Here is a 55580-nt window from a genome sequence, read left to right on the forward strand (position 1 = left end):
CTCGGCAAGCGGGATGGTCTCCCAGATGTCGAAGAACGGCTGGATGGTCAGGGTCGTCGGGAACCATTCCCATTTGCCCTGTACGTCCCCGAGCGGCTTCAGCGACGACGAAACCATCGCGTACAGCGGGATCAGGGTGAACAAGGCGAGGAAGCCGAGGACGAATCGGCGGGCCCACGGGACCCAGCGAGGCTCAGACAACGGCGTTCCTCCTCCGCGCGGTCAGTCCCAGGTAGACGGTGCTGACGATCAGGAGGAACAGCAGCAACAGCACCGACATCGCCGAGCCGAGGCCGAAGTTCCAGGTCACGAAGGAACTCTGGTAGATGTGGATCGAGATCAGCGACGCCTCCTTCGGCGCGGACGCTCCGAAAAGGACATACGGCGTGTTGAAGTCGTTGAAGGTCCACAGGAACAGCACCAGCAGCAGGACCTGGTTGACCGGGCGCAGCATCGGCTGGGTGATCGCCTGGAACTGGCGCCACCAGCCCGCGCCGTCGATGGCCGCCGCCTCGTACAGCTCGCCGGGGATGTTCTGCAGCCCGGCCATCACGATCAGGAACGCGAACGGCCAGTTGCGCCAGACCGAGACGACCACCAGCGACCAGAAGCTGTTGTCGCCGATCAGCCAGAAGGAATCGGTGCCCAGCAGGCTGTTCACCAGGCCGGTGTCCTTCTGGAACATGAACGACCAGGTGATCACCGCGGCGTACATCGGCAGCGCGTACGGGACCAGGAACAGGGTCCGGAGGAGGCCGCGTCCGCGGAAGTTCTTCTGCATCAGCACGGCGGCCGAGGTGCCGAAGAGCCAGCAGAACCCCACCGACAAGATGGTGTAGAGGATGCTGATCCAGAACGAGCCGAGCAGCGACTTGCCCGCCGCGGAATTGAAGTCCAGGACGAACTTGTAGTTGTCCAGCCCGGCGGCCGGGGCGGACGAGAAGTCCCGGATGTAGAACTGCGTCAGCTTGAAGAAGCTCATCACGAGCCCGGCGATCATCGGGATCAGGTGGACGAGCAGTTCGAGCAGGATCGCGGGGAGCAGGAGCAGATACGGCAGCGCGACCCGGCGCCGCTTGCGCCGGACCCGCCGTGATCCGGGAGCCCCGGCCGCCTGCACGGCCGGGGCGTCGTCGAGCGCGGTCGGCATCAACTACCGGCCGCGATCTGCTGATCCGCCTGGTTCAGCTGGTCCCGGATCTTGGCCCCGTCGACCGGCTTGCCCGCGGCGACGTCGGCGAACATCGCCTTCATCGCGGTGCCGATCAGCGTCTCGAACTGCGACTCCTGCGGGACCTGCGGCATCGGCTCGGCCGAGTTTGCGAGCACGTTCTGGAACACCTTGACGTCCTCGGTCTGGAACGCCGCGTCGCTGTAGGCGTCCTGGACGGTCGGCAGGGAACCGTAGGTCTTGTTGAGCAGCGCCTGCTCCGGCGCCGAGACCATGAACTTCACGAAGTCCAGTGCGGCGTCGGGGTTCTTGGTGTTCTTGAAGACCGACATGTTGATGCCGGCGACGAAGCTGCTCACCTTGCGGCCGTTCGGCGGGGTGGTGGCGGGCTGTGGGATCGGCGCGACGCCGAGGTTGGCCATGTCCATCCCGATGTTCTTGAACGAACCCGCGGAGGCCTGGTTCATGAACATCGCGGCCTTGCCGTCCGACAGGTCCTTGAGGGACTTGGCGGTGTCGGCGTACTCGGCGTTGGCCGGGTTGACGATCTTGTCCTTCTGCATCAGGTCGACGAACTGCTGCACGGCCGCGACCGACGGGTCCGAAGCCAGCTGCGGCTTGCCCTCCGGCGTGAAGAACTGCGCGCCCTGCTGGGCGCCGAGGATCGCCGCGTGGTGACTGTTCTCGGTGACCTGGCCCGCCTGCAGCGAGAGCCCCCACTGGCCCTTGTCGGGTTTGGTGAGCTTCTTGCCGTCCTCGACGAGTTCTTCCCAGGTGGCAGGCGGCTTCGTGATGCCGGCCTCCGCGAAGAGCTTCTTGTTGTAGTACAGGCCGTACGCCTGGCCGTAGAGCGGCACGCCGACCGGTGGCTGCCCGCTCGCCCCGGTGGCCGCGAGCGACGGCCCGAGGAACCGCGACTTGCCGCCGACCTTCTCCAGCGCGGCGTCGTCGAACGGCAGGAACGCCCCGGTCGCCTGCAACGAGGCGGACCACGTGTTGCCGATGTTGAGCACGTCCGGCCCCTTGCCGGAGGTGGTGGCCGCGAGGATCCGGTTGAGCAGATCCGTCCACGGGACGACCTCGAGCTTGACCTTGATCCCGGAGGCCTTCTCGAACTTGTCGAGTTCGGGCTGCAGGACGGCTTTGTCGTTGTCGAGACTGGTGCCCTGATTGGACGCCCAGTACACGAGCTCCTTGGGAGCACTGGACGACGTGTCGCCGCCGCCGCACGCCGCCGTGGTGGCGGCCGCCAGCGCCAGGACGAGCGCGGGAGCGATCTTTCCGATTCGCATCGATGGTCCTCGGGGTGAGTGGCCAAGCCGCGTCCGGGCCTGTGACCCGGGACACGCCTTATTTCAGGGCTTGAGTTAAGCCTTGGTCCACCTTGCCGTCAAGACCCTGACGCCGATTGGTACTCCCCCGATCGCGAGTGAGCGATTACCAGGTCAGCGCCGCTTCCCGTGAGTGATCATCGCAGACGCGGGCGACCCGGGCCACGATCACTTCCCGGTGAGCACATCCAGGGCCTGCCCGCGATGCGCGGCGAAGAGTTCGAGCACCTTTTCGCCGTCGCGCTCCCGGAGAGCCGAAGCCAGCCGCCGATGCTCCTCCGGGATGCTCGCGAGATAGCCCTCGGAACTCACGCCGATCCGGGTCAGCAGGAACAGGTGCACCTGCGACCGGATGGCCCGCCATGCCTCGACGAGCCGCCGATGCCCGGAAGCCGCGTAGACCGCGTCGTGGAAGTCGATGTCGCAGCGGACCATCTCGTGCTCGTCGCGCGCCCGGTCCATCCGCTCGACGACGTCGTCGATCGCGGCCAGCTCCGCGTCCGACGCCTTCGCGACCACCAGCCGGACCGCCAGCTGCTCCAGCGCCGACCGCAGACTGTCGAGCTCGGCGACGTCCACATCGGACAGCGTGGTGACGATCGCGCCGCGATGCCATTCGCTGCGAACCAGGCCCTCGCGCTCCAGTTTGAGCAGCGCTTCGCGCACCGGACCGCGACTGACGCCGAGCGCGGCCGAAAGCTCGACCTCGCGCAACTGCGCGCCGGGCGGATAGGCGCCGCCGAAGATGGCGTCCCGGACCCTGTCGGCGACCTCGTCCGCCAGCCCGCGACGCCGCGCCGGCACCACCCCGACGGGTTCGCTCATCGTGATCCTCTCCACTGGAACGCCCGATAGTAGCGATGAGGACTTCGATCTCACCTTGTCTCAATGTTAACATTGCGACAAGACTCGTCCGCCGGAAAGGATCCCCTGGTCATGACCGTCCTCGACTCCCCCATCCCTCGCTTCCACCTCGCGATGCCCGTCGACGATCTCGCCGCGGCGCGCACCTTCTACGGCGAAGTCCTCGGGCTCGAACAGGGCCGCAGCTCCGACAAATGGATCGACTGGAACCTCCACGGCCACCAGTTCGTCACGCATCTCGCGCCGGAGCGGCCGCAGCGGATCCACAACCCCGTCGACGGACACGACGTGCCCGTCCCCCACTTCGGCCTGATCCTCACCGTGCCGGAGTTCCGGAAGCTGGCCGACCGGCTGCGCGCGGCGGACACCTCGTTCGTCATCGAGCCTTACGTCCGGTTCGAGGGCCAGACCGGCGAGCAGTGGACGATGTTCCTGCTGGACCCGGCGGGCAACGCCCTGGAGTTCAAGGCTTTCGCCGACGACTCGCAGGTGTTCGCCGTCTGACGGCCACGCACGGCGCCGCAAGGATCGATAACTTCCACATTATCGATCGTTGCGGCTTTCCGCATTGATCAAGACCTGCGACCGGGAGAGGCTTGGTCCTGTCAGCGAGCCTGCTGAACACGGAAACCAAGGAGACTCCACCATGTTCGACCCCATCCTCCTCCGGGCCGCCGACGCCGAGATCGTCAGCGACGCGCCGGGCAGCGACATCACGCTGCTGGCCGACTCGGACACCACCGACGGGGGCTTCACCGCGAACCGCGCGACCCTGAAGGACGGCGTCTTCGGCACCCCGGCTCACTTCCACACCCGCGCGACCGAGTTCTTCTTCGTGCTCGAAGGAAAGCTCCAGGTGCTCGTCGAAGAAACCCTGCACACCCTGGAGAAGGGCGACTTCCTCGCCGTGCCGCCCCGGGTGCCGCACGCGTTCGGGCCCGAGGCAGGCTCGGACGCCGACGTCCTCGTGACCTTCACGCCCGGCATGGCCCGCTTCGACTACTACCGGCTGCTCGACCGGGTCGCCCGCGGCGAGGCCGACCCGTCGGAGATCGCCGCGTCGTCGAAGCAGTACGACAACCACTACGTCGACAGCCCGATCTGGCGTGCCGCCCGCGGTCAGTGAGGGTCAGTCGATGACCGCGGTCGCCTCGATCTCGACCAGATGCTCGGGCACGTCGAGCGCCGCGACGCCGATCAACGTGCCCGGCGGGACCGGGGTACCGCCCAGCTTGGCGGCGGCCCGGTCCACGCCTTCGAGGAACAGCGCGAGTTTGTCCGGGGTCCAGTCGACGACGTAGACGGTCATCTTCGCGACGTCGTCGAAGGTGGCCCCGGCCCCGGCGAGCGCGGTGCCGATGTTCAGGTAGCACTGTTCGACCTGGGCGGCGAGATCGCCTTCGCCGACCACGGCGCCGTCGGCGTCCCAGGAGACCTGCCCCGCGATAAAGACCAGCTTCGACCCGGTCGCGATCGACACCTGCCGGTAGGCGGGGATCTCCGGCAGTCCCGCGGGATTCACCAGGGTGATGCTCATCCGTACTCCTTACTCATGGTCACTTGTGGTTACCCAGGAACTGTAGGAGAGTGTGCGACGACCTGGAAGAACGCACTTTTTCGTGACTGGGGAACCTGATGGGAACCAAGCCGCTCAGCGGCACCGAGAACGACACCGACGACGCGGATCTGCTGCGGGCGGACTCGCTGGCGCGGGAGATCTTCTCCGACGTCGCCAACAAGTGGGCCCTCCTGATCATCGAGACGATCGGCGACCGCACCCGGCGGTTCACCGAACTGCGGAACGACATCGAGGGCATCAGCCACAAGATGCTCACCCAGAACCTGCGGATGCTGGAACGCAACGGCCTGATCGAGCGGACGGTGCATCCGACCGTGCCGCCCAGGGTCGACTACACCCTCACCGAGGCGGGGCACGGCTTGCGCGCGACGGTCGACGGGATGTGCGACTGGACCCATCGGTTCCTTTCTCACATCGACGACGCGCGCCGCCGGTTCGACGCGCCTGTTAACGGTTAACGGCCTGGCCGGCAGCTCGATCGGTTCACTTACCCACCTCCCGGATCTATGCTCGCCGCGTGATCTCCGGCGGAGCGGAACCCCGGTCCGAGTTCGCGCGGTTGCTCCGTGACGGGCCCTTCGCCGACGCGCTCCGCGAGGCGATCCGGGTCCGCGGACTCAGCCTGGAACGCCTGCGTGACCATCTGCGCGCCCGCGGCGTCTCGATCACCGCGGCGACGCTCAGCTACTGGCAGTCCGGGCGCAGCCGTCCGGAGCGCCGGGATTCCGTACTCGGACTCCGTCATCTCGAACAGGTGCTGGAAGTGCCGCCCGGCAGTCTGACCGCGTTGCTCGGACCGCCGCGTGCCCGGGGCCGGTGGCCTGCCCGCACCGACGGTCTCCCGGAGATCGGGCGGTACTGGCCGGACCGGTCACGGATCGACGCGGCCGTCAGCGAGGTCGACACCCGGTGGGACGAACGGCTGACGAGGATCAGCCAGCACGACGTCGTCTCCGTCGGTCCCGGTCAGGAGGAGCTCGCGTTCCGGTCGCGGCAGGTGCTCCGCGCCGAGGCCGACGGCCCGGATCGCTGGGTGATGATCGTCCACATCGACGAGCACGACCGGCCGCTGCCCGCGGTGACCTCGTTACGGGGCTGCCGTCCCGGCCGAAGTGTGCACCGCCCCGAAGACGGTCTGCTCGTGATGGAACTGCTCTTCGAACGGCCGCTCGCGAAAGGCGAAACCGTCATCACGGAACACACACTGGTGAACTGCGCCCCGTTCCCGCACGCGACCAACTACGAGCGCAAATTCCGGTTGCCCGCCCGGGAATACGTCCTCGAGGTCCAGTTCTCCCCCGGCCTGCTCCCGGCACGCTGCCGTCGCTATTCAGAGCAGGACGGACAGCCCGCCGAGTGGACGGAAGTCCAGCCAGGCAGCGATTCCGTGCACGGAGTCGCCTTGAATTTCGGCCCTGGCCGGTTCGGCTTCGAATGGGATTGGGACTCTTAATTGTTAACGACTCGCGGGTCTACGATTTCGCGGGGTGAGGGAATTACCGTCGGCGCACTGCCTTTTCGATTCGAGGAGTGCGTATGCGACGGCACAACAGAGTTTATTCCTATTTGAGTGTCCTTGCCCTGGTCGCGCTGTGGCTCAGCCCGGAGGCTCAGGCCGCGACACCACCCGCGCCGGTCCATCCGGACGCCGAAGTGAACGGGGTGGCAGCCGCGTTCGGGCTGACCACGTCCGAAGCGAAATCCCAGCTGGCCGCCCAGGACGAGGCCCACCGGCTGGCGGCGTCGCTCCCGGAGGGCCTGCGCGCCCGCTCCGCCGGGCAGTGGTTCGACGCGGCCGCGGGCAAGCTGACCTTGGCCGTCACGAACGCGGCGGACGCCGACGCGGCCAGGGCCCTCGGCGCCGAACCGCGGCTGGTGTCCCGGACCGAAGCCGATCTCGACCGGACCGACGAAGCCGTCCGCGCACTGGTCGGCGACGGCGTCCCAGGCGTGTTCGGCTGGGGTGTCGACGTCCGGAACAACGAGGTCGGCGTCTCGGTCGACCGGACCCGCAAGACCGCCGAGACCGAGAGTTTACTCTCCCGGGTCAGGAATCTCGGCGTGCGGATCACCGAAAGCGGGTCTTCGCCCGCCCAGCAGGCGGGCACGATCCAAACCGGCAACCCGTGGTGGCCGGGCGGGGAGAGCAACTGTTCGGTCGGCTTCGGCGCGACCGATTCGGCCGGGGCCAAGCATTTCCTCACCGCCGGGCACTGCACGAACGACCGCGACCAGGCGGCCTACGGCGCTTCGGGCCAGCAGAACCGGATCGGCACGTCGAACGTCGGCGGGACGCGCAGCGTCAACGCGCGCGAAGGCGACATGGGCGTGGTCGCGGTGACGCAATCCGGCTGGGAACTCTCGGCGGCGGTCAACACGTGGGGCGAGCCCGCCATCACGGTCACGGGATCGGCCGAGGCCATGGTCGGCGACCGGGTCTGCCACTCCGGGAACACGTCGAAGTGGAAATGCGGCGAGGTGAAGTACACGCACAAGGCCGTCGACTACGGCGGCGGGCTGATCATCGAGGACCTGACCTGGACGACGGCGTGCTCGCTCGGCGGCGACTCGGGCGGCGGCTGGCTGCTCGGCACCAAGGCGGTCGGCCTGCACGACGGCGGACCGTCGAAGTGTGTGGAGAACCCGAGCGACGGGGACATGTCGATCTTCCAGCCGGTGATCGAAGCCCTGAACAAGTGGAACCTCAAGCTGGTGACCGGTGGCGGCGGCGACACGACGGCGCCGACCGCTCCCGGCAACGCGCGGACCACCGGCACGACTTCGAACAGCGTCTCGCTGTCCTGGGACGCGGCTACGGACAACGTCGGTGTCACCGGTTACGACGTCTACAACGGCTCGACGCTCGCGACTTCCGTGACGGGTACCAGCGCCACCGTGACCGGGCTCAGCCCGGACACGTCCTACAGCTTCACCGTGAAGGCCCGCGACGCGGCGGGGAACGTGTCGCCCGCGAGTGGTGTCGTGTCCGCCAAGACGGCACCCGGCAACGGCGGCGTCCGGACACTGAGCAACGACACCGACTTCGCGATCCGCGACCATCAGCAGGTGTTCAGCCCCGTGACCTCGACCCTCACCGGGCAGGCCGCGACGTCGCTCGGGATCTCGGTGACGATCCGGCACACCTGCGCCGAGGACCTCGGCGTGACGCTCCTGGACCCGAAGGGCAAGGCCTACCCGCTCAAGTACAGCGGCGGTTCGGTGTGCACGGCCTGGAACGGCGCGCGGACGTTCACGGTGCCCGGCGCGTCGTCGCCGGCGGGCGGGAAGTGGCAGCTGCGGGTCACCGACTACGGCCCCGGTGACACCGGGGTACTCGACACCTGGTCACTGACCCTCTAAACCCTTGCCGATCACCGCCGGCACCGGTCCGTGAAGGCCTCCTTGAGGGACTCTGGGGCCCTCAAGGAGGCCTTCGCGGACTTTGGCAATAACCCCCCACGGAAGGGAATACGCGCACCGCCAGGCCGGTTAACCTTGCCATCAAGTAGTTCAATGGCAAGCTAACTGGGAGGCGCCATGAGCGAGACCATCGAACTGTTCCTCTTCCTCGAGCCCGGTGCGGACCCGGACACCGACCGCGTCGTGCAGGATCTGGGCGACGCGGAGGCGCTGCTCGTCTGGGTGCCGGACGGCGCGGCCGCGGCGAAGCTCGCGGACGAGGCCGTGGCCGCCGGCGTCCAGCTCATGGAGCTGTACCGCGGGTTCGACCTCGCGTCGGCAGCTCAAGTCATCGAAGCCGTGGACGGACGAGCGGCGGTCGGCGTCGCGGGTTTCGGCATACCGGCCACCCAGCCGATCCGCGACTCCGCCACGATCTTCGTCGGGCACCCGAGTGCTGATCCGGCCAGGCACCGCGTGGTCCGCGAACACGCGGGCGGCGGCCGGACCACGGCGGTCTCCGTGCCCGACTCCCCCACCGCCGTCAGGATCGCCCGCGAACTGGCCGACGCCGGAACCGGGTTGATCGAGATCTGCGGCGGTACCTCGCTGATCGTGGCCAGGGACGTCGCCACGGCGGTCGGTGACCGGGTTCCGGTGCGCCTCGTGACCTGGCCGGTCGATTCGATCGAGCCCGCGGCCGCGTACAAAGCGGCGTTCGAGGCCGAAACCGCCCAGGAAACGCCCTAGCCCTCGGCGTGCAGGAGGAGCTTCTTCAACAAGGACGCCAGCGTCCGCCGCTGAGCCGGGCTGAGCGGCGACAGCAGGTCCTCGTCGGCGACGAGGACGGCGTCCAGCGCCTTCGCCGCGAGGTCCGCCCCGGCCTTGGTGAGCCGGATCCGGACGGCGCGCCGGTCTTCGGGATCGGGGCGGCGCTTCACCAGGCCGCTCCGCTCCAGCCTGTCGAGCCGCGCGGTCATCGCGCCGGAGGTGATCAGCGCGGTCTCGGCGAGATCCCGCGGATGCGTGCCGCCGGGGTCGTCGCGGCGCCGGAGTGTGTTGAGGACGTCGAAGTCGCCGTAGCTCAGCCCGAACGGGCGAAGTGCCTCGACGACTGCCGCTTGGCCGTGCCCGGCGCTGCGGAACAGCCGTCCGACCACCTGCAGGGCGCTGACGTCGAGCGCGCCGTCACTGGCGGCCCACTCGTCGACCATGCGGTCGATGGAATCCTTCGGCACCGCAAGAGCGTAGCCGCCGGTCCGCGCCCTAGGGCAAACGCACGACACGCAGGAAAGCGGGCAGCAGCCACGGCCGGGGACCGCCGACGACGATCTTGCGCTTCAAGGCCGTGCGCACCCTGCCCACCCGATGGAACATCATCAGGTTCAGCGACGGCGGGTCGAACGAGATCCGCACGTCGACCGGCCCGCCGGGGTCCTCGACGGTGACGCGTCCCCGGTGCAGCACCAGGACCACCGGGGTCGTGTACGCCGAGCGGAACGCCACGGCGATCCGCCTTTCCCGCGGCGGTTCGTCGGTGTCGAGAAGGTGCCCGGTGTCGTGGGTCAGCACGCCGACCATGAAGAGATCGAAGAACAGAGCCGCGTCGGCCGGCGGAATGGTCCACGGCAGTTTCAGCGCTTCGGCGATGTCCCAGCCGTGGATCTGGAGTTCGTTGACCAGGTGCGCGAGGACACCGGCCAAGGGAACCTTCGAGTCACCGAGCCAGTCCAGCGGGGTCGCCGGGTCGGCGTCCTCGGTCACCCGAAGCACTTCTTCGATGTCAGCGAGCAGCCCGGTCACCAGCACGCCGATGTCGCGTTCCGGGCAATCTCGTAACACCAGGGTGTTCAATACGGAAACCGTGTCCACAGTGGTCTTTTCGAGCTGATCCTGCCCGCGGGCGTCCAGCACCGGGGCCGTGTCCGGCCGCGCCAGTGCCGTGTACATCTTCGCGATCATCGCGACGTGGGCGACGGTGTCGGCCACCGTCCACTCCGCGGTGACCATCGCCGCCGGATCCGGAACGCCGGACACCAGTTCCGCGAATCGCGCGCCCGTCACCCGATAGGCGCGCCGTACCGATTGCCATTGATCAGCCGCGATAGCTCCGGTCACGACTCGAATTTTATCGCCGTGACACAGGGATTCCGTCCGCTGTCGTGCTGTTCCGGCACCTCCCGGCAGCGCAGTGACCGTACTCACTACGGAAATCGACGTGACACGAACCGACCGGCACAGGCAGACTGAACGGCGAATCGACTTCGCCTTCGCTGTCACCGTCGCCGGCGCCGAAGGCGGCCCACGCGGAACCGCGCCCTTCCAGGAGCCCCACACAGATGACCGAGACCATGCCCGAAACCACCCACGACCAGGAAAGGGCACCGGCACGCGCCGGGCTCCTGATCGGGGTCCTGGTCCTCTCCGCGTTCGTGATGATCCTCAACGAGACCATCCTGAGCGTCGCGCTGCGTGACCTGACCGTCGACCTCAAGGTCCCGACCACCACCGTGCAGTGGCTGACCAGCGGCTTCCTGCTCACCATGGCGGTCGTCATCCCGATCACCGGGTTCCTGCTCGAACGGTTCACCCCGCGCCAGGTCTTCCTCGCCTCGCTGACCCTGTTCAGCACCGGCACCCTGGTCAGCGCGCTCGCCCCGGGTTTCGCGCTCCTGCTGACCGGCCGGGTCATCCAGGCGTGCGGTACCGCGGTGATGCTGCCGCTGCTGATGACCACGGTGATGCGCCTGGTCCCGGTGGAGAAGCGCGGCGCCACGATGGGCACGATCACCATCGTCATCGCGGTCGCCCCCGCCATCGGCCCGACCATCGGCGGCGCGGTGCTCTCCTCGCTCGGCTGGCGCTGGATGTTCTGGATCGTGCTGCCGCTCTCGCTCGCCGCCCTCGCGGTCGGCGCGCTGCAGTTGAAGCTGGACAGTGACACCCGCAAGGTGCCGCTGGACGTGCTGTCGGTGATCCTGTCCGCCATCGGTTTCGGCGGTGTGCTGTACGGCCTCTCGACGTCCGGCGAGTCGGCGGGCGGGCACCAGCCGGTGCCGCCGTGGGTGCCGATCGTCGTCGGGGTCGTGTCGCTCGCGGTGTTCACCTGGCGTCAGCTGCGCCTGCAGAAGGAAGACCGCGCGCTGCTGGACCTGCGCCCGTTCACCCACCGCAGTTTCATCGTCTCGCTGGTGCTGACGGCACTGCTGTTCATGTGCCTGCTCGGCGCCGCGGCGATCCTGCTCCCGCTGTACCTGCAGACCGTCCTGCACACCAGCACGTTCGTCAGCGGGCTCGCGGTGCTTCCCGGCGGCCTGGTCCTCGGCCTGCTCGGCCGCCCGGTCGGCGCCCTGTACGACCGCTTCGGCCCGCGGCCCCTGGTCATCCCCGGCGCGGCCGCGATGGCGATCTCGCTGTGGCTGTTCGCCCTGCTCGGCGCGGAATCGCCGCTGGTCGCGGTCATCGCCATCCACGTCCTCCTGATGGGCGGGCTCGGCCTGATGATGACGCCGCTGATGACCGAGTCCCTCGGTTCGCTGCCCGAACACCTCTATTCACACGGCAGCGCGATCCTCGCCACCCTGCAGCAGCTCGCCGGCGCGCTCGGCACGGCCGTGTTCATCGCGGTCGCCACGGCGGGTTCGGCGACGGCCGGGGCGGCCAGCCCCGACGCGGCGGGGATCCGCACCACGTTCATGGTCGCCGGCTGCGTCGGAGTGGCGGCGTTCCTCGGATCGCTGTTCGTCAAGAAGAGCGCCGGTTCCGCCGCGGCGGCCGCGCACCACTGACGACGGTTCCGTTCGTCCCGCGCCCGCCGCGGCCTCCACCCGGGGCCCGGCGGGCGTTCGGCGTTCGAGCAGCTTCCGACCGTAGGCGATGGCGGGTTGTTCGACCCACCGGCGCAGCGCGCAGGCGAACAGCAGGGCGACACCGGTGGTCGCCGCGGCCTTGGCGAGACCACTGGGCAACAGCCAGCCGGTGACACCCGCCGCACCGGTCTGAGCCAGGTACAGCGCGTACGAACGGTCACCGACGAACGTCATCGGCCTGCTGGACAGCAGGTTCCGGACAGGGCCCGGCGAAACGACGGCCACGAGGAGCAATGCCGAGCCCGCCGCGTAGACCGGGACCACGAACTGCCAGTGTCCGCCCAGCGCCTTGGCCAGCGGGCCCACCGAGAACTGCAGGACGACGAACCCGCAGCCGACCACCGTGGCGACGACCGGGCTGGTCAGCGGCCGGACCAGGGCGAACCCGCGCGGATGGTGGAGTGTCATCGCCAGCAGGCAGCCGATGACCAGCGAGCAATAGTGCACCGAAAGGCTCGCCCAGGTGTGCGAGGGCGCCAGCGGCAGCGCGAACAACACCACCCCGAGGACGGCGGACGCGCCCAGCAGCAGGCGCAGCGCGGTCTTGCCGCTGCGCGCGAACGACGTGAGTACCAGCAACGCGGGCCAGACCAGGTAGAACTTCTCCTCCACGCCCAGCGACCACGACGTCGGATAGGGCGTGTTGTAGTCGACGAGCTCGTTGCCGAAGACGAGGTAGTACGGCATCGCGTCGGCGAGCCTGCTGCTCTGGTACGTGCCGCCGAGCAGCACCGCGAGCGTGGTCAGCGCCAGCAGCAGGAAGTACACCGGCATGATCCGGAAGACCCGGCGAAGGTAGAACCCGCGCAGCGAGATCCGGCCGGTGCGGCCCTCCTCGCGCAGCGCCAGCGTGGTGATCAGGAAGCCGGACAGCACGAAGAACAACTGAACGGCGATCCAGCCCTGCAGGCGGTCCACGATGGGACCTCCGTAGTGGAAGAACACGACGGCCACGGCAGCGAGCGCGCGCACGCCGGTGAGGCCGGGGAACCACGACGAGGCCAGGTACTCGGCGTGGCCGAGCGGCCGCCACCAGGAGCGGCGCGAGAGATCGGACATGGGCCGTAGGTTCGGGCCCGGACGCTGAACCGAAGCTTAAGGAAGCTGAAGACGTCTTCAGTTTGGAGTGTCGGCCAACGGCAGACGGACAACGAGCCGGGCGCCGCCGTCGTGCTCGGCGACCTCGACGATGCCGCCGTGCGCGTGGGCGATCTCGGCGACGATCGCCAGCCCGAGGCCGGCGCCGCCGTCGTCGCGCGCTCGTCCGTCGTCCAAGCGCACGAAACGATCGAACACGCGCTCGCGGTCGTCGGCGGGAATGCCGGGGCCGTCGTCGGTGACCGTCAGCATGGCGAATTCGTCCACTGTGGACACAGACACTTCGACGCCGGTGCGAGTGTGGCGTTGCGCATTGTCCACCAGGTTGCGCAGCAGGCGTTCCAGCCTGCCGCGGTTGCCGAGGACCATCGGGTCGCCCTCGATCTCCACGCGGACGTTCCGCCGTCCCGAGAGACAGGATTCGACCACTTCGGACAGTCGCACCGGGGCGAGCCGATCCGGTTCCGCGTTGTCCAGCTTGCCGAGCAGCACGAGATCGCCGACGAGGTCCTGCAACCGGGTGATGTCCAGCAGCGCGTTCCGGCAGGCGTCGCGCCAGTCGAGCCGGTCCGGATGCGCGAGCAGCACTTCCAGCTGGGTCCGCAGCGAGGCCAGCGGCGTACGGAGTTCGTGCGACGCGTCCGAGGTGAACCGGCTCTGCCGGGTGACCGCGGTGTCCAGGCGGGCGAGCATCGTGTTCATCGTTTCCGCCAGCTTCGCGATTTCGTCGGCGCTGTCCGGGGCGGGGACCCGGCGGGAGAGATCGTGCGCGCCGATCTCCGCGACCTCCGAGCGGATCGCCTCGACGGGGCGCAACGACCGGCGGACCGCGAACCACGCGATCGCCCCGATCAGCAGCGCGATCACCGGGACGCCCGCCAGCAGTGTCACGCGCACCGAATCCAGCGCCGCCTGCCCGGACTCGTCGACGACCGCGGCGCCGTAAATCAGGTACTTGCTGTCGCCGCTCGTCTCGGCCGCGACGTGCACCCGCGTCTCGGTGATCTCGACGTCGCGGCCCAGCGTGCGCTGGCAACCGATCGATTCCGGCATCGCCAGATCGGCGTCACCGGGCCGGAGGAACACCACGGAGTCACCTCGGACGAACCCGTCCGCCGGAGCGATCGCCCCGTGGCGCAGACCAGGGCAGGTGATGACCCGCTTCCCCATCCGGTCGACCACCTCGTAGGCCGAATCCCGGACGAGCAACCGCAGGTCGGCGGGCCGGGCGCCGGTGTTGAGCAGTTGGACGATCGCCGCCGCGCGTTCCCTCGCCACCTGCGCCGCGCCGCTCTCCAGCCGGCTCTGGGCGTCGCTCACGAGCCAGGCCGACACGATGCCGAGTGCCACGAGCGACGTCAAGAAGGACGTCAGCGCGACCCGGAAACGGGTCGACCTCAAGGCCTTAGGCACCGGAACCCACCACGTGATAGCCGGCGCCGCGGACCGTCCGGATCGTCTCCGCCCCGAACGGCAGGTCGATCTTGCGCCGCAGGGCGCTCATGTGGACCTCGACCAGGTTCGCGGTCGCCGACGCCGCGAAATCCCAGAGGTTCTCCAGCAACTCGGCCTTCGTGACCACCTCGCCCTGGCGTTTCATGAGGTACGCGAGCAAGGCGAACTCCTTGGTGGTCAACGAGATCTCGGCGACCCCGCGGCGGCAGGTGTGACTCGCCTGGTCGAGTTCGAGATCGCCGAGCCGCAGCGTGCCCGGCCGGGTCGCTCCCCCGCGCCGGATCAGCGCCCGCAGCCGGGAGAGCAGGACGCCGTAGGAGAACGGCTTCGGCAGGAAGTCGTCTGCGCCGGTGTCCAGCGCCTCGATCTCGTCGTCCTCGCCATCCTTCGCGGTCAGCATGAGGATCGGGGTGGTGTCGCCTCGTTCGCGCAGCTTCCGGCAGACGCGATAGCCGTTGAGCCCGGGCAGCATGATGTCGAGGATCACCGCGGAGTACGGATGCTCGGCGGCGTACCAGAGCGCGTCACGGCCGTTGTGCGCGACGTCCACGGCGTAGCCCTCGGCGCTCAGGCCCGCCCGCAGTGATTCGGCCAGCCGTCGCTCGTCCTCGACGAGCAAGATCCTCATCCGCTCAGAATCCCACACGGACCGGCCGCACTTGGTCACCGCGCCGGGCACAAATGCCCTCATGGGCCGGTGAACCCCTTGCCACCATCCCGTCATGCCTGCCAACCGCCGCCGCGGAGTGTTCGTCGCGGCGCTCGCCGCCACCCTTGCCGCCGGATGTTCTACCGAGCCCGAGCCGCCCCCGGCCTACCGGCTGAACGGTGACGCGTGCGGGGCCGTGAATCCTGCGGATTTCGAAGCACTCACCCGATCCACGCCCACGAAGACCCCGAGCAAACTCGTCGCGGGGCTCAACGGCGGGGACTGCAAAATGGAGTTCGACGGCTCCGGCGGCTACGCCTCGCTGATGACCTTCATCGCGATCCACCCGTCGGGCGAGCCCGCCGCCAAGGCCATGTACGACGACTTCCGGAAGAACGATGGCGAGCGTTCGCGTCCCGGCACGGACATCACCGTGTCCGACGTCGACGGCCTCGGCTCCGCCGCGTACCTCTACCGGCAGCGCGACGACAAGAAGCCGTGGGCCGCGGGCGAATTCTGGCTCTACAAGTACAACATCCGGCACGGCTCCTTGGTACTCACGGTCTCCGGGAGCGGCTACGCACGCGACGCCGCCGCCTGGCCCGCCACTGAGGAAGACATGAAGGCGAAGGTCAGGAAGAGTGCCGAAGAGACCATGAAGACACTCAAGCCCTGATCCCCTCCGCCGCGCTGTTCAGGCCTCGCCCTGCGCGGCACCGGTGATGTTGCGGACCATGCCGCCGAAGACGATCCCGTGAAAAGGCGCGATCCCCTTCCAATACGCGTGCCCGGCCAGCCCGTGCGGCTCGAACACCGCCCGCTGCCGGTAGACCGTCGCACCGTCCTCAGCGGACTCGACGCTCAGTTCGAGCCAAGCCCGCCCCGGCAGCTTCATCTCCGCCCGCAGCCGCAGCATGCGCGGCCGGTCGAGGTATTCGACGCGCCACCAGTCCAAGGCCTCCCCGAGATGCAGCCGCCGGGGATCCCGCCGTCCGCGCCGCAGCCCGACGCCGCCGACGAGCCGGTCGGCCCAGCCGCGGACCGACCACGCCAGCGGGAACGAGTACCAGCCGTGTTCCCCGCCGATGGATTCGATGACGTCCCACAGCGCTTCCGGCGAGGCGTCGGTCCGTTGCTCCCGTTTGTCCTCGTAGACGGTCCCGCCCGCCCAGTCCGGGTCGCTCGGCAGCGGATCCGAGGGCGCTGACGCCGTCGACGCGTCCGACCAGCGGGTCGGCACGTCGGCGTTGCGGATCCGGGTCAGCGCCAGTTCGACGGCGTGTTCGTAGTGGGTCAGGCCCGCTTCCGGATCGGGGATGTGCTCGGCGATCGCGTGATCGTGGCAGACGACCTCGTGCACGAGCGATTCGATCAGCGGTACGGCGATCGACTTCGGCACTGGCGTGACCAGGTTGACCCACTGCGCGGACAGCCACGGGGTCAGCACCGGTACGGGTACCACGGCCCGCCTCGGCAGCCCGGCGACCACGGCGTAGCGGCGCATCATGTCCACATAGGTCAGGACGTCGGGGCCGCCGATGTCGAAGGCGCCGTTCACTTCGGACGGCAGTTCCGCGGCGTTCACCAGGTAGTGCAGCACGTCCCGGATGGCGATCGGCTGGATGCGGTTGCGCACCCAGCGCGGGGTGATCATCGCCGGGAGCCGTTCGGTCAGGTAGCGCAGCATCTCGAAACTCGCCGAGCCCGAGCCGATGATCACCGCGGCCTGCAGGACGAGAGCGGGCACCCCGGAATCCAGCAGCACCCGGCCCACTTCGGCACGGGACGCCAAATGCGGCGACAGCTCTTCGTCGTCCGGCACGATGCCGCCCAGGTACACCAGCCGCCGCGCGCCCGCCGTCTTCGCGGCCTCGGCGACGGTCCGCGCCGCCTCCCGGTCCACCTCGACGAAGTCCTTGCGTGACAAGGAATGCACGAGGTAGTAGACGACGTCGCAGTCGGTCAGCGCAGTCTCGATCGACGGCGGATCGGTCACGTCGCCGCGTTCGACCTCGACGCGGTCACGCCACGGTTCCTCGGCGACCTTCTCCGGGGACCGGGCCACCACGCGGACCTCATGGCCCGCGTCGAGTAGTTGCGGCACCAGCCGTCCGCCGACATAGCCCGTCGCCCCGAGCACCACACATCGCATTCCCCGAGTGTTCCCGGGGACGACGCGCCCCGCAGTCCGAGTGGCCCGTCAGGGTGCCAATCGCCCGCGGACCTCGACGGTCGCGGCGATGCTGCTCCGCAGGAACCGGGCGACCGTCCGCCGCTCGTCCTCCCCCATGTCCCGCCACGCGGCGGCGTAGCGTTCGCCGAGCGGCAGGAAGAACTCGGCGCCGATCTGCCGGGCCTGGTCGTGCATCCGCAACTCGACCTTGCGCCGGTCGGTCGCGCTCCGGTCCCGGTAGAGGTGCCCGGCCCGCTCCAGCCGGTCCAGCACCGACGTCGTCGCCGACGCGCTCAGATGCAGGGCGCTCGCGAGCATGCTCGGACTCATCGGCGTCCCCATCCTGGCCGCGTCCATGATCACCGCGAGCGCGTTGAGATCCGTCCGGTGCAGGCCGTGCGCCTCACCGAACATCTCGGCGAACCGATCCGACTCGACGGTCAGCTGCCGCAACAGGAGCACGAGCAGGTCGTCCGTGACCCGCTCGACCTCTTCAGCACCCTCCGACATGTCCGAAACCTCCCCTCCTGTTGCCCCGTCCGGGTGACCACTCTACTATTTCGATGGTCGAATTATTCACTCGTCGAAGTAGCACTGCCACGGGAGCCATCCGCCCATGATCTCGGAAGTCGAACACCCTGCCCGCACGCGGTCGCGCCTGCGGTGGCTGCTCCCCGCCCTGATCGCGGTCGCCTGGCTGATCTTCGGCGGGTTCAGCGGCCCGTATGCCGGCAAGCTGAGCCAGGTCACGGAGAACGACAGCAGCAGTTTCCTGCCCGCGTCCGCCGAAGCGACCGAGGTCGGTGAGCTGCAGAAACAGTTCTCCAGCTCCTCCGTCATCCCGGCGATCGTCGTCGCCGAACGGCCGTCGGGCCTGACCGAGGCCGACAAGCGGTTCCTGACCGACCGGACGTCGAGCTCCCGGATCGTTCCCGCGCCGCAGAGCGACGCGGGCGCCCAGGTCATCGTGCTGCTGGACGCCACGAACGACCCCGGAGACGGCGTCGAGGCGCTGCGGGACGCGCTCGCCCGCGACACCCCCGACGGCCTGAAAGTGCTCGTGACCGGCCCCGCCGCCCAGGTCGCCGACCTCAAGGAGGCGTTCGGCGGGATCGACGGGCTCCTTCTCCTGGTCGCGGGCGCGGTGGTCGCCCTCATCCTGATCATCGTCTACCGGAGCCCGCTGCTCCCCCTGCTCGTCCTGCTGTCGGCGGTGTTCGCGCTGGGCACGGCGAGTCTCGCGGTGTACCTGCTCGCGGATCACGACGTGCTGGCGCTGAACGGGCAGAGTCAGGGAATCCTGTTCATCCTCGTCTTCGGCGCCGCCACCGACTACGCGCTCTTGATGATCTCCCGCTATCGCGAAGAACTCAGGACGACCGACGACGCCCGCTCCGCACTCCGCACGGCCTGGCGTTCGACCATCGAACCGATCGCGGCCTCGGCCGGGACCGTCATCCTCGGCGTCCTCTGCCTGCTGTTCAGCGATCTGAATTCCAACAAGGGACTCGGCCCGGTCGCCGCCATCGGCATCGGCGCCGCGTTCCTCACGACCATCACGTTCCTGCCCGCCGTCCTGGCCTTGTGCGGGCGCAACGCCTTCTGGCCGTTCCGCCCGGCGGTGGCCCCGCCGAAGGAGGAGACGGGCGGGCTCTGGGGCCGCGTCTCGGGCTGGATCTCCCGTGCGCCGCGCACGGTCTGGATCGTCACGACCGTCGTCCTGCTCGCGGGCGGCGCGTTCCTCCCCCAGCTCAAGGCTTCCGGCACCGCGCAGTCCGACGTCTTCCTCACGCCGGTCGATTCCGTGGCGGGCCAGGAAGTCCTTTCGCGCTACTTCCCCGGCGGTTCCGGCTCGCCCACGGTGATCATCACGCCCGCCGGGCAGGCACAAGCGGTCACCACACTGGCGCGCGTCCCCGGCGTCTCGGACGTCCGCCAGAGCGCCGGTCCGGACGGGAAACCCGCGGAAGCGGGCGGGCTCGCGAAGATCGACGCGGTGCTGGCCGATCCCCCGGACTCCGACGCGGCCGTCGCGACCGTCCAGCGGATCCGCGAAGCCGTGCACGCCGTCGACGGCACGAAGGTCGGCGGGCCGACGGCGACCCTCCTGGACACCAGGGAGACCTCCGAACACGACCGCATGATCATCATCCCGATCGTCCTCGTGGTGATCTTCCTCGTACTCGCCCTGCTGCTGCGGTCACTGCTCGCGCCGCTGCTGCTGATCGGCACGGTGGTGCTGTCGTTCGCCGCGACGATGGGTGTCTCGGCGCTGGTGTTCAACCACGTCTTCGACTTCCCCGGCGCCGATCCGGTCGTCCCGCTGTTCGGCTTCGTCTTCCTTGTGGCGCTGGGAATCGACTACAACATCTTCCTGATGACCCGGGTCCGCGAAGAGGCGGGAAGGATCGGCACCCGGGACGGGACATTGCGCGGGCTGCGCGTCACCGGCGGCGTGATCACGTCCGCGGGCGTCGTGCTCGCCGCGACCTTCGCCGCCCTGGCCGTCCTGCCCATTCTCTTCCTCGCTCAGCTGGCGTTCATCGTCGCGTTCGGCGTTCTGCTCGATACGCTTCTGGTGCGCTCGCTGCTGGTACCGGCTCTGGCAGTGGACGTCGGACGGAAGATCTGGTGGCCTTCGAAGCTGGCGAAGACCGGCCGGGAATGAAGGCGGCGATCACCAGCGCGAGGAGCGCCGTCGCCGATCCGAGTCCCATGATCAACCGGAACCCGCCCTGAGACGGGACCTGAACCGGCCCGAAGGAGACGGTCAGCTGCGCGAGGATCACCCCCGCGACCGCGCTCGAGATCGACGTACCGATCGCGCGCATCAGGGTGTTGAGACTGTTCGCGGCGGCCGTCTCCGACACCGGGACCGCGCCCATGATCAGCGCGGGCATCGCACCGTACGCGAGCCCGATCCCCGAGCCGATCAGGGCGGACACCAGCACCAGATGCCAGACACTCGCCATCAGGACGACGCCGAGGCCGTAGCCGGCGGCGACCACGAGCGCACCGGACATCAGCGTCACCTTGGGGCCGCGTGCTTTCGTGATCCGCGCGGACAGCGGGGCGGTCAGCATCATCACGACCCCGGACGGCACCAGCACCAGACCGGTGACCAGCATGGTCTGCCCCAGTCCGTACCCGGTCGCGGCCGGCAACTGAAGGATCTGCGGCAGCACCAGCGACTGCGCGAACATGGCGAACGCGAACACGATCGACGTCAGGTTGGTCAGCAGGACCTGACGCCGGATCGTCGTCCGCAGGTCCACCAGCGGCCGGGCCGTCCGCAGTTCCCAGCGGCCCCACAGCAGCAGGACGAGCGCGGCGACCCCGAACAGTCCCAGGGTCCGCCCGCTCGCCCAGCCCCACTGCGCGCCCTTCGAGATCGCCAGCAGCAGGCAGACCAGCACCACCGAGAGCCCGGCCGCGCCGACGAGATCGAAGCGTCCGCCGGTGCGCACGCCCGATTCGGGGACGAACGCCAGCACGAGCGCGGCCACGACGGCGCCGAGCCCGGCAGCGGTCCAGAACAGCAGATGCCAGTCGGCGTTCTCGGCGAGCAGCGCGGCCGCGGGCAGGCCGAGGGCGCCGCCGACCCCGAGTGACGCGCTCATCGTCGCGGTCGCGGAAGCGAGCCTTGCGGCCGGGAGTTCGTCACGCATGATGCTGATCCCGAGTGGGATCACCCCGGCCGCGAAGCCCTGCAGCACCCGCCCGGCGACCATCGGCACCAGCGTGTCGCTGAGACCGGCGACGACCGAACCGGCGATCAGCATGCCGAGGCTGAGCAGCAGCATCCGCCGTTTCCCGTACATGTCGCCGAGCCTGCCGACGACGGGTGTCGCGACCGCGCTCGCGAGCAACGTCGCCGTGATGACCCAGGTCGCGTCGGCGGGCGAGGAGTCCAGGAGCTCCGGAAGCTTCGGGATCAGCGGGATGACCAGGGTCTGCATTAGCGAGACCACGATCCCGCCCAGCGCTAACACCACCACGACCAGCTGAGGGCGTGGCACGGGCTGAGTCATACGGGGCCTCCGGCAGAGATCGAGAGCGAACGGATCCAACTTAAGTCAGTTGATTGACTTATGCCAACAGTCCGGGCACTGTGTGATTCACCGGACCCCGCCACGCTGAAGGAGCCCTTGATGACTCAGAGCGACGTCGATCGGCTGCCGAGTTTCCCGTTCCCGACCGAGGCCGCCTTGGCACCGCCCGCCGAATGGGCCGAGTTCCGCGCGAAGTGCCCGGTCGCGAAGGTCACGCTCGCCAGCGGCGACGAGGCGGCGCTGATCACGCGCTACGCGGACGTCAAGCGCGTCCTGTCCGATCCTCGGTTCACCAGGCCGACCCCCGAGGACAAGGCGGCGAGGGTCGCGGACACCGAGTCGGGCGGGGTCTTCAACAGCGAGATGGCGGGTGTGATCCCCCAGCACGGCGAAGCGCACCTGAAATGGCGCCGGATGCTCGGGAAGTGGTTCACCGCCAAGCGGATGACCGCGCTGCGGCCGCGGATGGAGGCGATGGCCGTCCGGCTGATCGACGAGATGGTCGCGAAGGGCGAACCCGCGGATCTCAAGGCGGGCCTGGCCTTCCCGCTGCCGGTGTGGGTCATCTGCGACATGCTCGGCGTCCCGGACACCGACCGGGAACGGTTCGCCCACTGGTCCGACGTGATGCTCAGCATGACCCGCTACACGCAGGCGGAGTTCGACGTCGCGCAGGCCGAATTCGGCCGGTACATGGGCGGGCACATCGCGGCCAAACGGGCGGAGCCGGGCGAGGACATCCTGAGCGCGCTCATCACCGACACCGACACCGACGGCGAGCGCTGGTCCGACGCGCTGCTCGTCGCCACCGGGATCGGCCTGCTGATCGCCGGGCACGAGACCACCGCGAACATGATCGCGAAAATGGTGGCGATGCTCCTGGAGGACCGGAGCCGCTGGGAGGCCCTGCTCACGGACCGGTCGCTGATCCGCACCGCCGTCGAGGAATCCCTGCGCATGGACGCCAACGCGGGTATCGGCATGTCGCGCTACCTCACCGAGGATTTCGAGGTCGGCGGGACGACGTTGCCGTCGGGGACCACCGCGATGTGCAGCATGGCTTCGGCCAACCGGGACGAAGACGCGTTCGAGGGCGCGGCCGACATGACGCTCGACCGCAGCCCGAACGCCCATCTCGCGTTCGGCGCCGGCGCGCACGCCTGCCTCGGGCAGCCACTCGCCCGCACCGAACTCCAGGTCGTCCTCGCTGTCCTGCTGGAGAAATTGCCCACGCTGGAACTCGCCGTCGCGGCGGCGGACCTGCGCAAGGTCGAAGGGCTCGCCGTCGGCGGACTGCGGGAACTGCCCGTGCGATGGTGATGCCCATGACGAGTGAGATCACCGGTGCCCGTGCCGAACGGGCGCACGCGACGCGGGAACTGATCCTGACCGCGGCGGAACGGCTGTTCGCCGAACACGGCGTGTTCGCGGTGTCCAACCGCCAGGTCAGCGAGGCGGCGGGACAGGGGAACAACACCGCCGTCGGCTACCACTTCGGCACCAAGGCCGATCTGGTCCGCGCGATCGCCCGGCGGCATTCGGGGCCGATCGAGGAGATCAGGCGGCGGATGCTGACCGGCATCGGTGACAGCACGGACCTGCGGGATTGGATCGGCTGCCTGGTCACCCCGGTGGCCGAGCACCTGGCCGCGATCGGGAGCCCCACCTGGTTCGCGCGGTTCGGCGCGCAGGTGATGACCGATCCCGCGCTCCGCCCGATCATGGTCGAGGAGTCGCTGACCTCGCCGTCGCTCGTGCGGATCGTCGAAGGACTGCATCGCTGCCTGCCCGACCTGCCCGCCGACGTCCGCGCCGAACGCGGCGACATGGCCCGCCAGCTGCTGGTCCACATGGTCGCCGAACGCGAACGCGCTCTCGCCGAGGGCACCCCCACTCCCCGGTCCACCTGGCACGACGCCGCGACCGGGCTCATCGACGCACTCGCCGGGATGTGGCTGGCACCGGTCACCCCCGGCCCGGACGAAGGAAAAGGACCATGAAGATCACCGTCGACCAGGACAGGTGCTGCGGCGCCGGAACCTGTGTGCTGCTCGCTCCCGACGTGTTCGACCAGCGGGAAGAGGACGGCATCGTGCTCCTCCTCGACGAGACGCCCGGTGCCGAGCTGCACGACATCGTCCGCGAGGCCTCCCACGTCTGCCCCGGCGCCGCCATCACCGTGAACGAGACCGCGTGACGGGGTCTGCGAACTGGCCCTAGCCTGGGTGACATGAGCGAGGACCAAGACGCCATCGACGAGCGGATCCAAGACGCCGGTGAACGTGGCGACCTGGCCGAACTCCGGCGGCTGGCCGACGACGGCAGCAGCGACGCGGCGGATCAGCTGATCGAGACTGCGACCGAGCTGGGTGCGCTGGACGAGTTGCGGCGGCTGGCCGAACGCGGCAACCAGGACGCCGCGGATCAGCTGGCCGAACTCACCGAAGAGTGACGTCCCGCATCGCCGGGATCAGCACGGGAAGCGCGGCCACGAGCGCGAGGCCGCGCACCACACCCGCGACCGGATAAGGAACGCGAATCCCGTACCGGTGCGCGAGTAGTCCGCCGGTCAGGGCGCCGAGCGGCATCAGCCCCCAGCCGAGCAGCCGATAGACGCTGTTGACGCGGCCGAGCAGGGCCGACGGGACCTCCCGCTGCCGGACGCTGACGGTGACGACGTTCCAGATCGTCGTCACGAAACCGCTCACCGCGAAGAGCCCGCCGAGTACGGCGACGTTCGGGCTGAACCCCATCCCGACGAAGACGACGGCGTTCACGGCGAGCGAGACGAGGAGCGCGCGAAGGTCGCCGAGGCGGGCGACCAGGCGCGCGATCACCAGTCCGCCCGCGACACCGCCGAGCGCCGCCCCGGCGAGCAGCAGACCGAACACGCCCGCGCCGAGATGCAGCGCGTCGGTCACGAACAGCACGAGAGTCGCGTTCCCGAACTGACCACAGAACGTGTTGACGCCGAGCAACAAGGCGAGAGCGCGTAACAGCCGGTGTTTCCTCAGCCAGCGGAGCCCATCGACGACCTTCGCTGGTTCCGCGGGCGCGTGCCGCCGTTCCGGTGACCCGGCAAGAAGGATGGCGGCGACGACGAACGACGCGGCGTCGACGGCGAACGGAAGCGTCCAAGCGAGCGCGAAGAACAGGCTCCCGAGCGGCGGGCCCAGGAACTGCCTGCCGACGATCAGCGCCACCTGCTGACTGCCGTTCGCTTGATGCAGCAGGCTTTTCGGGACGAGATCCGGAAGCGCCGATTGCGCCGCGTTGTCATAGAAGACGTCGCACGACCCCAGCGCGAACGCGAGTACGACGAGCACGGGCACGGTGACGACCTCGGCCGCGACGAGCGCGGTGAGCACACCGACGATCACGGCTTGGAGCGTCTGCGTTCGCCACATCAAGGTGATCCGATCGACCCTGTCGACGACGGAGCCGGCGGTGAGCGACAGCAGAAGCCACGGCAGGTACGTCGCGGCGGAGACCAGGGCGATGTCCCTCGCGTCGTGGCTCACCGTCACGGCCAGCAACGGGAGCGCCGCGGTGAAGACGCCGTTTCCGAGGCTGTCGATCCCGGTGGCCCACCACAGTCGCCGGTAGGCGCGGGGCAGGTCGGTCATGATCGGATCGTGGCGGCGTCCGGCGTTCCGGAGACACCATTTAGCCCTGGGCTACATACTCGGGCGATGCCGATGACCATCGAACTCGGCGTCGCCGAACTGGCCGCGACCCGGTTCGCGATCTCGCCGCTGTCCGAGACCGTGGCCGGTCTGCAACAGCTCGCCGGGATCGACCGGAACGCGGTCAACCTGCCTTGGCTTCGCTGGGCACGCGAGGAACTCGATCGCGAGCCGCTCGACCTTTCGCGGACCTGGCCGTTGGTCGTGACCGGCAGGCTCGGCTGGCCGGAGTTCCTCGTCCCGGCCCCGCGGGACTCGGGGGATTCCCTCGAGAACGACCTCGATGCGATGCGGCGAACCCCTGAAGATCGGGTGAGGGCGAGCCTCGACCGGGTCTTCGGCGAAAAACGTCCTCCCGCCGTCGCGGCTCTCGCCGACGACCCCGCGTCCGGTCTGCGGGAAGTCGCCGACGAACTGCGTACCGCCCACGACCGCCTGGTCGCGCCGCATTGGCCGCGGATCCGGGCGGTGCTGGACGCCGATGTCGGATACCACGCCCGGGCCCTGACCGCGGGCGGTGCCGAGCGGCTGTTCGCGGACCTGCATCCGGATCTGCGCTGGCAGGACGATCGGGTGATCCTGGCGGGCGAGCGGTGGCGCGATCACCATCGTGTCGTCACGCGAGGACCGGGTGGTCTCGTGCTGATGCCGGTCGTCCTCGGGTCGCCGTATGTCCTGGTCAAGGAGAACTCCTCGACCCAGACCACGATCCGCTATCCGGCGCGGGGAACCGGCACCCTCTGGGCCGCCGGAACCCGGTCATCCGGGTCCAGTACGGTCCGGCTGCTGGGCCGGACACGGGCCGAGCTCCTCTCGGCGCTGTCGTCCCCCGCGACCACGACCGATCTGGCGCGAGCGCTCGGCGTGACACCGAGCGCCGTTTCGCAGCACCTCAAGGTCCTGCGGGACAGCGGCCTGGTCGCGAGGGAACGCTCCGGCCGCAGCGTGCTCTACCTGACGACCTCGCTCGGCGAGCGCCTGCTCTGACCTGTCAGAGGTCGATCAGCTCGACGGTCACCTTCGCTACATCTCCTTCCTCGATCCCTTCGGCCTTGCGGACCTCTTTCCTGACCCGCGGTCCACAGTTTCGCGGTCTACCGCAGAGGCGCCCGGCGACGGCCCCGCAGCCACCACAGACCACTCGCCAGGTGGCTCGCCACCACGACCAGCGCGCTCACCCACGCCACCCGCTCCACCACGTCGAGGAACGGACTATGCACCGGCATCGAGAGGCCGGTGTCATCCGGGTGAAACGCGACCTCGAACCGCTCGACGACACAGGTCTCGACGTCGCCCCTGGCCGCGAGGGCGTGGCCCGGCGCGACGATGACGAAGCCGACCGCCGCCACCAGGACCGCCACCGCCGAGAGGACGACCGTCGGATGCCGGTCCGACTCGAGTTCGACCACGGTCGACGGCAGGACGTTCCCGGCGGCGGGCCACCACCCGATGACCGGCGCCCGGTCGTCACCTTCCGCTGTCAGGATGGGTATTTCACGAGATAGGACCGGTAGGGCAGGGGCGTGGTCGCGGACAGATGCAAGGACGTGACGGCGAATTCGCTGCCCCTGCAGCCGGGTTCACTGAAGAGAAAAATATCGACCGAGGACAGGTTGGAAAGCGAACGTACGGCGAACGGAGTGTCCGCGCAAGGCTGCGGCAGCGGCGGAACACTCACGGACGCACCGGTGTAGTGAGTACCGGAATAGAGCTGGATCGATTCGCTCGCCGCAGCCGACGAAAGTTGCCCGCCCGCCGCGACGAAAACCGAAGCCAGCAGGAACGACAGGACATTTCTGCTCAATCGCATTGAGTTACTCCACGTTCGAAGGAAGATGTGAATCCTAGCATTCTTGTGACCAGCGAAGAAATGGCCGAATTTCCCACTCAGCGGTTCATCGGATTCTGACGATTAGCAGATGTGCGAACATCACTCAAGCCAGAAGCCCGGCTTGACAGCAGATCGACAGAATCGTTCACAATCCCGTATCCAGCAGCAGAATCGAGAATTCCCCAGCTCGCCACGGTCAGGAAGCGGATCGCGGAGTTGGGCCGGAAGCCGATCCTCGGGTATACGGGCGCACCGGCGACCGTGGCGTGCAGCGTGGTGCGCTTGAGCCCTGTCGCCCGCGCACCCTCGTAGAGCGCCTTGCGGGTGACCGCCTCGCCGAAACCCCGTCGCTCGAACTCCGGCGCTGTCGCGACCAGGATCACGAACAAGCAGCCGTCCTGCTCCACTGTCGCCGCACAGGTGACCGGCTCACCGTCCTTCAACCCGAGATAGGCGTACACGTCGGACTTCCACAGGCTTGAGCCGCTGATTCCATCACGGCCATCCTCCAGAGAGAACCCGTAAGCGCGCGAGTTGAGATCTGCGTAGGCATCCAGGTGCTCATCGGCCGTGACCCGCCGGAAAGTCAACTCGGGATGCACCGGTTCCGGTATGGGCAGGAGATCCCCGGCCATTCCCCTGCCGGGAAACGCGAAAGTGAGCCCGGCGTGCTCCGTCGCGGCGTCCAGCTTCGCCGACGCGTCCGGCGCGAGGAGATCCTCGAACAACCAGAGGAAACCACTCCTCCGCTTGGCGCGCATGATCTCGGCGGCCTCGTGCAGCCGGCGTTCCAGCAGAACCGCGTTCACGCCGGTTTCGGTGAGCGTGAGACAGTTCCAGAAAGCGAAGTCACAATCCGCCCAGCGCACCGCGATACCGGGCAGATCCCGTACGTCCGCGACCGGATCACGGTCCAGCACCATCCGCCGCCAGACCGCGGCGAGCTGACGCATCGATTCGATCGATTCGGCGATATCGGTCATCCGTTCCTCCTGTTTCAGGAGGCTATCTTCCCGCGCGCGACCGCCGACAGCGTCGAATGACTTACGGCGTGTACGTCGACAGAATGCGTCGCACGTCGTGATCGCCATCTCGACGGCAAGGCCGCTAACGTGGCCCGGTGGACTTCGTCGTGATCTTCGGACCGCCCGCCGTCGGCAAGATGACCGTCGGCGAAGAGCTGTGCAAGCTCACCGGCTTCAAGCTGTTCCACAACCACATGGCCGTCGAGCCGGTGCTCGGCATCTTCCCGTTCGGCTCGCCGCCGTTCGGACGGCTGGTCAACGAATTCCGCCGCCGGGTCATCGAGGAGGCGGCCGGCGCGGATTTGCCCGGTCTCGTGTACACGAACGTCTGGGGCCTCGACCTGCCCGAGGACGCCGAGCTCATCGGCTCGTACGTCGACATCGTCCGCTCGCGCGGCGGGCGGGCGCGGTTCGTGGAGCTGTACGCGGACCTCGACGAGCGGCTCAGGCGCAACACCACCGAGCTCCGCCTCGACCGCAAGCCCAGCAAACGCGACCTCGACTTCTCCCGCGCCAATCTGCTCGAATTCGACCGCGACTACGTCATGAACACCGACGGCACGCGCCGCACGCACGCACAGGACCTGATCGAGCGGCACGACCACGTACGCATCGACAACACGCGCCTGAGCCCGGCGGAGACCGCCGCGCTAATCCAGCGATGGATGCCGCAGTGAGCGGTTCGTGCTCGCGCCGAGCACGCGCGAGGCCATCCACGCCAGCGCGTCGGCCGTCCGCGCCGGGGTGTCCGACGGCTGCATGACATGGCTCAGCACCGTCCGCACCACGACGTCGATGGCGACGTCGAGATGTTCGCCGTCCAGCGGCGGACGATAGGCGCGAACGCGCCCGCGCAGCATGATCGTCGCTTCACTCAGGAGGCTGCCCGCCCGGACCGTCAGCAGTGGCAGCAGCTCGGTGTCCGCACCATGCGTGGCGGAGACGATGGCGCGAAGCAGGAGGTTGTCGTCGGCGAGTTCGAGGACGCCGCGGACGGCGTCGTGGATCGCCTCGACGAGGTCTTCGGGATGCCGTTCGAAGGCATCGCGGACGACCGAGAGGAATCGCGCGAGCTCGTGCGAGATCATCGCTTCGGCCAGCTGGGTCTTCGACCCGAGTTCGTTGTAGACGGTCTGACGGCTGACCCCGACGATCTCCGCGAGTTTGCTCATGGTCACCGAGGCCCAGCCGGAACGCACGGTCAGCTCGATCGCCGACGCGACGATCGGCTGCCGGTACGGGCCACCCGTGGCCGCGGCTGAGGGGGCCTCGCTCATGATCGTCATTCTAGGCTGTGCCTTTCCAAGCGCGCTTTCGGATTTCCGCAGCCGGGCCGCGGCATCCGCTGTCGACTCACTCAAATCGTCGACGTTGCGTCGCGCGACACCTTCTAGGCCGCCGCCGACTCGGCGAACGCCAGTGCCTCGGGCCATGGCGCCCGCCCCGCGATCTGGCGGCGGTACTTCATGATCTCGCGCGGCCGGTCGATGGTCAGCGCGCCGACGACGCGGTCCCCGCGCCGGTACAGCGCGGTGAAACCACCGGAGGCCGGAATCGCGGTCACCACTTCGTCCGCGCGCGGGGTGCCGACGAACTGGATCCGGTGGTCGTACCAGTCCGACCAGAAGTACGGCACCGGAGCCAGCGCTCTCGCCGCCTCCGGTGCCAGCGCGTGACGAGCGGCCGCGGCACCCTGCTCCGCGGCGTTCGTCCAGTGCTCCAACCGCATCAGCTCGCCGTCGAACAATGGATTCACGGCGTGCGCGACGTCCCCGGCGGCGTACACGCCGGGTACCCCGGTCGCGAGCGTGGCATCGCAGATCACGCCGCCGTCGCCCTCGTGCAGCGGCACCCCGCTCCCGGCCAGCCAGCCGGTGGCCGGGACGACGCCGATGCCGGCCACCACGAGATCCGCCGGCAGCACTTCGCCGGTCGAAAGCCGGACGCCGGTCACCACGCCGCCGTCGGATTCCAGTCCGGTGACCTTCGCGGACAACCGCAGTTCCGTGCCCGCCTCTCGGTGCAGCGCGGCGCACACCTCACCGGCCTCCGCCCCGACGGATCGCGTGAGCGGGACATCCAGCGCCTCGACGATCGTCGACGACAGTCCGCGCTTCCGCGCCGCGGCGGCGACCTCCGAGCCGATGAAACCCGCCCCGATCACGACCGTCCGCGCCCCGCCGTCGAGCGCGGCCCGGACCGCCAGGGCGTCCTCGGCGGTCCTCAGCGTGTGGACCCCGGCGATCCCCTCGCTGCCGGGAAGCCGCCGCGCGGTGGCGCCGGTCGCGATCACCAGCGCGTCGTAGGGCACGGCCGTACCCGCCACCGACACCTCGCGTGCGGCGGTGTCGAGCCCGTCCGCGGGTGCGCCCAACATCAGTTCGACGCCGAGTTCGTCGCGCAGGGCGGCCTCCCCGTGGAACGGTTCGACCCGCTCGGGGCCTTCCGCGTCGAGGAACGCTTTCGACAGCGGAAGCCGGTCGTACGGCGGATGCTCCTCCGCGCCGATCAGCACGATCCGTCCTCGGTACCCGTCCCGGCGCGCGGCCTCCACCGCGCGCAGCCCGGCCAGTGACGCTCCCACGACGACCAGCGTCATGATCAGTCCCGTAGTTTCAGCGCGAGGACAGGACAAGCGTCGACGGCGGCCGACAGATCCTGCCTGAACTCCTCACCGGGCCGCTCGTCGAGCACCACGACCGTGCCGTCGTCGCCCACTTCGAAGAAGTCGGGCGCCATCGCCTCGCACATGCCCAGCCCGTCGCATTTCGCGCGGTCCGCCTCGATCTTCATCATGCTCCGACCCTTCCCGGTGCCACGAAATCGACCTTTTCCCGCACCCCGCAGTCCGGACAGCACCACGAATCCGGGATCGACGACCACGGCGTCCCGGCGGGGAAACCTTCCCGCGGGTCGCCGAGCTTCTCGTCGTAGACATAGCCGCAGCCGGGGCACATCCCGCCCTCGGTCGCGTCGCCGTGTGTGTCGTCGGCGACCCTGGACGGCGCGGTGACCCGGGTTCCGTGGCGCGCCAGGACCTTGCCCCGTTTCGACGGCTGGATGTTGGCGCGGGAGATGTCACCGTCGAAGTGCGCGAGCACCCGCGGATCCATCACGCGACGCCAGACCGGCGGGAACAACGCCAGCACGATCATCCCGGCATAGCCCGTCGGCAGGACCGGCGATTCCGCGAAATCGCGCAGGGTCTGGTAGCGGCGGGTCGGGTTGGCGTGGTGGTCACTGTGCCGCTGCAGGTGGTACAGCAGGACGTTGGTGGCGATGTTGTTGGAGTTCCAGCTGTGGCTGGGATCGACCCGTTCGTAGCGCCGCCGCTCCGGCGGGCCGACCTTCTGCCGCCGCATGCCGTAGTGCTCCATGTAGTTCACGACCTCCAGCAGCGAGAACCCGATCACGGCCTGGATCACCAGGTACGGCAGGATTCCCGGGCCCAGCCACACGGTCATCGCGGCCCACAGCACCGCCGACATCAGCCAGGCGTTGAGCACGTCGTTGCCGATGCGGAACGGATGCCGGTCGCGCCGGGCGTACCGCTTGCGCTCCAGGCCCCAAGCGGATTTCAGCGAACCGAACACCGTGCGCGGCCAGAAGCGGTAGAAGCTCTCCCCCACCCGGCTGCTGGCCGGGTCCTCCGGGGTGGCCACCCGGACGTGGTGGCCGCGGTTGTGCTCGATGTAGAAGTGGCCGTAGAAGCTCTGCGCCAGCGCGATCTTCGACAGCCAGCGCTCGTGGCTCTCCTTCTTGTGCCCGAGTTCGTGCGCGGTGTTGATGCCGATGCCACCGATGCAGCCGATCGAGATCGCCAGGCCGATCTTGTCCACAACGGACAGATCGCCCCGGGCGATCAGCCAGAAGGCGGCCACGAAACCCGCGTACTGGATGGGCAGGAACGCGAAGGTGATCCACCGGTAGTAGCGATCCTTCTCCAGCCGTTCGATGACGTCGTCCGGCGGGTTGTCCCGGTCCAGCCCGGCCACCAGGTCGATCAGCGGGACGACGACCAGGATCACGATCGGCCCGATCCAGAACCACACACCCCAGCCGGTGGCCGCGTGCAACCCCATGGCCAGGAACGCGAGCGAGGGGACCACCAGGCCGATCAGCCACAGATATCGCTTGCGATCGGTCCACCGTTCGGTCGAGCCCGCCGGGATCGTGCCCGTCATCTCGCTCATCGCACCCTCCTCCGTTGGCTGGGTTTACAAAACTGTAGGCGATGTACATCCGGTTTGACAAGCCGACACTTTTTGTAAACCTGCTGTTGCTTCATTTCGTGAGGGATTGGCGATATCTTGCGTTCGTAAGGAAACTTACTTAACTTGTGACGACACGCCGCGACCCACTTCGTCCGCCCCGAAGGAGCGCGAATGCCCCGATCACCTCGCCGGATCCGACCCGCCGCCCTGGCCACCGTCGCCGCGGCCCTGCTGGTCCTTCCCGCCACGACCGCCACCGCGAGCACCACGGCGAACGCCACCTGGCCAGGTGGCTCGGCCGTGTCGAACGCCGACGATTCGAACGTCCTGGGCGGCAACATGAGCGGTTTGTCCTTCGAGGGCAACGATGTCCTGTGGGCGGTGAAGAACGGGCCCGGCACGCTGTACCGCCTCGTGCGCAACGGCGCGAAGTGGAAGCCGGACACCGCCAACGGCTGGTCGTCCGGCAAGGCGCTGCGCTACCGCAGCGGCAAGGGCGACCCCGACGCGGAAGCCGTCGTGGCCACCCCGGACGGCGTGGTCGCGGCCACCGAACGCGACGGTGACAACGACAAGAAGAGCGCGCTGAAGGTGCTCCGGTACGACGTCTCCGGCTCGGCCAAGACCCTCAGCGCCAAGGCCGAATGGGATCTGACGGCGGACCTGCCGAAGGTCTCGGCCAACGACGGGCTCGAAGCCGTCTCGTGGATCCCGGACAGCGCCCTCACCGCGAAGAAGTTCGTGGACGAGCGCACGAAGGCGCCGTACAACCCGAGCACCTACCCCGGCCACGGCACCGGCCTCTACCTCGTCGGCCTCGAAACCAACGGGATGATCTACGCCTACGCGCTCGACCAGGCGGGCGGGAAGTACACGCGCGTCGCGAGTTTCGCGAGCGGGCTCGACTCGATCATGGAGCTCGAGTACGAGGCTTCGTCCGGCAGGCTGTGGGCGGTCTGCGACGACAACTGCGGCGGCGACTCGACGACGCTCGCCGTCAATGCGCAGGGCAAGTTCGCCGTGACCGACACTTACGACCGCCCGAGCGCGATGCCGGACTACAACAACGAGGGCTTCGCCATCTCGCCCACCTGCACCTCCGGGAGCAAGCAGGTGGTCTGGGCCGACGACGGGAACGAGGGCGGCCACGCACTCCGGGCCGGCACCCTTTCCTGCGGCTGAGCCCTTCGGTCCAGGTGGCGATCCGGGTTATTGAGAGGTAGGGCAAAGGTGTCCTGTTGACGTGACCACTGAGGGCGCGGAGTGTCGCTCAGGGTGAGGGGTGTGTGGAGATAGGGACATTCACTGTCCCTATCTCCACACACCCCTTCGCGATTGGTCCGGTCACGCGGGACTGTGTGGATTTCCGCGCATCCAACGCACCAAAATCCACACAGTGGGTGCCCCAGGTCCGGCGTCGCGCAGAGCCACTGACCCGCCCACGAACACACCACCTTTGCCTCGCCCCTCAACGAGTACCTGCTGGATCCCGGCTGCGGTTGGTCCCAGGCCGTATGTCCGTGAAGGCCTCCTTCGCGCGGCTCAGCCGAAGAACTCGACCTTCACGCCGTGCGAGGTACATGAAGGCCCCCCTCCTTGCGATAGGCGCAAGGAAGGGGGCCTTCATGTACAGCAGGTGGACAAGCCACCGAGGCCGAAGACTCACCGCCGCTTACCTCTTCGAATGCATCGATTCCGGCCTTTGTGCCATCCCGCCACTGGACTAGTTTGTCGGCATGAAATTCGCCTCCCTCGCGATTCTTCCGGTAGTCGCCCTCCCCTTGCTCCTGCCGTCGACGGCCCTGGCCGGTGACGGCTGGGACTCCATCGGCACCGGCATGACGTCGGGTGCCAGCGGTGTCGCCGTCCTCGACAGGGACGGCGACAGGGTCGACGCACTTGTGCTGCGGGACAACAAGAAGCCCGGCGAGAACCGGGCCGTCCGGGTCCGGCTCCAGCACGGCACGGTGTCCAAGGTGGACACGATCGGCTGGCCGGGCGAACTCCCGGTCGACCTGGAAGCCGCCGAAGCCGTACCGGGGAAGAAGGGTGAATTCATCGCGCTGGCCAGCGACGGCAAAGGCTTTCACGTCAAGCTCGACGACCGGCGGCTCAAGGTTCTCGGCGAGTTCCGGGTGCCGAAAGGCGATCCGGACGACAATTACGAGGGTTTCGCCTTGAAAAAGGTGAATGACCGATTGTTCGCGGTTTGGGCGGACCGGGGCCAGGACGCGCGCCCGGCCACGCTCTACTCCGCGGAGTTCTCGGTCTCGAAGCTGTCCTTCAAGAAGCCGAAATCGCGACCGTTCCGCGTCCCGTACCCCACCACCGACGTCCGGCACACCTCGGACGTCGAGATCACCGCGGACGACCGCGTCCTGGTCTCGGCCGCCTCCGACCCCGGCGACGACGGCCCGTTCGACTCGGCCGTGTACGAGGCGGGCGTACTCCGCTCCGACGGTTCGATCGCCCTCTCCCCCGTGCCGAGGAAGATCGGCGATTTCCCCGGGCACAAGATCGAGGCCATGACCTGCCTCTCGCGCTCGTGCGGCACGCTCCTCTACGGCACCGACGACGAGGCCGCGGGCGGTAGGCTCCGCATCGCGACCAGCAACGATCCGGAGGACCAGTGATCAGCGAAGACCTGCGCGAGCGCCGCCACAAGATCATCGAAGAGCACATGGACACCGAAGTGACCCAGGAGTTCGACCGCACCCTGGGCACCTTCAACGGTCATCCGCACTACGAGATCATGGCGACGGGGCAGATCTTCGACGGCGACGAGGAGGTCATGGGGTACTACCGCATGACCCGCACGGCCTTCCCGGATCAGCGGCACGACAACGTCCGCTACCACTTCGCCGACGAGTCGGTCATCGTCGAGTTCGACCTGCTCGGCACCAACCTCGGCGAGTTCTACGGCCGCCCGCCCACCGGCAAGGCGTTCCGCGTGCCGATCATCGCGGTGTTCTTCTTCGACGGCGACAGGATCACCAACGAGCGCGTCTACTTCGACGCCGCCAGCCTGATCACCCAGGCCGGGCACGCCGAACTGCTGACCCTCCTGGCGTCGGGCGAGGTCTGAACCAACGGCCGGTGCGCCTCGGCCGATCGGCCGATGTGGACGGACGCGGCGCGCGGCGAGGCTGACGAGGTCCCGTCGTCGAGCCCTTGGAGAACCGCCCATGCCCCGCAACCGGGTCGCGATCGTGCTGCTCGCGACGACGATGGCCGCAGTGGCGGCACCGGCGCTCGCTTCCGCGTCGCCCACCTCGCCGGAGTGGAAACTCTGCAAGGACGTCGCCCACGGCTGGGAGCCCCAGGACGATCAGCGCACCGAATGCGCCATGGTCCCCGTCCCGGTCGACTACGCGAAGCCGGACGGCCGGAAGATCGACATCGCGGTGTCCCGGCAGAAGGCGACCGATCCCGCACGACGGCGGGGTGTCGTGCTGCTGAATCCGGGCGGCCCCGGCCAGTCCGGGATCCACCAGCCACGGTGGATCGCCGACAGCATGGCCGCCGGGATCGGCGCGGATCACGACCTGATCGGCTTCGATCCCCGCGGCGTCGACTACAGCGCCGACGTCGCCTGCCCGTCGCTCCCCGGCGATGACGCCGAACCGCCGGCTTCCTTGCCGGACAAGGAAAAAGCGCGGTTCGTGTTCGAACGGGACGCGAAGGTGAACCAGCGCTGCGTCGCGGCCGATCCCGAGTTCGTCCGCAACCTGACCACCGAGAACGTCGCCCGCGACATGGACCGGATCCGGGAAGCGCTGGGCGAAGAGAAGATCGGCTTCTACGGCGTCTCCTGGGGCACCGCGCTCGGCGCCGCCTACCGCACCGCGTTCGACTCCCGGGTGGACCGCATGCTGCTGGACTCGGTCATGTCGCCGACCTTCGACGTCGGCGCGATGGACGACGCGATGGTCGCGGCGGGCGAGGTCACGGCCAGGGACTTCGCCGGGTGGATCGCCCGCTACGACACCGTCTACCACTTCGGCGTCACCCAGCCCGCGGTCCTCGAAGCGCTGCTGAAGCTCCGCGACCGACACGGGGACACGGTGACGAACTATCTCGCCGGCCCACGCCGCGAATGGGCGAACGCGGCCAAAGCGCTCGCGGCCCTGCGTGACGGCGGCACCCCCGCCGCGAAACCCGCGTCCGGACAAGCACTCGGATTCGGCTGGGACGTGGACCCGACCGGGTTCAACACTTTTCAGCAGACGGCGATCCTCTGCAACGCCTCCGAAGGCCCTCGGGACTTCGAAACGATCTGGCAGCGCAGGCTCGAGCGTATCCGCGCGTACCCGGCCGTCGCCTCCCCTGGGTTCTGGAACGGCCGGTGCGCGGGCTGGCCGTTGCCGGTCCAGCCGTGGAACTTCACGCCGGGGACCAGTCCGCTGCAACTGGTCGGGCACACCTACGAACCGGTGACCCCGATCGGCTGGGCCCTGGCCATGCGTGAACGGATCGGCGGCGCGCTGCTCACCATCGAGGACGACCACCACGGTTCGCTGTCCTCGCTGCCCTGCGCGAGCAGGGCGGTCGAGTTCTTCTCGACCGGCAAGACCGACGACGGGTCGTGCGCCGGAGCGCCGATCCCGCCGCCGTCCAGCCGGTGATCAGCGAGTCACTTGGCTTCGGCCAGGGGTGGAACGACGCAGCAGGCGCCGGTGAAGCATCTGAAGGCGTCCACCCGGGCCTTGTTGGTCCAGTTGTCGAAGCGGTCGATCACGAGGTCGACCTCGCTGCCCGCCCTGGCGGTGTCGATCCCGAGGCCGGAGAAGAGCAGGCGGAGGTTTTCGGCGGTTTCGTTCTTCATGTGACTCGCTCCCGGGCGTTCAGTGGTACGTCGGCAGCGAAATCCTCCGTCAGCACGGCCTGCGCATCCAGTGCTATCCATCATTCCGGCCTCGTGCTTTTCGACTACGCCGAACGCGTGGCGCGGCGCGCCCGTCCGGGCTCACCCTCGATCAGCCCTCGATGCGCGAAAGGCCGAACGCGGTGAGGAAGCCCGCGACCGTGATCAGCCCGGTCCAGAGGTGCGCGTCGTCGAAGGCCTCGGGGATCATCGTGTCGGCGATCATGGCGAGGATCGCGCCACCCGCGATCGCGGTGATCACGGCCAGGACGGCACCGGAGGCGCCACCGAGAACGCCGTAACCGAGCAGGGCGGCCACCCCGCTGATCACGGCGATACCACTCCAAAGCGTGAAAACATAGCGCGGACTCCGGCCCGCGCGTTTCATCCCCGCGGCGCTGGACAGTCCTTCGGGGACATTGCTGATGAACACGGCGGCCACGGTCACCACGCTCACGCTTCCGCCGCCGAGCAGGCTGGTGCCGATCACCATCGATTCGGGGACGCCGTCCAGCAGGGCGCCGAGCGCGATGGCCGTACCGGAGCCCGCCTGCTCGCTCTCGGACGGCTGCTGGCCGCCCGAGCGTTTGCGATGCCGGGCGCCTCGCCGGGCGAGCGCGATGTTGGCGAGGGTGTAGATCAGCGAACCGCCCAGAGCGCCGAGGGCGGTCGGCAGGAAACCGCCTTTTTCGTGCGCCTCGGCGATCAGCTCGAAGGAGACGGCGGAGATCAGCACGCCGCTGCCGAAGGCCATCACGCTGGCCACGGCCTTGGCCGGGATCCGGATCAGGAAGCCGAGCATCGCCCCGAACAGCAGCGCCGACCCGGCCAGCAGGCCCCAGCCGCCCGCCGCCAGCAGATCCCACACGTGAACCGCCTCCTCACGTCCGGCCGAAAACAGGCCGGGCCGGCCGCGAATCGCGGCCGGCCCGGTGTCAAGCCAGGTTCAGGCTCGGATCATGCCACGTCGTACCGGTCGAGGTTCATGACCTTGTCCCACGCCGCCACGAAATCGCGGACGAACTTCTCCTTCGCGTCGTCGCTGGCGTAGACCTCCGCCACCGCGCGAAGCTCGGAGTTGGATCCGAACACGAGGTCGGCCCGGGTACCGGTCCACTTGACCTCGCCGGTCGCGGTGTCGCGGCCTTCGAAGGTCTCCTGGTCGCCGTTCGCCGCGGTCCACTGCACGCCCATGTCGAGCAGGTTCGCGAAGAAGTCGTTGCTCAGCGAGCCCGGCTTGTCGGTGAACACGCCGTGCTTCGACTCCTGCGCGTTGGCGCCGAGGACACGCAGACCGCCGACGAGGACGGTCAGCTCGGGCGCGCTCAGGTTCAGCAGGTTCGCGCGGTCGATGAGCAGGTACTCCGTCGGGAGACGGTGGCCCTTGCCGCGGTAGTTGCGGAAGCCGTCGACGGTCGGCTCGAGCGCGGCGAACGACTCGACGTCGGTCAGCTCCTGCGTCGCGTCGGTGCGGCCCGGGGTGAACGGCACGGTCACGTCGTGACCGCCGTCCTTCGCGGCCTTCTCGACGGCCGCGACGCCACCGAGGACGATCAGGTCGGCGAGCGAGACCTTCTTGCCGCCGGTCTGGGCGCCGTTGAACGCCTCCTGGACGCCTTCCAGCGTCTTCAGCACCTGGGCCAGCGTCTGCGGGTCGTTGACCTCCCAGTCGCGCTGCGGCTCGAGGCGGATACGGGCACCGTTCGCGCCACCGCGCTTGTCGCTCGCACGGAACGTCGAGGCCGACGCCCACGCGGTCGAGACCAGCTGCGCGACCGACAGGCCCGAAGCGAGCAGCTTCTCCTTGAGGGAGGCGATGTCCGCGTCGTCGACCAGCTCGTGGTCGACCGCGGGCACCGGGTCCTGCCAGATCAGCGTCTCCTGCGGCACCAGCGGGCCGAGGTAACGCTGGATCGGGCCCATGTCGCGGTGGGTCAGCTTGAACCAGGCGCGGGCGAAGGCGTCCGCGAACTGGTCCGGGTTGTCCAGGAAACGACGCGAGATCTGCTCGTAGACCGGGTCGAACCGCAGCGACAGGTCGGTGGTGAGCATCGTCGGCGGGCGCTTGAGCTCACCGGTCTCGGGGTCGGGCACGGTGTTCGCGCCCGCGCCGTCCTTCGGCTGCCACTGGTGGGCACCGGCGGGGCTCTTGGTCAGCTCCCACTCGTAGCCGAAGAGGTTCTGGAAGAAGCCGTGGCTCCACTGCGTCGGCGTGGAGGTCCAGGTGGTCTCCAGGCCACTGGTGATGGCGTCCCGGCCCTTGCCGCTGCCGAAGGAGTTCTTCCAGCCGAGGCCCTGCTCCTCGATCGAAGCGCCCTCGGGCTCGGCACCGACGTACTTGTCGGCGTCGGCCGCGCCGTGCGCCTTGCCGAAGGTGTGGCCGCCGGCGATCAGCGCGACGGTCTCCTCGTCGTTCATCGCCATGCGGCGGAAGGTCTCGCGGATGTCGCGGGCCGCGGCCAGCGGGTCCGGGTTGCCGTTCGGGCCTTCCGGGTTCACGTAGATGAGGCCCATCTGCACGGCGGCCAGCGGGCCTTCGAGCTGACGGTCACCGGTGTAGCGCTCGTCGCCGAGCCAGGTGCGCTCGGGACCCCAGTACACGTCCTCGTCCGGCTCCCACACGTCCGCGCGGCCACCGGCGAAGCCGAAGGTCTTGAAGCCCATGGTCTCCAGGGCGCGGTTGCCGGTGAAGATCATCAGGTCGGCCCACGAGATCTTGCGGCCGTACTTCTTCTTGACCGGCCAGAGCAGGCGGCGGGCCTTGTCCAGGTTGCCGTTGTCCGGCCAGCTGTTGAGCGGGGCGAACCGCTGCATGCCGGCGCCCGCGCCGCCGCGGCCGTCCTCGATGCGGTACGTGCCCGCGCTGTGCCACGCCATGCGGATCATCAGGCCGCCGTAGTGGCCGAAGTCCGCGGGCCACCAGTCCTGCGAAGTCGTGAGGACGGCGTCGACGTCCTTGGCGAGCTCGTCGAGGTCGACGGTCTTGAACTCGGCGGCGTAGTCGAATCCGTCGTCCATCGGGTCGGAAGCGGCGGTGTGCTTCCGGAGGATCTTCAGGTTGAGCTGGTTCGGCCACCAGTCACGGTTCCCCGCGCCTTCGGTGGGGTGGTTACGGCGCCCCGCCGAGACGGGGCAGCCGCCCGCGCTCTCTTCGTTCATTTCGCCGACGACGGCGTCCGGGCTGTCAGACACGGGAATCCTTCCGAGGATCAGAGCTTTCAGGGCTGGCGAGACGGGGTTCTGTCGCGCGGGTTTCGACAACACAGTCGGGGCACAGGCCCCAGTAGATGACCTCGGCCTCTTCGATCAGGAAGCCGTGGTCGTCCGACGCGCTCAAGCAGGGCGCGGGGCCGACGGCGCAGTCGACGTCGGCGATGGCACCACATGCTCGACACACGACGTGGTGGTGGTTGTCCCCGACCCGGGACTCATAACGTGCCACGGACCCGGACGGCTGGATCCGCCGGACGAGGCCCGCGGCGGTCAGTGCCCGCAACACGTCGTAGATGGCCTGGTGAGAGACCTCTCCGAGCTCAGCACGGACCGCACCGATGATCGAGTCGGTGTCGGCGTGCGGGTGGTCGCGTACCGCGGTCAGCACGGCCACCCTGGGACGCGTCACGCGCAGGGAGGCCCCGCGCAGCATCCGCTCGAAGTCCGGGGTCGTGGGCACGGGCGCAGTCTGGCCCATTTTCTGGAATGAATCAAGTTCGCGGCATCCCGGGCGTGTCCCCCGCGACACGCCCGCCCACCTCCCGCGCGGGCGGTCACACGAGGCGGTCGACGGTGCGATGTGGGCCACATGAGTCGCGGCGACCTCGATTTTGTTACAGAAATCTAATTTTTCCATCAGCTTGCAACATTTGCGAAATCAACAACGACACAAGGAGCGCACACCACCGGTGGTTACCTCGACGACACGATAGTGCGATGCTCCGAACCGTTCTTGCCCCATCGCACATCGACATCGACCGGCGTAACCGCCAGGCTGCTCTTTCCGCTGCCCAGAAAGACTTCGACTACGCATCAGCCATAAGGGAAGCCCTCATACACCTGTACGAGTGACCGAATCTGGCGGAGCGTCGCGGACCGGCCGCCTCGACAGCCACCACCGGGACGCACAATCCCTGACACAGCAACACATCCGGAGTTTACGCAGCTCCGGGGCGGTACGGAGCGCGATGCCACGACATGCCATCCCACTGCTAGCATTTGCGCCCTGCTCGCTTCACCGTATTCGATCGTTTGCCTACCCCACAAGGAAAGAATCATGTCTGGACCACGTTTCGGCACGGTCGTGGCGGTGGACGGGCCCGCCGCCGCGGGCAAGACCACCACCTGCCTGGCGCTGGCGAAGACCTTCGGCCTGCGCTACCTCGAAAGCGGTCGAACCTATCGCATCATCGCCTTCGAGGCGCTGCAACGGGAAATCCCGGTCGACAACGCCCCCGAAATCACCGGCCTCTGCGACGAGTTGATCGAACAGAGCCGCTCCACCAGCCTGCTGACGTCCGAGCGTTATGCCTCCGCAGAACTGCGGAAAAAGCCTGTCAACGTCGCAGTTTCCGCAGTCGCGCGGATCGCGGACGTCCGGCAGCGCGTGACCAGCCTCATCAGGCTTTGGGCAACCACGCACGAGCACTGCGTCGTCGAAGGCCGCGATATCGGCACGGCCATCTTTCCCAGGGCGGCCGTCAAGTTCTATCTGACCGCGACTCCCGAAGTAAGGGCCATGCGGCGAGTCCGCCAGGAACGGGCAGAGTCCTACGAGAACGTGCTCGAGGATGTAATTCGCCGAGATGACGCCGATATGTCCCGCAAGGCATCGCCACTGGTCCCCGCCGCCGATGCCATCACGATCGACACCTCCGAACTCACCGTCGAGCAGGTGCTCCATCGCATGTCATCGACATGCCGAAGCCGTGGCTTAGAAATCAACCAATAGTGCGAGTAAGCTTCTGCTTCGTCTGCGACGAAGCTAAGTTGTCCTGAATATGACTTCAAGTGATCGATCAATGACAAGGAGTATCAAATGATGGAGCCGGCACTGGCGGCGAATGCTGAAGCCGAGCCGGTCTCCGGCAAATGCCTCTTTTGTCAGATACACGACCCCGAAGTCACCAAGCTGATGCACGACGGCAAGGAAATCTACGTACGCTGGGACAACTTCCCCGCTGCGGAAGGCCACGTCGAAGTCGTACCGAAGCGGCATGTCGAATCCTTCTTCGACCTGACGCCGAGCGAGCTCACCGAAGCATATGAACTGATCAAAGAGGCCCGGCGGACACTCGACGAGAAATACCAGCCCGACGGCTACACCATCGGCGTGAACGAACGACCGGCCGCGGGTCGCACCGTCGACCATCTGCACATCCACCTGATCCCCCGTCATCACGGCGACGTGGCCGATCCCCGCGGTGGTATCCGGCATGTCCTGCCCGGGACGAACCCGGACGAGTGGAACTCCTAGGCCGCGTCCTAGGTCTTCTTCGCCTCCACGACGAACCAGGTGCCACGCCCGCTCGGGAACACGCGGGCGGACGTGAAACCGGCGACGCCGAGTTCGCCGACCACAGCTTCCGGTCTGCGTGGCGAGAACCAGCGTGGTGACGACATCCGCGGGTCCTCGACCCAGCCTTCCTCACCACCTTCTTTGAGGCTGATCGCGGCGACACCACCTTTCGCGAGCACGCGATGGATCTCGACGAAGGCGGCGAGATGGGCCGTCCGCGGCACATGCAGCACGCTCGCGCACGCCCAGACGCCGTCGAAAACCCCGTCTGCGAAAGGCATCGCCAACAGATCCAGTTGCAGAACGCCGGCCACCGCGCACCGATCGCGGGTGGTCCGCAGCATGACCTCGCTGAGGTCGCCCGCGACCACGGTCGCGCCCCGCCGGATCAGGTAGTCCGAGTCACGACCGGAGCCGCATCCCAGGTCCAGCACGGAATCACCGGGCAGTGCCGCGAAGAAGCGGTCGAGTTCGCGATCCAGACCCGGGAACTTGTCAAGCGTGTCCGTGGTCCTCACGTAGGCTTCGGCACTCTCGTCATAGGTCCGGCGAGTGCTCGACACCACCGCCCGCAGACTCTCGTCGTTCACGTGCACTCGAAATCCTCACTCCGGATCTCCATCCCCAGTTTCGTCATCTCGTCGAGCAGTTCACGTCTGTCGAGCGCGCCGTAGCCGTGGCTCGCGTCGACGCTGATGCAGCCGACGAAGCGGTTGCGGCTGTTCCTGATGGGCGTGACGAAGAGCGCGGCCCGGTGCTTGAGGTCATTGAACATCTCCCAGGAGAGGTTCATCACCGATTCCGGACCGTTCCGCTTCACATGATCATCGAACTTCGCCTGGTCGTCGAGTTTCTTTGCCAGGGACTCGACGTCGAACTGGATCTCGCGATCACGGAGCCAGCAGAGCCCCACCGCCCCGACGCCGCGGGTGGGAGCGAACTTCCGCGTCGCGGGATAGGAAGACATCCGATAAGTCGAAAGCCGTTTCAGCACACCGTGTACCGGATGCCGCCACGTCCGCCTGCGCCGCCACACATGGAGCGCCAGGTCTCCCGTATCCAGTGGCGGCTCGATCTTCGCACTCATTTCGAGCAACTTGCCGAAGGTGGAAAGGACGCGGCGGCGCATCAGCACGTTCCGGTCCACGAACGAACGGCCCTGCCAGCTCTCGAACGGTGTCAGCGCGCCGAAAACCCCCGCCACGGCGAGAGTCACCAGCAACAGGTACGGACGATCGTGCAGGACGCCGTCCCAGAAGGCCTTGGAGGGCACGTTGTAAGCCTTGCCCGCCAGGATCAACGTCGCCGACAGCAGGACGGCCCTGTCCGCTGCCTTGGCGGTCACTCGTCTCATGGTCTCCGATCGCCGCTCTGATGGCGCCATGCCTTGCCGGGCAAGGCCGTACGACTGCCGTCCGGACGCGCCAAGACCACTTCCCGGGCCGCGGTGACGACACCGATCCGATGGAAATCGATCGACTCGGCGAGTTCGTCGGCCCGCGACCGCGGAATCGTGAAGACGAGTTCGAAATCGACCGAATCACCCATGACCAGACCGAGCGGATCCACTCCGACGTGGGTGCCCACCGCCGCGACCGCTTCGGGGACCGGTACGGCCTCTTCGTCGACGACCATTCCGACACCACTCAGTTCGGCGATGCTCTCCAGAGTCGCCTTGAGGCCGTCGGACGTGTCCTGACAGCTCGTGACCGCTCCGCTCGCCCCGAGCACCAGGCCTTCGTTCACCCTCGCCACCGGACGCTTCCAGCTCGCGAGCAAGGACGGGAGCACGCTTTCGATGGCCGGATCCGTCGAGCCGGCTCGCAGGTAGGCCATCGCTGCCCCGGCGGGACCGGTCGGGGCCGTCAAACACACGACGTCGCCAGGTTTGGCCCCGGAGCGCAAAAGAGCGCTGCCCGCCGGACACACCCCCAGCGCCGACGCGGAGAGGATCAGCCGTTCCGCCCCGCCGATGTCGCCGCCCACGTTCAGGCAACCGAAGGCGGCACAAGCGTCACGGATGCCCTTCATGACGAACCCGAACAGCGCGTCGTCCATGTCCGTCGGGTACCGGACGACGGAAAGCAGGCCGATCGGCTTCGCACCCATCGCCGCGATGTCGCTGAGGTTCGCCGCGACCAGGTAGTACCCGAGGTCGTATTCGTCGAGGTGCCCCATCTCGTACAACCTGAACTTGGGGCCCCGGACGTAGTCGCTGCCCACCACGAGATCGTGACTCCCGACCAGCCGGAACACGGCACAGTCGTCCTGGGCGTCGGCCCCCGTGGTCAGCTCCACCCGGTCGCCGTTCGAAGAGGACACCGGGACGAACTCGCCTGCCTGGCGGCCGAACAGTGGCACGATCGTCTCGGCCAGCCGGGTCGGCTCGTCCGAGAATTTCTCACCCACCACAGGACAGTCTCCTTCGCCAGGAATCGACCATTCGCATCGTTTTCCGCAGCACTTCCTTGCGCATCACGACCGCGTAGTCCCATTCGGGGTCCTCTATCGACAACACCGCCCCGACGACCGAGCGCAGATACTGTCTTTTCTGCCGTCCGGTCGGAAGATACACCCGGCTCTTGTCTTTGTAAGTTCGGAGGAAATACGCGGAATCCGGCCACGGCGGCAACGCGAGTTCAGCGAATGATCCGAGCTCTCGGTAGGACAGGTCGTCCTCGACCAGGAGTTTGTCCACGATTTCGCCGTCGACCGGAAGAAAGTGCAGATGCGCGTGCGTGATACAGGCATGACTCTCCTGTCCCGCGCTCGATCCGTGCTCCATGATCAGCGGTTCGCCGAAGGTCTCCCGGTACAGCGGAACGAGATGGCCAAGGAAGTCCCGCAACTCGGCGCCATGCGAGGAAAGCACCTGAGCGAACGACAAGTGGTGAAGTCTCGGCAGCAACAGGAGGTGCCCGGGGGTGAGCGGTGACATATCCGCCAGCAACGTCAGATTTTTCGTCGAACATATTGCCCGGGTCGGTGGATCCCCTTCGTAGAAACGGGCGAAGGAAGTGTCGTCCGATCCTGACAACTCCGCACAGAAATCCGCGCCCTCGCACCGCATGGTTTCGATCATGCCTCCCCCTGCCGCCTCGTCCTCGCCGTCGCCGATCAGGGCACCTGGATTTTTGCGCACCGATATGGCCGACTTGAACGGTCATTGGAGAGATTAGCTCGAACGTCGTAACGCGGGCACCGGTTCGTGATGACGGCGTATTGGACAAATGCAGGACACATCATGGGCGTAAATCCGCACGCTTCCGATTACTGGACGAAACCGCGGAAACAACGCCGCCGACCACCGAAATCCGTAACGGAAAAATGCCGCCTCCGAGAGACTCGGAGGCGGCATCGTGGGTTCGCTTCGACTACTGTCCCTCGCGCGTCAGCAGTTCCCGCACCCGTTCCCGCAGTGCCTCCCTCGGGTACGCGTTCACCTGGGCACCCGCCATCCGCACCGGGTCGCCGAAGAAGAAGTACTCGTACAGCGACTCCCGCCCGGCGAAACTCGAGACCGACGCGTCGAACGCCAGCTTGAACAGCCGCGCGCGGTCCTTCGCGGGCAGCGTGGCCGACTGGAGGTAGGTGTCGATGTCGGGACGGCCCTCCGTCTCGAAATCCGATTCACCCGGAAGTGCCATGAGGCCGGACGCGGAGAACTTGCGGATGATCTCGGCGAGCCGCGGCGAGACCTTCGTGGGGTACCAGTTCCGGGCGGCGTTGAGGACCTCCCACTTGGGCAGGAAGACGCCGTCCTCGCTCAGCTCGCCGTCGGCCTCGGCCGCGCGCAGTACGGCCTTTTCGATCTCGACGTAGGAGATCAGCTCCGACAGGTCCTGCTGGATGTGCTGGAAACCGCCGATGCCGATCGCGGCGGCGATCTCGCTCGCGAGACCGAGGTAGAACTCGGTCTTGGCCAGGGTGCGCGTGACCACCTGGTGGGTCATGAGCGCGCCCGCCCCGGTCTCGGAGTACCAGGCGTTGCACAGTTCCGGATGCCCCAGCAGGAAGACCCGCTCGTTCGGCACGAACACGTCGTCGAACACCACGACGGCGTCCATCTCCTCGAACCGGGAGGCGAGCGGTTCGTCGAAGGTCGAGCGGCCGTGGTCGAGGCCGGCGCGGCAGAAGTACTTCAGCCCGGGCGCGTCGTTCGTGACGGCGAAGGCGTAAGAGTACGGGGCGTCCTCGGGGGTACCGCGCAGGACGGTCGACGGGAAGACCAGGAGTTCGTCGGCGATCGGCGCGATGGTGGCGAGCATCCGGGCGCCGCGGATGACGATGCCGTCCTCCCGTTCCTCGACCACCTTCGCCGAAAGGTTGCCTCCACCCTGCTGGCTGCCGGACACCGAACGGTTGACTTGCGGCGGGATCAGGGTGTGCGTCGCGAGGAGATCGTTCTCGCGCGCCATCTCGTAGTACTTCTCGATACGCTCACCGAAGACGGGATCGGCCTGGGAGAAGAACTTCTTCGCCGTCGAAAGCGCGGTGAGCGACGAGTTCATGTAGTCGCCGGTGCGGCCGAGGAAGCCGTTGGAGTACTCCGCCCACACCGAGAAGGCGGCGCGACGGCGCTTGAGGTCCTCCTCGGTGCGTGGCACCAGGAACGAGGTGCCGACGCGCTCCCCCGTCGTCGGCGACTCGTAGGTCAGGACGTCACGGTGCGCCGGGTCGTGCTGGAGATCGAACAGCTTCGCGTAGGTCAGCGCGTTGTTGCGGAAGGCCGGGTGGTCGGCGACCTTCGAGGTCACCTTCTCGCCGTCGACGTACAACTCCGGCGTCATCGCGTTGAGCTTGTCGAGGTACTGCTGTCCGGTGCGGGCTCCCATGTCGTACTCCTTCTGGGGATGGACGTCGTTGTCAGAACAGGGATTCGTGGCCTTGCGCGGATTCGTGGATCGTCGAGAACTGCCCGTCGACGAAGCCGAGCGCGTCGCCCGAGCGGTAGTCGAACTCCCGTACCTCGCCGAGGAACAGGGTGTGGTCGCCACCGTCGTAGGCCGCCCACGGCGTGCAGTCGAACCAGCTGAGCACGCCGCCGAGCCGCGGCGCGTACCCGCCTTCGACCCAGGTGGGCGCGCCTTCGGGGCTCGGACGGCCGGCGAAGTTCATCGCGAGCGCCTCCTGTTCGGCGCCGAGGACGTTGACCGCGAACGGGCAGCCTGCGAGCAGGTCGTGACTCTTCACGGTGCGCTGGATCGACACGAGCACGAGCGGCGGGTCCATCGACACCGCGGTGAAGGAGTTCACCGTCAGTCCGTGCCGCTTGACCGTCCCCTCGGCCGTGGTCGCGTCGAAGGTCACCACGGCGACGCCGGTCGCGAACCGGCCGAGGCAGCCTCGGAAGAACTGCGCGGGCGGCCGATAGAGGCTCGATCCCGGCGGAAAACTGGTCTCACGTGACATCATCGTCGGATCCTGTTCTATAATCGAACAGCCAGTTCAACTATCGAAATGGATCGTATACGATGGTTTCGGACTCCCGCAAGGCTTCGAGCGCGTCCCAGACACTCAGCCGGGGCATCCGCGTGCTCGAAGTCCTTGCCGACGCCCAGGAAGCGCTCAGCGTCGACCAGATCGCGGAACGGCTCGGCGTCCACCGCTCGATCGCTTACCGGCTGATCCGCACACTCGAAGACCACGGGCTCCTGACCCGGGAGCCTGCCGGGAAATTCGAGCTCGGCACGCGCTTGGCGGCACTCGCGGCGGGGATCAAGCACGACCTGCAGGCCGCCGCGCTGCCCGAACTGACCGCTGTCGCGAACGAACTCGGCATGACGTGTTTCGTGGCGGTGATGGACCGCGAAGAGTGCGTGACCCTGGTCAGCGTGGAACCCCGGCACGCCGTCGCGTCCGTCGCGCAGCGCCCGGGGTCCAGGCATCCGTTCACCGTCGGCGCCCCCGGCCGGGCGATCCTCGCCCAGCTTCCGGAGGAGGATTGGCCGGAGGGAATACCGGAAGTGGCCGCCCGCGGATACGCGGACAGCCACGGTGAAGTGATCGAGAACCTCAGCGCCGTCGCGGTGCCGCTCCCCCTGCGCGGCCACAACCCCGCGGCGCTCGCGGTCGTCTATCTGTCGAGCACACGCGCTCCCGCCGAGCTCGCGGAGCGGCTCAAGGCGGCGGCGAAGGCCGTCCGTGACGCTCTCGGCGGGTGAGCGTCACGGACGGCGGGACTACTTGCCGAAACGCAGGGGACTTACCGCCTGCTCGGCCTCGTGGTCGGGCCCGAGCGGGATCCCCGACCGGTCACGCAGCAACAGGGTGGCGATGAGGCCGATGACGGTCATCCCCGCCAGGTAGACGGCGACCGACACCGACGTGCCGGTCGCGTCGACCAGCGCGGTCGCGATCGTGGGCGCGAACGCGCCACCGAGGATCGCGCCGATCGCGTACGAGATCGAGACGCCGGAGAACCGGATCGACGCGGGGAACAGCTCCGCGTAGAACGCCGCCTGCTGGCCGTAGGTGAACCCGAGCCCGACGCTGAGGATGATCAACCCCAGCGCCAGCAACACGATGTTCCCCGTGTCCACCAACGGAAAGAGCACCGCGACGCCGGCGAGCTGCGCGATCCAGCCGACGACGTAGGTGCGCCGCCTGCCGATCCGGTCGGACACCGCGCCCGCCGCCCAGGTCGAGATCAGCCAGGTGGCCGCCGACGCGGTCACCGCCCACAGCACCGGACCGCGGTCGAGCCCGATCGGGCCCTTCGGGTTGGTCGCGTAGTTCTGGATGTAGCCGCCCGTGGTCATGTAGCCGACGGCGTTGTTGCCAGCGAACACCAGCGCGGCCACCACGACCAGCACGGCGTGCTTGCGGAACAGCTGGATGATCGGGGTCCGGGTCCGCTCGCGGCGTTCGGCGATCTCCCGGAAGACCGGGCTCTCCTCGACGCGGCGCCGGACGTAGTGTCCGACCAGGATCAGCACGACGCTGAGCAGGAACGGGATCCGCCAGCCCCAGTCGAGGAAGGCCTGACCGGGGACGAGCAGGCTGGTCAGTGCCAGGACTCCGGAAGCCAGCAGGAGACCGAGCGGGACGCCGATCTGCGGCGAGGCGCCGAAGAGTCCCCGGCGTTTCGACGGCGCGTGCTCGACGGCCATCAGCACCGCGCCGCCCCATTCACCACCGGCGGAAACGCCCTGCAGGACCCGCAGCAGGATCAGCAGCACGGGCGCGAGGACGCCGATCTGATCGAACGTCGGGAGCACGCCGATCAGCGTCGTCGCGGCGCCCATCAGGATCAGGGTGAGCACCAGGACCACACGACGGCCGTACTTGTCACCGAAGTGGCCGGCGAGGAACGCGCCGAGCGGACGGAACAGGAAGCTCACGCCCACGGTGGCGAACGAGACGAGGGTGCTGTTCGCCCCGAGCCCGGAGAAGAACAGCTTGCCGAAGACGAGACCGGCGGCTGACGCGTAAACGAAGAAGTCGTACCACTCGACGGTGGTGCCGACGACGGTCGCGAACGCGACCCGGCGCCGGTCGGAGGACGGTGGGGCGGTCCGGCCGGGCGTGTGCTCATCCTGCGCTGGATTCGACACCTTGACTCCTTTGACGTAGGCCTGACGCGAGTGGCGGCCCGCAGGGATCCTCGGGCGAGGCGAAAGCCACTCGGTGACCGCCTTGCCACTGTGGCACGGAATCATATACGTTATTAGATACGAAGCAAGGGTCGAGGGATTCAGGGAAACATGGGCACTTACGAGGCAACGGCGCCGTCAGGTCGCGGGTCCGGTCCGCTGGGCACCCGGCCGGGCAAGATCATCGCCGTCCATCTCAGCTACGCGTCACGGGCCGAGCAGCGCGGGCGACGTCCGGCGAACCCGTCGTACTTCTTCAAGCCGTCGAGTTCGATCGGCACGTCCGGCGGCACGGTCGAACGTCCGGCGGGGACCGAACTGCTGGCCTTCGAGGGCGAGATCGCGCTGGTCATCGGCACGACGGCCCGGTGGGTCGAACCGGACGAGGCGTGGGACCACGTCGCCGCGGTCACCGCCGCGAACGACTTCGGCCTCTACGACCTGCGCACCGCGGACAAGGGCTCCAATGTCCGGTCCAAGGGCGGTGACGGCTACACCCCGCTCGGCCCCGGTCTCATCGACGCACGCGACGTCGACCCGTCGTCGCTGCGCGTCCGCACCTGGGTGAACGGCGACCTGGTGCAGGAGGACACCACGGCCGGGCTGATCTTCCCGTTGCGGCAGTTCGTTTCCGATCTCTCCCAGCACTTCACGCTGGAACCCGGCGACGTCATCCTCACCGGCACTCCCGCCGGTTCGACGGTGGTCTCCCCCGGCGACGTCGTCGTGGTCGAAGTGGACGTTCCCGGCACCTCCGTCAGCAGCGGACGGCTCCACACCACCGTTTCCCAGGGCATCCGGTCCTTTTCGGACATCGGCAGCCAGCCCTCGGTGGACGACAAGCAGCGCGCCGAGGCCTGGGGCACTCCCGCCGAAGAAGAACCGGCCGAGGAGGACGCGCCAGCGCTCAGCGAAGATCTTCGCGCCAAGCTCCTTCGCGCACCTGTCGCGGGACTGTCCGCCCAGTTGCGCAAGCGCGGGCTGAACAACGTCGCGATCGACGGCGTGCGCCCCAACCTGCCCGGTTCGAAGATCGTCGGCACGGCGAGGACCCTGCGTTTCGTCCCGAACCGCGAGGACCTCTTCAAATCCCACGGCGGCGGCTACAACGCGCAGAAACGCCTTTTCGACTCGGTCGGCACCGGCGAGGTGATCGTCATCGAGGCCCGGGGCGAACGGGGTTCCGGCACGCTCGGGGACATCCTGGCGTTGCGGGCGCGGTACCTCGGTGCCGCCGGAGTGGTCACCGACGGCGGGGTCCGCGACTTCGAAGCCGTCGCGGAGACCGGGCTCCCGGTGTTCTCGCAGGGTCCGCATCCGGCGGTCCTCGGCCGCAAGCACGTGCCGTGGGACATCGACGTCGCGGTCGCCTGCGGCGGGGCCACCGTGCTGCCCGGCGACATCATCGTCGGTGACGACGACGGCGTGGTCGTCATCCCACCGGCGCTGGCCGAAGAGATCGCCGACGCGACGCTCGTCCAGGAGGACGAGGACACCTGGATCGCGCAGCAGGTCGGCCAGGGCCGCCCGATCGAGGGGCTCTTCCCGCTCAACCCGTTGTGGCGGGAAAGGTATGAGGCATGGCAGAAGAAGCAGTGAAGACGACCAGCAAGTCCGAACTCGCCTACGAGTGGCTGCGTGAGCGGATCGCCCGGCACGAGTACGGACCCGGCTACCGGCTCGTCCTCGCCGAGATCGCCGGCGCGCTCGACATGAGCGTCGTCCCGGTGCGCGAGGCGATCCGGCGGCTGGAAGCCGAACGGCTGGTGACGTTCGAGCGCAACGTCGGCGCCCGGGTGGCGATGGTGGACCAGAACGAATACGTCCACGCGATGCAGACCCTCGGCGTGGTCGAAGGCGTCGCCACCGCCCTGTCCGCGCTGGGTCTGTCCGAAGAGGACATCGCGAAGGCGCGCCGGGTGAACGAGCGGATGATCGCCCTGCTGGACCACTTCGACGCGCACGAGTTCACCGCGCTGAACCAGCAGTTCCACTCGCTGCTCTTCGAATGCTGCCCCAACCCGCAGATCCTCGACCTCGTGCACCAGGGCTGGACACGGCTGTCCGGATTGCGTGACTCGACCTTCGCGTTCGTCCCCGACCGGGCACACCGGTCGGTCGAGGAACACGAACAGATCCTTCGGCTGATCTCCGAGAAGGCCGACCCGCTCGACATCGAATTCGCCGCCCGCAATCACCGCTGGGCCACCATGCAGGCCTTTTTGGACGCTCGAGAGCGCGCTAAGCGCTGACTGAGGAGGAATCTTGACCACCACGACTCCCCGGCCGATCCCCGACGGTGTCCCGGAGCGGATCCGGCACTACATCGGCGGAGAACTCACCGACTCTGCCGACGGCGCAGTCTTCGACGTGCTCGACCCGGTGACCAACGAGGTCTACGTCCGGGCCGCCGCGGGGAAGAAAGCCGACATCGACCGCGCCGTCGCCGCCGCGCGGAAGGCGTTCACCGAAGGCCCCTGGCCGAAGCTGCTGCCGCGCGAACGGTCGCGCGTGCTGAACCGCATCGCCGATCTGGTCGAGTCGCGGGACAAGCGGCTGGCCGCGCTGGAGAGCTTCGACTCGGGCCTGCCGATCGCGCAGGCGCTGGGCCAGGCCCGCCGCGCGGCGGAGAACTTCCGGTTCTTCGCCGATCTGATCGTCGCGCAGGCCGACGACACGTACAAGGTGCCCGGCCGCCAGGTCAACTACGTCAACCGCAAGCCGATCGGCGTCGCCGGGCTGATCACGCCGTGGAACACGCCGTTCATGCTGGAGTCGTGGAAACTCGCCCCCGCGCTGGCGACCGGCAACACCGTCGTGCTCAAGCCCGCGGAGTTCACGCCGCTTTCCGCGTCGCTGTGGGCGGAGATCTTCGAGGAGGCCGGGCTGCCGCCGGGCGTGTTCAACCTCGTCAACGGCTTCGGCGAGGACGCGGGGGACGCGCTGGTCAAACACCCGGACGTCCCGCTGATCTCGTTCACCGGCGAGAGCGGCACCGGCAGCCTGATCTTCGGCAACGCGGCGCCGTTCCTCAAAGGACTGTCGATGGAGCTGGGCGGCAAGTCCCCCGCCATCGTCTTCGCCGACGCCGATCTGGAGACCGCGATCGACGCGACGATCTTCGGTGTGTTCTCGCTCAACGGCGAGCGCTGCACCGCGGGCAGCCGGATCCTGGTCGAGCGCGCGATCTACGACGAGTTCGTCGAACGCTACGCCGCGCAGGCCAAACGCGTCGTGGTCGGCGACCCGAGCGACCCCAAGACCGAGGTCGGCGCGCTGGTGCACCCCGAGCACTACGAAAAGGTCATGAAGTACATCGAGATCGGGAAGACCGAGGGCAGGCTCGTCGCCGGCGGCGGCCGCCCGGACGGCTTCCCGACCGGGAACTACGTCGCGCCGACGGTGTTCGCCGACGTCAAACCGGACGCCCGGATCTTCCAGGAGGAGATCTTCGGCCCGGTCGTCGCGATCACGCCGTTCGACAGCGAAGACGAAGCACTGGCGCTGGCGAACAACACGAAGTACGGGCTCGCGGCCTACGTCTGGACCAACGATCTCAAGCGGGCGCACAACTTCGCGCAGTCCGTCGAGGCCGGGATGGTGTGGCTCAATTCGAACAACGTCCGTGATCTGCGCACCCCCTTCGGCGGGGTGAAGGCGTCCGGGCTGGGGCACGAGGGCGGCTACCGCTCGATCGACTTCTACACCGACCAGCAGGCGGTGCACATCAATCTCGGCGAGGTGCACAACCCCGCCTTCGGCAAGGGCTGACCCCCACTCCCCCGTCCACGAAGGATGCTGTCATGAACCCGATTCCCACGCCGTCCTCTCCACCGCCGGACGTCCTGCGCTGCGCGTACATGGAACTCGTCGTCACCGATCTGGCGCGGTCGCGCGCGTTCTACGCCGACGTCCTCGGCCTCACGGTGACCGAAGAGGACGAGAACACGATCAGTCTCCGCACGATCGACGAGTTCATCCACCACAACCTCGTGCTGCGCCAAGGCCCGATCGCGGCGGTCGCGGCGTTCTCCTACCGCGTGCGCTCGCCGGAGGACCTGGACAAGGCCGTCGCGTTCTACACGGAGCTGGGCTGCCGGGTCGAACGCCGCGAAGAGGGCTACACCAAGGGCATCGGCGATTCGGTGCGCGTGCAGGACCCGCTCGGCTTCCCGATCGAGTTCTTCCACGACGTCGAGCACGTCGATCGGCTCAGTTGGCGCTACGACCTGCACATTCCGGGCGCGCTGGTCCGGCTCGACCACTTCAACCAGGTCACCCCGGACGTGCCGCTCGCGGTGAAGCACATGGAAGACCTCAACTTCCGCGTCACCGAAGACATCCAGGACGATCAGGGCACGACGTACGCGGCTTGGATGCGCCGCAAGTCGACCGTGCACGACACCGCGATGACGGGCGGCGACGGGCCGCGGATGCACCACGTCGCCTTCGCCACGCACGAGAAGCACAACATCCTGTCCATTTGCGACAAACTCGGCTCGCTGCGGATGTCGGACCACATCGAGCGCGGTCCCGGCAGGCACGGCGTCTCGAACGCGTTCTACCTCTACCTGCGCGACCCCGACGGGCACCGCGTCGAGATCTACACGCAGGACTACTACACCGGCGACCCGGACAACCCGGTCGTCACCTGGGACGTGCACGACAACCAGCGCCGCGACTGGTGGGGCACGCCGGTGGTCCCGTCCTGGTACACCGACGCCTCCCTCGTGCTCGACCTCGACGGCAAACCGCAGCCGGTGGTCGCGCGGACCGACGACAGCGAACTGGAAGTCACCATCGGCGCCGACGGCTTCTCCTACACCCGCAAGGGTGACGACGAAGGCGAACTGCCGGCCTGGAAACAGGGCGAGTACAAACTCGGCAACCAGCTCTGAGGCGGGGACATGCTCGAACAGGAAACGATCACCTCGATCGCCGACGAACTGGCGGCCGCTGAGCAAGCCCGGGAGACGATCCCGCTGCTGACTGCGCGCTACCCGGACATGACCGTCGAGGACTCCTACGCCGTGCAGAACGAATGGCGGCGCCGGGGCATCGAGGCGGGACGACGTCCGGTCGGCCGCAAGATCGGGCTCACTTCGAAGGTCATGCAGGCCGCCACCGGGATCACCGAACCCGATTACGGCGCCATCTTCGCGGACATGGTGTTCGAGAACGGTTCCGTGATCGAGCACAGCCGGTTCTCGAAC

Annotated in this window: 57 protein-coding genes and 2 pseudogenes (2 of these 59 only partly in view); 27 read left to right on the forward strand and 32 right to left on the reverse strand. The window is 68.0% G+C overall.

What is annotated here, in order from left to right:
* The 4 genes from IE302_RS06130 to IE302_RS06145 form a co-directional block, all read right to left on the reverse strand.
* Positions 1 to 201, reverse strand: partial view of a carbohydrate ABC transporter permease gene (locus IE302_RS06130; protein WP_191252549.1) — the start only. 639 nt of this gene lie to the left of the window's left edge; 201 of the gene's 840 nt are visible here — the first part of the coding sequence; its start codon is at positions 199 to 201; its stop codon lies beyond the left edge, outside the window.
* Entirely contained in the window at positions 194 to 1150 is a 957-nt protein-coding gene (locus tag IE302_RS06135; protein WP_191252551.1) for a carbohydrate ABC transporter permease, read from the reverse strand. The genes IE302_RS06130 and IE302_RS06135 overlap by 8 nt, the downstream gene beginning before the upstream one ends.
* Entirely contained in the window at positions 1150 to 2463 is a 1314-nt protein-coding gene (locus IE302_RS06140; RefSeq protein WP_191252552.1) for an ABC transporter substrate-binding protein, read from the reverse strand. The genes IE302_RS06135 and IE302_RS06140 overlap by 1 nt, the downstream gene beginning before the upstream one ends.
* Positions 2464 to 2670: 207 nt before the next feature.
* The gene (locus IE302_RS06145; RefSeq protein WP_191252554.1) at positions 2671 to 3327 is read right to left on the reverse strand and encodes a GntR family transcriptional regulator; all 657 of its coding nucleotides are present in this window, start codon (positions 3325 to 3327) and stop codon (positions 2671 to 2673) included.
* A gap of 111 nt (positions 3328 to 3438) precedes the next feature.
* On the opposite strand from IE302_RS06145, the gene IE302_RS06150 reads away from it, so the two are divergent.
* Positions 3439 to 3870 carry a VOC family protein gene (locus IE302_RS06150; RefSeq protein WP_191252556.1) on the forward strand — a complete coding sequence of 144 codons (432 nt, stop codon included), beginning with the start codon at positions 3439 to 3441 and terminating at the stop codon, positions 3868 to 3870.
* A gap of 142 nt (positions 3871 to 4012) precedes the next feature.
* Positions 4013 to 4492: a cupin domain-containing protein gene (locus IE302_RS06155; protein WP_191252558.1), complete on the forward strand. Its 480-nt coding sequence runs from the start codon at positions 4013 to 4015 to the stop codon at positions 4490 to 4492.
* 3 nt (positions 4493 to 4495) lie between these two features.
* Here the strand turns inward: IE302_RS06155 and IE302_RS06160 are convergent, their stop codons facing one another.
* On the reverse strand, positions 4496 to 4903 hold the full coding sequence (locus tag IE302_RS06160; RefSeq protein WP_191252560.1) for a RidA family protein: 408 nt from the start codon (positions 4901 to 4903) through the stop codon (positions 4496 to 4498).
* A 98-nt stretch (positions 4904 to 5001) separates the two neighbouring features.
* Between IE302_RS06160 and IE302_RS06165 the strand changes: the two genes are divergently transcribed.
* The 4 genes from IE302_RS06165 (at position 5002) to IE302_RS06180 (ending at position 9094) form a co-directional block, all read left to right on the forward strand.
* Entirely contained in the window at positions 5002 to 5403 is a 402-nt protein-coding gene (locus tag IE302_RS06165; RefSeq protein ID WP_191252562.1) for a winged helix-turn-helix transcriptional regulator, read from the forward strand.
* Between the two features lie 59 nt (positions 5404 to 5462).
* Entirely contained in the window at positions 5463 to 6398 is a 936-nt protein-coding gene (locus tag IE302_RS06170) for a helix-turn-helix domain-containing protein (protein WP_191252564.1), read from the forward strand.
* A gap of 83 nt (positions 6399 to 6481) precedes the next feature.
* On the forward strand, positions 6482 to 8305 hold the full coding sequence (locus IE302_RS06175; RefSeq protein ID WP_191252566.1) for a fibronectin type III domain-containing protein: 1824 nt from the start codon (positions 6482 to 6484) through the stop codon (positions 8303 to 8305).
* Between the two features lie 177 nt (positions 8306 to 8482).
* Entirely contained in the window at positions 8483 to 9094 is a 612-nt protein-coding gene (locus IE302_RS06180) for a DUF6506 family protein (protein ID WP_191252568.1), read from the forward strand.
* Here the strand turns inward: IE302_RS06180 and IE302_RS06185 are convergent.
* Together IE302_RS06185 and IE302_RS06190 are read right to left on the reverse strand one after the other, a co-directional pair.
* The gene (locus tag IE302_RS06185) at positions 9091 to 9582 is read right to left on the reverse strand and encodes a MarR family winged helix-turn-helix transcriptional regulator (RefSeq protein ID WP_191252570.1); all 492 of its coding nucleotides are present in this window, start codon (positions 9580 to 9582) and stop codon (positions 9091 to 9093) included. The two genes, IE302_RS06180 and IE302_RS06185, sit on opposite strands and share 4 nt — an antisense overlap.
* Before the next feature lie 28 nt (positions 9583 to 9610).
* Positions 9611 to 10462 (reverse strand): maleylpyruvate isomerase N-terminal domain-containing protein, encoded by an 852-nt coding sequence (locus tag IE302_RS06190; protein WP_373307907.1) that lies wholly within the window; start codon positions 10460 to 10462, stop codon positions 9611 to 9613.
* A gap of 221 nt (positions 10463 to 10683) precedes the next feature.
* On the opposite strand from IE302_RS06190, the gene IE302_RS06195 reads away from it, so the two are divergent.
* The gene (locus tag IE302_RS06195; RefSeq protein WP_191252572.1) at positions 10684 to 12132 is read left to right on the forward strand and encodes a DHA2 family efflux MFS transporter permease subunit; all 1449 of its coding nucleotides are present in this window, start codon (positions 10684 to 10686) and stop codon (positions 12130 to 12132) included.
* A 126-nt stretch (positions 12133 to 12258) separates the two neighbouring features.
* Here IE302_RS06195 and IE302_RS06200 read toward each other — a convergent pair.
* From IE302_RS06200 to IE302_RS06210, 3 genes and pseudogenes are all read right to left on the reverse strand, one after another.
* Positions 12259 to 13272, reverse strand: a pseudogene (locus IE302_RS06200) (acyltransferase family protein); the annotation flags it as partial.
* Positions 13273 to 13329: 57 nt separating this feature from the next.
* On the reverse strand, positions 13330 to 14712 hold the full coding sequence (locus tag IE302_RS06205; protein ID WP_229907618.1) for a sensor histidine kinase: 1383 nt from the start codon (positions 14710 to 14712) through the stop codon (positions 13330 to 13332).
* A gap of 4 nt (positions 14713 to 14716) precedes the next feature.
* Positions 14717 to 15394 carry a response regulator transcription factor gene (locus IE302_RS06210; protein ID WP_191252576.1) on the reverse strand — a complete coding sequence of 226 codons (678 nt, stop codon included), beginning with the start codon at positions 15392 to 15394 and terminating at the stop codon, positions 14717 to 14719.
* Positions 15395 to 15488: 94 nt separating this feature from the next.
* Here IE302_RS06210 and IE302_RS06215 point away from each other — a divergent pair, with 94 nt between their 5' ends.
* Positions 15489 to 16091 carry a hypothetical protein gene (locus IE302_RS06215; protein ID WP_191252578.1) on the forward strand — a complete coding sequence of 201 codons (603 nt, stop codon included), beginning with the start codon at positions 15489 to 15491 and terminating at the stop codon, positions 16089 to 16091.
* Positions 16092 to 16109: 18 nt separating this feature from the next.
* On the opposite strand, the gene IE302_RS06220 is transcribed toward IE302_RS06215, so the two are convergent.
* Positions 16110 to 17567, reverse strand: a complete 1458-nt coding sequence (locus tag IE302_RS06220) for an SDR family oxidoreductase (RefSeq protein WP_191252580.1) — start codon at positions 17565 to 17567, stop codon at positions 16110 to 16112.
* A gap of 48 nt (positions 17568 to 17615) precedes the next feature.
* Complete coding sequence (locus tag IE302_RS06225) at positions 17616 to 18098, reverse strand: MarR family winged helix-turn-helix transcriptional regulator (RefSeq protein ID WP_191252582.1); 483 nt, start codon at positions 18096 to 18098, stop codon at positions 17616 to 17618.
* Between the two features lie 106 nt (positions 18099 to 18204).
* On the opposite strand from IE302_RS06225, the gene IE302_RS06230 reads away from it, so the two are divergent.
* Positions 18205 to 20256 (forward strand): MMPL family transporter, encoded by a 2052-nt coding sequence (locus tag IE302_RS06230; protein ID WP_191252583.1) that lies wholly within the window; start codon positions 18205 to 18207, stop codon positions 20254 to 20256.
* On the opposite strand, the pseudogene IE302_RS06235 reads toward IE302_RS06230, so the two are convergent.
* Positions 20201 to 21619 (reverse strand): annotated as a pseudogene (locus IE302_RS06235) (MFS transporter); the annotation flags it as partial. The gene IE302_RS06230 and the pseudogene IE302_RS06235 overlap by 56 nt on opposite strands.
* 120 nt (positions 21620 to 21739) lie before the next feature.
* On the opposite strand from IE302_RS06235, the gene IE302_RS06240 reads away from it, so the two are divergent.
* From IE302_RS06240 to IE302_RS06255, 4 genes are read left to right on the forward strand one after another with little or no spacing between them, the layout of a single operon-like run.
* Positions 21740 to 22960 carry a cytochrome P450 gene (locus IE302_RS06240; RefSeq protein ID WP_191252584.1) on the forward strand — a complete coding sequence of 407 codons (1221 nt, stop codon included), beginning with the start codon at positions 21740 to 21742 and terminating at the stop codon, positions 22958 to 22960.
* A 5-nt stretch (positions 22961 to 22965) separates the two neighbouring features.
* A complete protein-coding gene (locus IE302_RS06245; RefSeq protein WP_191252586.1) occupies positions 22966 to 23640 on the forward strand; it encodes a TetR/AcrR family transcriptional regulator in 675 nt (224 codons plus the stop codon).
* A complete protein-coding gene (locus IE302_RS06250; protein WP_191252588.1) occupies positions 23637 to 23837 on the forward strand; it encodes a ferredoxin in 201 nt (66 codons plus the stop codon). The genes IE302_RS06245 and IE302_RS06250 overlap by 4 nt, the downstream gene beginning before the upstream one ends.
* A gap of 33 nt (positions 23838 to 23870) precedes the next feature.
* The gene (locus tag IE302_RS06255) at positions 23871 to 24092 is read left to right on the forward strand and encodes a hypothetical protein (protein ID WP_191252589.1); all 222 of its coding nucleotides are present in this window, start codon (positions 23871 to 23873) and stop codon (positions 24090 to 24092) included.
* On the opposite strand, the gene IE302_RS06260 is transcribed toward IE302_RS06255, so the two are convergent.
* Positions 24079 to 25266 (reverse strand): MFS transporter, encoded by a 1188-nt coding sequence (locus IE302_RS06260; RefSeq protein WP_191252591.1) that lies wholly within the window; start codon positions 25264 to 25266, stop codon positions 24079 to 24081. The two genes, IE302_RS06255 and IE302_RS06260, sit on opposite strands and share 14 nt — an antisense overlap.
* A 66-nt stretch (positions 25267 to 25332) precedes the next feature.
* Between IE302_RS06260 and IE302_RS06265 the strand changes: the two genes are divergently transcribed.
* Positions 25333 to 26313, forward strand: a complete 981-nt coding sequence (locus tag IE302_RS06265; protein WP_229907619.1) for an ArsR/SmtB family transcription factor — start codon at positions 25333 to 25335, stop codon at positions 26311 to 26313.
* A 107-nt stretch (positions 26314 to 26420) separates the two neighbouring features.
* Here the strand turns inward: IE302_RS06265 and IE302_RS06270 are convergent, their stop codons facing one another.
* The 3 genes from IE302_RS06270 to IE302_RS06280 all read right to left on the reverse strand — a co-directional run bounded on the left by IE302_RS06270 (position 26421) and on the right by IE302_RS06280 (position 28140).
* On the reverse strand, positions 26421 to 26735 hold the full coding sequence (locus tag IE302_RS06270; RefSeq protein WP_191252599.1) for a hypothetical protein: 315 nt from the start codon (positions 26733 to 26735) through the stop codon (positions 26421 to 26423).
* 71 nt (positions 26736 to 26806) lie between these two features.
* Positions 26807 to 27136: a hypothetical protein gene (locus IE302_RS06275; protein WP_191252601.1), complete on the reverse strand. Its 330-nt coding sequence runs from the start codon at positions 27134 to 27136 to the stop codon at positions 26807 to 26809.
* Between the two features lie 77 nt (positions 27137 to 27213).
* Positions 27214 to 28140 (reverse strand): GNAT family N-acetyltransferase, encoded by a 927-nt coding sequence (locus IE302_RS06280; RefSeq protein WP_229907620.1) that lies wholly within the window; start codon positions 28138 to 28140, stop codon positions 27214 to 27216.
* Between the two features lie 137 nt (positions 28141 to 28277).
* Between IE302_RS06280 and IE302_RS06285 the strand changes: the two genes are divergently transcribed.
* Positions 28278 to 28859, forward strand: a complete 582-nt coding sequence (locus tag IE302_RS06285; RefSeq protein ID WP_191252602.1) for an ATP-binding protein — start codon at positions 28278 to 28280, stop codon at positions 28857 to 28859.
* On the opposite strand, the gene IE302_RS06290 is transcribed toward IE302_RS06285, so the two are convergent.
* The 4 genes from IE302_RS06290 to IE302_RS43160 all read right to left on the reverse strand — a co-directional run bounded on the left by IE302_RS06290 (position 28833) and on the right by IE302_RS43160 (position 32375).
* Positions 28833 to 29468: a TetR/AcrR family transcriptional regulator gene (locus IE302_RS06290; protein ID WP_191252603.1), complete on the reverse strand. Its 636-nt coding sequence runs from the start codon at positions 29466 to 29468 to the stop codon at positions 28833 to 28835. The genes IE302_RS06285 and IE302_RS06290 overlap by 27 nt on opposite strands.
* A gap of 104 nt (positions 29469 to 29572) precedes the next feature.
* Positions 29573 to 30781 carry an NAD(P)/FAD-dependent oxidoreductase gene (locus IE302_RS06295; RefSeq protein WP_191252604.1) on the reverse strand — a complete coding sequence of 403 codons (1209 nt, stop codon included), beginning with the start codon at positions 30779 to 30781 and terminating at the stop codon, positions 29573 to 29575.
* A gap of 2 nt (positions 30782 to 30783) precedes the next feature.
* Complete coding sequence (locus IE302_RS06300; protein WP_005161139.1) at positions 30784 to 30978, reverse strand: ferredoxin; 195 nt, start codon at positions 30976 to 30978, stop codon at positions 30784 to 30786.
* Entirely contained in the window at positions 30975 to 32375 is a 1401-nt protein-coding gene (locus tag IE302_RS43160; protein ID WP_191252605.1) for a fatty acid desaturase, read from the reverse strand. Before IE302_RS43160 ends, IE302_RS06300 begins: the two co-directional genes overlap by 4 nt.
* A gap of 192 nt (positions 32376 to 32567) precedes the next feature.
* Between IE302_RS43160 and IE302_RS06310 the strand changes: the two genes are divergently transcribed.
* The 4 genes from IE302_RS06310 to IE302_RS06325 all read left to right on the forward strand — a co-directional run bounded on the left by IE302_RS06310 (position 32568) and on the right by IE302_RS06325 (position 37021).
* Entirely contained in the window at positions 32568 to 33578 is a 1011-nt protein-coding gene (locus IE302_RS06310; protein ID WP_191252606.1) for an SdiA-regulated/phytase-like domain-containing protein, read from the forward strand.
* A gap of 554 nt (positions 33579 to 34132) precedes the next feature.
* A complete protein-coding gene (locus IE302_RS06315) occupies positions 34133 to 35029 on the forward strand; it encodes a hypothetical protein (protein ID WP_191252607.1) in 897 nt (298 codons plus the stop codon).
* On the forward strand, positions 35026 to 35481 hold the full coding sequence (locus IE302_RS06320) for an ester cyclase (RefSeq protein ID WP_191252616.1): 456 nt from the start codon (positions 35026 to 35028) through the stop codon (positions 35479 to 35481). Before IE302_RS06315 ends, IE302_RS06320 begins: the two co-directional genes overlap by 4 nt.
* A gap of 100 nt (positions 35482 to 35581) precedes the next feature.
* On the forward strand, positions 35582 to 37021 hold the full coding sequence (locus tag IE302_RS06325; RefSeq protein ID WP_191252618.1) for an alpha/beta fold hydrolase: 1440 nt from the start codon (positions 35582 to 35584) through the stop codon (positions 37019 to 37021).
* A gap of 8 nt (positions 37022 to 37029) precedes the next feature.
* On the opposite strand, the gene IE302_RS06330 is transcribed toward IE302_RS06325, so the two are convergent.
* The 4 genes from IE302_RS06330 to IE302_RS06345 all read right to left on the reverse strand — a co-directional run bounded on the left by IE302_RS06330 (position 37030) and on the right by IE302_RS06345 (position 40933).
* Positions 37030 to 37221, reverse strand: coding sequence for a hypothetical protein (locus IE302_RS06330; protein WP_191252620.1), 192 nt, complete (start codon positions 37219 to 37221; stop codon positions 37030 to 37032).
* A 151-nt stretch (positions 37222 to 37372) separates the two neighbouring features.
* The gene (locus IE302_RS06335; RefSeq protein ID WP_191252622.1) at positions 37373 to 38128 is read right to left on the reverse strand and encodes a ZIP family metal transporter; all 756 of its coding nucleotides are present in this window, start codon (positions 38126 to 38128) and stop codon (positions 37373 to 37375) included.
* Positions 38129 to 38217: 89 nt separating this feature from the next.
* Complete coding sequence (gene katG / locus IE302_RS06340; RefSeq protein ID WP_191252624.1) at positions 38218 to 40452, reverse strand: catalase/peroxidase HPI; 2235 nt, start codon at positions 40450 to 40452, stop codon at positions 38218 to 38220.
* A complete protein-coding gene (locus IE302_RS06345) occupies positions 40445 to 40933 on the reverse strand; it encodes a Fur family transcriptional regulator (protein WP_191252625.1) in 489 nt (162 codons plus the stop codon). The genes katG and IE302_RS06345 overlap by 8 nt, the downstream gene beginning before the upstream one ends.
* A 597-nt stretch (positions 40934 to 41530) precedes the next feature.
* Here IE302_RS06345 and cmk point away from each other — a divergent pair.
* Both cmk and IE302_RS06355 read left to right on the forward strand, forming a co-directional pair.
* Positions 41531 to 42205: a (d)CMP kinase gene (gene cmk, locus IE302_RS06350; protein ID WP_191252626.1), complete on the forward strand. Its 675-nt coding sequence runs from the start codon at positions 41531 to 41533 to the stop codon at positions 42203 to 42205.
* Between the two features lie 90 nt (positions 42206 to 42295).
* Complete coding sequence (locus tag IE302_RS06355) at positions 42296 to 42730, forward strand: HIT family protein (protein WP_191252627.1); 435 nt, start codon at positions 42296 to 42298, stop codon at positions 42728 to 42730.
* An 8-nt stretch (positions 42731 to 42738) separates the two neighbouring features.
* Here the strand turns inward: IE302_RS06355 and IE302_RS06360 are convergent, their stop codons facing one another.
* From IE302_RS06360 to IE302_RS06385, 6 genes are all read right to left on the reverse strand, one after another.
* Positions 42739 to 43362: a class I SAM-dependent methyltransferase gene (locus tag IE302_RS06360; RefSeq protein ID WP_191252628.1), complete on the reverse strand. Its 624-nt coding sequence runs from the start codon at positions 43360 to 43362 to the stop codon at positions 42739 to 42741.
* Positions 43359 to 44117 (reverse strand): hypothetical protein, encoded by a 759-nt coding sequence (locus tag IE302_RS06365; RefSeq protein ID WP_191252629.1) that lies wholly within the window; start codon positions 44115 to 44117, stop codon positions 43359 to 43361. Before IE302_RS06365 ends, IE302_RS06360 begins: the two co-directional genes overlap by 4 nt.
* A 5-nt stretch (positions 44118 to 44122) precedes the next feature.
* Positions 44123 to 45181 carry a thiamine-phosphate kinase gene (gene thiL / locus IE302_RS06370; protein ID WP_229907621.1) on the reverse strand — a complete coding sequence of 353 codons (1059 nt, stop codon included), beginning with the start codon at positions 45179 to 45181 and terminating at the stop codon, positions 44123 to 44125.
* Complete coding sequence (locus tag IE302_RS06375; protein WP_191252631.1) at positions 45174 to 45854, reverse strand: HIT domain-containing protein; 681 nt, start codon at positions 45852 to 45854, stop codon at positions 45174 to 45176. The genes thiL and IE302_RS06375 overlap by 8 nt, the downstream gene beginning before the upstream one ends.
* A 292-nt stretch (positions 45855 to 46146) precedes the next feature.
* Positions 46147 to 47607: a 4-hydroxyphenylacetate 3-monooxygenase, oxygenase component gene (gene hpaB, locus IE302_RS06380; RefSeq protein WP_191252633.1), complete on the reverse strand. Its 1461-nt coding sequence runs from the start codon at positions 47605 to 47607 to the stop codon at positions 46147 to 46149.
* A 31-nt stretch (positions 47608 to 47638) separates the two neighbouring features.
* Positions 47639 to 48187: a flavin reductase family protein gene (locus IE302_RS06385; protein ID WP_191252634.1), complete on the reverse strand. Its 549-nt coding sequence runs from the start codon at positions 48185 to 48187 to the stop codon at positions 47639 to 47641.
* A gap of 59 nt (positions 48188 to 48246) precedes the next feature.
* On the opposite strand from IE302_RS06385, the gene IE302_RS06390 reads away from it, so the two are divergent.
* The gene (locus tag IE302_RS06390) at positions 48247 to 48936 is read left to right on the forward strand and encodes an IclR family transcriptional regulator (RefSeq protein ID WP_191252635.1); all 690 of its coding nucleotides are present in this window, start codon (positions 48247 to 48249) and stop codon (positions 48934 to 48936) included.
* Positions 48937 to 48954: 18 nt separating this feature from the next.
* On the opposite strand, the gene IE302_RS06395 is transcribed toward IE302_RS06390, so the two are convergent.
* Positions 48955 to 50328, reverse strand: a complete 1374-nt coding sequence (locus IE302_RS06395) for an MFS transporter (RefSeq protein WP_191252636.1) — start codon at positions 50326 to 50328, stop codon at positions 48955 to 48957.
* A gap of 150 nt (positions 50329 to 50478) precedes the next feature.
* On the opposite strand from IE302_RS06395, the gene IE302_RS06400 reads away from it, so the two are divergent.
* The 5 genes in view from IE302_RS06400 to hpaH are tightly spaced (at most 32 nt apart) and all read left to right on the forward strand, a layout consistent with a single transcriptional unit that may run on beyond the window.
* Positions 50479 to 51966, forward strand: a complete 1488-nt coding sequence (locus tag IE302_RS06400; RefSeq protein WP_191252637.1) for a fumarylacetoacetate hydrolase family protein — start codon at positions 50479 to 50481, stop codon at positions 51964 to 51966.
* Positions 51948 to 52619, forward strand: coding sequence for a GntR family transcriptional regulator (locus IE302_RS06405; protein ID WP_191252638.1), 672 nt, complete (start codon positions 51948 to 51950; stop codon positions 52617 to 52619). The genes IE302_RS06400 and IE302_RS06405 overlap by 19 nt, the downstream gene beginning before the upstream one ends.
* Positions 52620 to 52632: 13 nt before the next feature.
* The gene (gene hpaE, locus IE302_RS06410) at positions 52633 to 54138 is read left to right on the forward strand and encodes a 5-carboxymethyl-2-hydroxymuconate semialdehyde dehydrogenase (RefSeq protein WP_191252639.1); all 1506 of its coding nucleotides are present in this window, start codon (positions 52633 to 52635) and stop codon (positions 54136 to 54138) included.
* A gap of 32 nt (positions 54139 to 54170) precedes the next feature.
* On the forward strand, positions 54171 to 55265 hold the full coding sequence (hpaD, locus tag IE302_RS06415) for a 3,4-dihydroxyphenylacetate 2,3-dioxygenase (RefSeq protein WP_191252640.1): 1095 nt from the start codon (positions 54171 to 54173) through the stop codon (positions 55263 to 55265).
* Positions 55266 to 55274: 9 nt separating this feature from the next.
* On the forward strand, positions 55275 to 55580 hold the 5' end (the start) of the coding sequence (hpaH, locus tag IE302_RS06420; protein WP_191252641.1) for a 2-oxo-hept-4-ene-1,7-dioate hydratase. 480 nt of this gene lie beyond the right edge of the window; the window shows 306 of its 786 coding nt (coding positions 1-306); it begins with the start codon at positions 55275 to 55277; its stop codon lies off the right edge, out of view.

It is taken from the genome of Amycolatopsis oliviviridis (assembly GCF_014654365.1).
GTDB classification, from domain to species: domain Bacteria; phylum Actinomycetota; class Actinomycetes; order Mycobacteriales; family Pseudonocardiaceae; genus Amycolatopsis; species Amycolatopsis oliviviridis.

Excerpts from the sequence above, each read along its gene's own strand:
- IE302_RS06135 (WP_191252551.1), bottom strand. The coding sequence starts at position 1,150 with ATGCCGACCGCGCTCGACGACGCCCCGGCCGTGCAGGCGGCCGGGGCT.
- IE302_RS06140 (WP_191252552.1), bottom strand. The coding sequence starts at position 2,463 with ATGCGAATCGGAAAGATCGCTCCCGCGCTCGTCCTGGCGCTGGCGGCC.
- IE302_RS06145 (WP_191252554.1), bottom strand. The coding sequence starts at position 3,327 with ATGAGCGAACCCGTCGGGGTGGTGCCGGCGCGGCGTCGCGGGCTGGCG.
- IE302_RS06150 (WP_191252556.1), top strand. The coding sequence starts at position 3,439 with ATGACCGTCCTCGACTCCCCCATCCCTCGCTTCCACCTCGCGATGCCC.
- IE302_RS06155 (WP_191252558.1), top strand. The coding sequence starts at position 4,013 with ATGTTCGACCCCATCCTCCTCCGGGCCGCCGACGCCGAGATCGTCAGC.
- IE302_RS06160 (WP_191252560.1), bottom strand. The coding sequence starts at position 4,903 with ATGAGCATCACCCTGGTGAATCCCGCGGGACTGCCGGAGATCCCCGCC.
- IE302_RS06165 (WP_191252562.1), top strand. The coding sequence starts at position 5,002 with ATGGGAACCAAGCCGCTCAGCGGCACCGAGAACGACACCGACGACGCG.
- IE302_RS06175 (WP_191252566.1), top strand. The coding sequence starts at position 6,482 with ATGCGACGGCACAACAGAGTTTATTCCTATTTGAGTGTCCTTGCCCTG.
- IE302_RS06180 (WP_191252568.1), top strand. The coding sequence starts at position 8,483 with ATGAGCGAGACCATCGAACTGTTCCTCTTCCTCGAGCCCGGTGCGGAC.
- IE302_RS06195 (WP_191252572.1), top strand. The coding sequence starts at position 10,684 with ATGACCGAGACCATGCCCGAAACCACCCACGACCAGGAAAGGGCACCG.
- IE302_RS06210 (WP_191252576.1), bottom strand. The coding sequence starts at position 15,394 with ATGAGGATCTTGCTCGTCGAGGACGAGCGACGGCTGGCCGAATCACTG.
- IE302_RS06215 (WP_191252578.1), top strand. The coding sequence starts at position 15,489 with ATGCCTGCCAACCGCCGCCGCGGAGTGTTCGTCGCGGCGCTCGCCGCC.
- IE302_RS06220 (WP_191252580.1), bottom strand. The coding sequence starts at position 17,567 with ATGCGATGTGTGGTGCTCGGGGCGACGGGCTATGTCGGCGGACGGCTG.
- IE302_RS06225 (WP_191252582.1), bottom strand. The coding sequence starts at position 18,098 with ATGTCGGAGGGTGCTGAAGAGGTCGAGCGGGTCACGGACGACCTGCTC.
- IE302_RS06230 (WP_191252583.1), top strand. The coding sequence starts at position 18,205 with ATGATCTCGGAAGTCGAACACCCTGCCCGCACGCGGTCGCGCCTGCGG.
- IE302_RS06240 (WP_191252584.1), top strand. The coding sequence starts at position 21,740 with ATGACTCAGAGCGACGTCGATCGGCTGCCGAGTTTCCCGTTCCCGACC.
- IE302_RS06245 (WP_191252586.1), top strand. The coding sequence starts at position 22,966 with ATGACGAGTGAGATCACCGGTGCCCGTGCCGAACGGGCGCACGCGACG.
- IE302_RS06250 (WP_191252588.1), top strand. The coding sequence starts at position 23,637 with ATGAAGATCACCGTCGACCAGGACAGGTGCTGCGGCGCCGGAACCTGT.
- IE302_RS06255 (WP_191252589.1), top strand. The coding sequence starts at position 23,871 with ATGAGCGAGGACCAAGACGCCATCGACGAGCGGATCCAAGACGCCGGT.
- IE302_RS06260 (WP_191252591.1), bottom strand. The coding sequence starts at position 25,266 with ATGACCGACCTGCCCCGCGCCTACCGGCGACTGTGGTGGGCCACCGGG.
- IE302_RS06265 (WP_229907619.1), top strand. The coding sequence starts at position 25,333 with ATGCCGATGACCATCGAACTCGGCGTCGCCGAACTGGCCGCGACCCGG.
- IE302_RS06275 (WP_191252601.1), bottom strand. The coding sequence starts at position 27,136 with ATGCGATTGAGCAGAAATGTCCTGTCGTTCCTGCTGGCTTCGGTTTTC.
- IE302_RS06280 (WP_229907620.1), bottom strand. The coding sequence starts at position 28,140 with ATGACCGATATCGCCGAATCGATCGAATCGATGCGTCAGCTCGCCGCG.
- IE302_RS06290 (WP_191252603.1), bottom strand. The coding sequence starts at position 29,468 with ATGACGATCATGAGCGAGGCCCCCTCAGCCGCGGCCACGGGTGGCCCG.
- IE302_RS06295 (WP_191252604.1), bottom strand. The coding sequence starts at position 30,781 with ATGACGCTGGTCGTCGTGGGAGCGTCACTGGCCGGGCTGCGCGCGGTG.
- IE302_RS06300 (WP_005161139.1), bottom strand. The coding sequence starts at position 30,978 with ATGATGAAGATCGAGGCGGACCGCGCGAAATGCGACGGGCTGGGCATG.
- IE302_RS43160 (WP_191252605.1), bottom strand. The coding sequence starts at position 32,375 with ATGAGCGAGATGACGGGCACGATCCCGGCGGGCTCGACCGAACGGTGG.
- IE302_RS06310 (WP_191252606.1), top strand. The coding sequence starts at position 32,568 with ATGCCCCGATCACCTCGCCGGATCCGACCCGCCGCCCTGGCCACCGTC.
- IE302_RS06315 (WP_191252607.1), top strand. The coding sequence starts at position 34,133 with ATGAAATTCGCCTCCCTCGCGATTCTTCCGGTAGTCGCCCTCCCCTTG.
- IE302_RS06325 (WP_191252618.1), top strand. The coding sequence starts at position 35,582 with ATGCCCCGCAACCGGGTCGCGATCGTGCTGCTCGCGACGACGATGGCC.
- IE302_RS06330 (WP_191252620.1), bottom strand. The coding sequence starts at position 37,221 with ATGAAGAACGAAACCGCCGAAAACCTCCGCCTGCTCTTCTCCGGCCTC.
- cmk (WP_191252626.1), top strand. The coding sequence starts at position 41,531 with ATGTCTGGACCACGTTTCGGCACGGTCGTGGCGGTGGACGGGCCCGCC.
- IE302_RS06355 (WP_191252627.1), top strand. The coding sequence starts at position 42,296 with ATGGAGCCGGCACTGGCGGCGAATGCTGAAGCCGAGCCGGTCTCCGGC.
- IE302_RS06375 (WP_191252631.1), bottom strand. The coding sequence starts at position 45,854 with ATGATCGAAACCATGCGGTGCGAGGGCGCGGATTTCTGTGCGGAGTTG.
- hpaB (WP_191252633.1), bottom strand. The coding sequence starts at position 47,607 with ATGGGAGCCCGCACCGGACAGCAGTACCTCGACAAGCTCAACGCGATG.
- IE302_RS06385 (WP_191252634.1), bottom strand. The coding sequence starts at position 48,187 with ATGATGTCACGTGAGACCAGTTTTCCGCCGGGATCGAGCCTCTATCGG.
- IE302_RS06390 (WP_191252635.1), top strand. The coding sequence starts at position 48,247 with ATGGTTTCGGACTCCCGCAAGGCTTCGAGCGCGTCCCAGACACTCAGC.
- IE302_RS06400 (WP_191252637.1), top strand. The coding sequence starts at position 50,479 with ATGGGCACTTACGAGGCAACGGCGCCGTCAGGTCGCGGGTCCGGTCCG.
- IE302_RS06405 (WP_191252638.1), top strand. The coding sequence starts at position 51,948 with ATGGCAGAAGAAGCAGTGAAGACGACCAGCAAGTCCGAACTCGCCTAC.
- hpaD (WP_191252640.1), top strand. The coding sequence starts at position 54,171 with ATGAACCCGATTCCCACGCCGTCCTCTCCACCGCCGGACGTCCTGCGC.